Annotated in this window: 39 protein-coding genes; 23 read left to right on the top strand and 16 right to left on the bottom strand. The window is 69.8% G+C overall.

The window, feature by feature from the left end:
- The 3 genes from AC3EUV_RS34350 to AC3EUV_RS34340 all read left to right on the top strand — a co-directional run.
- On the top strand, window positions 1-193 hold a 193-nt coding region (locus AC3EUV_RS34350; protein ID WP_432142844.1), incomplete at its 5' end, for a hypothetical protein.
- Window positions 194-656: 463 nt separating this feature from the next.
- A complete protein-coding gene (locus tag AC3EUV_RS34345; protein WP_435604613.1) occupies window positions 657-2870 on the top strand; it encodes a hypothetical protein in 2214 nt (737 codons plus the stop codon).
- Window positions 2871-2973: 103 nt separating this feature from the next.
- A complete protein-coding gene (locus AC3EUV_RS34340) occupies window positions 2974-9228 on the top strand; it encodes a hypothetical protein (RefSeq protein ID WP_435604612.1) in 6255 nt (2084 codons plus the stop codon).
- Window positions 9229-9494: 266 nt separating this feature from the next.
- On the opposite strand, the gene AC3EUV_RS34335 is transcribed toward AC3EUV_RS34340, so the two are convergent.
- The 6 genes from AC3EUV_RS34335 to AC3EUV_RS34310 all read right to left on the bottom strand — a co-directional run bounded on the left by AC3EUV_RS34335 (window position 9495) and on the right by AC3EUV_RS34310 (window position 15678).
- On the bottom strand, window positions 9495-10310 hold the full coding sequence (locus AC3EUV_RS34335; protein WP_435604611.1) for a S1 family peptidase: 816 nt from the start codon (window positions 10308-10310) through the stop codon (window positions 9495-9497).
- A gap of 177 nt (window positions 10311-10487) precedes the next feature.
- Window positions 10488-10730, bottom strand: coding sequence for a hypothetical protein (locus AC3EUV_RS34330; RefSeq protein WP_432142840.1), 243 nt, complete (start codon window positions 10728-10730; stop codon window positions 10488-10490).
- A 147-nt stretch (window positions 10731-10877) separates the two neighbouring features.
- The gene (locus AC3EUV_RS34325; RefSeq protein WP_435604610.1) at window positions 10878-12017 is read right to left on the bottom strand and encodes an inorganic phosphate transporter; all 1140 of its coding nucleotides are present in this window, start codon (window positions 12015-12017) and stop codon (window positions 10878-10880) included.
- A 174-nt stretch (window positions 12018-12191) separates the two neighbouring features.
- Window positions 12192-12542, bottom strand: a complete 351-nt coding sequence (locus AC3EUV_RS34320; protein ID WP_432142838.1) for a UBP-type zinc finger domain-containing protein — start codon at window positions 12540-12542, stop codon at window positions 12192-12194.
- A complete protein-coding gene (locus AC3EUV_RS34315; protein ID WP_435604609.1) occupies window positions 12539-14005 on the bottom strand; it encodes an ATP-binding protein in 1467 nt (488 codons plus the stop codon). The genes AC3EUV_RS34320 and AC3EUV_RS34315 overlap by 4 nt, the downstream gene beginning before the upstream one ends.
- Window positions 14002-15678, bottom strand: a complete 1677-nt coding sequence (locus tag AC3EUV_RS34310) for an NAD(P)/FAD-dependent oxidoreductase (RefSeq protein WP_432142853.1) — start codon at window positions 15676-15678, stop codon at window positions 14002-14004. The genes AC3EUV_RS34315 and AC3EUV_RS34310 overlap by 4 nt, the downstream gene beginning before the upstream one ends.
- Before the next feature lie 389 nt (window positions 15679-16067).
- On the opposite strand from AC3EUV_RS34310, the gene AC3EUV_RS34305 reads away from it, so the two are divergent.
- Entirely contained in the window at window positions 16068-17672 is a 1605-nt protein-coding gene (locus AC3EUV_RS34305) for an alpha/beta hydrolase (RefSeq protein ID WP_432142837.1), read from the top strand.
- A 41-nt stretch (window positions 17673-17713) separates the two neighbouring features.
- Here AC3EUV_RS34305 and AC3EUV_RS34300 read toward each other — a convergent pair whose 3' ends face one another.
- From AC3EUV_RS34300 to folE, 3 genes are all read right to left on the bottom strand, one after another.
- Window positions 17714-18337 (bottom strand): NUDIX hydrolase, encoded by a 624-nt coding sequence (locus AC3EUV_RS34300; protein ID WP_432142836.1) that lies wholly within the window; start codon window positions 18335-18337, stop codon window positions 17714-17716.
- Window positions 18338-18433: 96 nt separating this feature from the next.
- Window positions 18434-19738, bottom strand: a complete 1305-nt coding sequence (locus tag AC3EUV_RS34295) for an MFS transporter (protein WP_435604608.1) — start codon at window positions 19736-19738, stop codon at window positions 18434-18436.
- Between the two features lie 117 nt (window positions 19739-19855).
- Window positions 19856-20389, bottom strand: coding sequence for a GTP cyclohydrolase I (gene folE / locus AC3EUV_RS34290; protein WP_432142834.1), 534 nt, complete (start codon window positions 20387-20389; stop codon window positions 19856-19858).
- A gap of 785 nt (window positions 20390-21174) precedes the next feature.
- Here folE and AC3EUV_RS34285 point away from each other — a divergent pair.
- Complete coding sequence (locus AC3EUV_RS34285; protein ID WP_432142833.1) at window positions 21175-21471, top strand: hypothetical protein; 297 nt, start codon at window positions 21175-21177, stop codon at window positions 21469-21471.
- 226 nt (window positions 21472-21697) lie between these two features.
- On the opposite strand, the gene AC3EUV_RS34280 is transcribed toward AC3EUV_RS34285, so the two are convergent.
- Window positions 21698-23137, bottom strand: coding sequence for a glyceraldehyde-3-phosphate dehydrogenase (locus tag AC3EUV_RS34280; protein WP_435604607.1), 1440 nt, complete (start codon window positions 23135-23137; stop codon window positions 21698-21700).
- 659 nt (window positions 23138-23796) lie between these two features.
- Here AC3EUV_RS34280 and AC3EUV_RS34275 point away from each other — a divergent pair.
- The 5 genes from AC3EUV_RS34275 to AC3EUV_RS34255 all read left to right on the top strand — a co-directional run bounded on the left by AC3EUV_RS34275 (window position 23797) and on the right by AC3EUV_RS34255 (window position 29049).
- On the top strand, window positions 23797-24189 hold the full coding sequence (locus tag AC3EUV_RS34275; RefSeq protein ID WP_432142831.1) for an ATP-binding protein: 393 nt from the start codon (window positions 23797-23799) through the stop codon (window positions 24187-24189).
- Window positions 24190-24471: 282 nt separating this feature from the next.
- Complete coding sequence (locus AC3EUV_RS34270) at window positions 24472-24843, top strand: ATP-binding protein (RefSeq protein ID WP_432142830.1); 372 nt, start codon at window positions 24472-24474, stop codon at window positions 24841-24843.
- Window positions 24844-25118: 275 nt separating this feature from the next.
- Window positions 25119-26801 carry a PP2C family protein-serine/threonine phosphatase gene (locus AC3EUV_RS34265; RefSeq protein WP_432142829.1) on the top strand — a complete coding sequence of 561 codons (1683 nt, stop codon included), beginning with the start codon at window positions 25119-25121 and terminating at the stop codon, window positions 26799-26801.
- Between the two features lie 127 nt (window positions 26802-26928).
- A complete protein-coding gene (locus AC3EUV_RS34260) occupies window positions 26929-28125 on the top strand; it encodes a cobalamin B12-binding domain-containing protein (RefSeq protein WP_435604606.1) in 1197 nt (398 codons plus the stop codon).
- Between the two features lie 375 nt (window positions 28126-28500).
- Window positions 28501-29049: a ferritin-like domain-containing protein gene (locus AC3EUV_RS34255; protein ID WP_387235712.1), complete on the top strand. Its 549-nt coding sequence runs from the start codon at window positions 28501-28503 to the stop codon at window positions 29047-29049.
- Between the two features lie 123 nt (window positions 29050-29172).
- Here the strand turns inward: AC3EUV_RS34255 and AC3EUV_RS34250 are convergent, their stop codons facing one another.
- Window positions 29173-29499 (bottom strand): STAS domain-containing protein, encoded by a 327-nt coding sequence (locus AC3EUV_RS34250; RefSeq protein WP_245698836.1) that lies wholly within the window; start codon window positions 29497-29499, stop codon window positions 29173-29175.
- Window positions 29500-29835: 336 nt separating this feature from the next.
- Between AC3EUV_RS34250 and AC3EUV_RS34245 the strand changes: the two genes are divergently transcribed.
- Both AC3EUV_RS34245 and AC3EUV_RS34240 read left to right on the top strand, forming a co-directional pair.
- The gene (locus AC3EUV_RS34245) at window positions 29836-30735 is read left to right on the top strand and encodes a SigB/SigF/SigG family RNA polymerase sigma factor (RefSeq protein WP_435604605.1); all 900 of its coding nucleotides are present in this window, start codon (window positions 29836-29838) and stop codon (window positions 30733-30735) included.
- Window positions 30671-30994 (top strand): hypothetical protein, encoded by a 324-nt coding sequence (locus AC3EUV_RS34240; protein ID WP_435604604.1) that lies wholly within the window; start codon window positions 30671-30673, stop codon window positions 30992-30994. The genes AC3EUV_RS34245 and AC3EUV_RS34240 overlap by 65 nt, the downstream gene beginning before the upstream one ends.
- 231 nt (window positions 30995-31225) lie before the next feature.
- Here the strand turns inward: AC3EUV_RS34240 and AC3EUV_RS34235 are convergent, their stop codons facing one another.
- Window positions 31226-31396 (bottom strand): hypothetical protein, encoded by a 171-nt coding sequence (locus AC3EUV_RS34235; protein ID WP_042159693.1) that lies wholly within the window; start codon window positions 31394-31396, stop codon window positions 31226-31228.
- A 351-nt stretch (window positions 31397-31747) separates the two neighbouring features.
- Here AC3EUV_RS34235 and AC3EUV_RS34230 point away from each other — a divergent pair, with 351 nt between their 5' ends.
- The gene (locus tag AC3EUV_RS34230; protein WP_432142851.1) at window positions 31748-32566 is read left to right on the top strand and encodes an RNA polymerase sigma factor SigF; all 819 of its coding nucleotides are present in this window, start codon (window positions 31748-31750) and stop codon (window positions 32564-32566) included.
- 111 nt (window positions 32567-32677) lie between these two features.
- A complete protein-coding gene (locus AC3EUV_RS34225; RefSeq protein WP_432142825.1) occupies window positions 32678-33886 on the top strand; it encodes a PP2C family protein-serine/threonine phosphatase in 1209 nt (402 codons plus the stop codon).
- Between the two features lie 33 nt (window positions 33887-33919).
- Here AC3EUV_RS34225 and AC3EUV_RS34220 read toward each other — a convergent pair whose 3' ends face one another.
- The gene (locus tag AC3EUV_RS34220; protein WP_435604603.1) at window positions 33920-34453 is read right to left on the bottom strand and encodes a hypothetical protein; all 534 of its coding nucleotides are present in this window, start codon (window positions 34451-34453) and stop codon (window positions 33920-33922) included.
- Between the two features lie 41 nt (window positions 34454-34494).
- Window positions 34495-35454: a hypothetical protein gene (locus tag AC3EUV_RS34215; protein WP_435604602.1), complete on the bottom strand. Its 960-nt coding sequence runs from the start codon at window positions 35452-35454 to the stop codon at window positions 34495-34497.
- 486 nt (window positions 35455-35940) lie between these two features.
- Here AC3EUV_RS34215 and AC3EUV_RS34210 point away from each other — a divergent pair, with 486 nt between their 5' ends.
- Window positions 35941-37059, top strand: a complete 1119-nt coding sequence (locus AC3EUV_RS34210) for an ATP-binding cassette domain-containing protein (protein ID WP_432142822.1) — start codon at window positions 35941-35943, stop codon at window positions 37057-37059.
- Window positions 37019-37879: an ABC transporter permease gene (locus tag AC3EUV_RS34205; protein WP_435604601.1), complete on the top strand. Its 861-nt coding sequence runs from the start codon at window positions 37019-37021 to the stop codon at window positions 37877-37879. The genes AC3EUV_RS34210 and AC3EUV_RS34205 overlap by 41 nt, the downstream gene beginning before the upstream one ends.
- Before the next feature lie 20 nt (window positions 37880-37899).
- On the opposite strand, the gene AC3EUV_RS34200 is transcribed toward AC3EUV_RS34205, so the two are convergent.
- Window positions 37900-39165: a glycosyltransferase gene (locus AC3EUV_RS34200; protein ID WP_435604600.1), complete on the bottom strand. Its 1266-nt coding sequence runs from the start codon at window positions 39163-39165 to the stop codon at window positions 37900-37902.
- A gap of 236 nt (window positions 39166-39401) precedes the next feature.
- Here AC3EUV_RS34200 and AC3EUV_RS34195 point away from each other — a divergent pair, with 236 nt between their 5' ends.
- The 4 genes from AC3EUV_RS34195 (at window position 39402) to AC3EUV_RS34180 (ending at window position 44322) form a co-directional block, all read left to right on the top strand.
- Window positions 39402-40739 carry a cytochrome P450 gene (locus tag AC3EUV_RS34195; RefSeq protein ID WP_432142819.1) on the top strand — a complete coding sequence of 446 codons (1338 nt, stop codon included), beginning with the start codon at window positions 39402-39404 and terminating at the stop codon, window positions 40737-40739.
- A 21-nt stretch (window positions 40740-40760) separates the two neighbouring features.
- A complete protein-coding gene (locus tag AC3EUV_RS34190; RefSeq protein ID WP_432142818.1) occupies window positions 40761-42164 on the top strand; it encodes a cytochrome P450 in 1404 nt (467 codons plus the stop codon).
- Between the two features lie 68 nt (window positions 42165-42232).
- Window positions 42233-43246: a terpene synthase family protein gene (locus AC3EUV_RS34185; protein WP_435604599.1), complete on the top strand. Its 1014-nt coding sequence runs from the start codon at window positions 42233-42235 to the stop codon at window positions 43244-43246.
- On the top strand, window positions 43243-44322 hold the full coding sequence (locus tag AC3EUV_RS34180) for a polyprenyl synthetase family protein (protein ID WP_435604598.1): 1080 nt from the start codon (window positions 43243-43245) through the stop codon (window positions 44320-44322). The genes AC3EUV_RS34185 and AC3EUV_RS34180 overlap by 4 nt, the downstream gene beginning before the upstream one ends.
- Before the next feature lie 73 nt (window positions 44323-44395).
- On the opposite strand, the gene AC3EUV_RS34175 is transcribed toward AC3EUV_RS34180, so the two are convergent.
- On the bottom strand, window positions 44396-45553 hold the full coding sequence (locus AC3EUV_RS34175) for a magnesium and cobalt transport protein CorA (protein ID WP_432142815.1): 1158 nt from the start codon (window positions 45551-45553) through the stop codon (window positions 44396-44398).
- A gap of 220 nt (window positions 45554-45773) precedes the next feature.
- On the opposite strand from AC3EUV_RS34175, the gene AC3EUV_RS34170 reads away from it, so the two are divergent.
- Genes AC3EUV_RS34170 through AC3EUV_RS34160 form a run of 3 tightly spaced genes read left to right on the top strand, consistent with a single transcriptional unit; the run spans window position 45774 to window position 48029 of the window.
- Window positions 45774-46163, top strand: a complete 390-nt coding sequence (locus AC3EUV_RS34170; protein ID WP_432142814.1) for a cell division protein SepF — start codon at window positions 45774-45776, stop codon at window positions 46161-46163.
- Between the two features lie 55 nt (window positions 46164-46218).
- Window positions 46219-47673: a biotin transporter BioY gene (locus AC3EUV_RS34165; RefSeq protein ID WP_432142813.1), complete on the top strand. Its 1455-nt coding sequence runs from the start codon at window positions 46219-46221 to the stop codon at window positions 47671-47673.
- Window positions 47670-48029 (top strand): nucleotide pyrophosphohydrolase, encoded by a 360-nt coding sequence (locus AC3EUV_RS34160; RefSeq protein WP_432142812.1) that lies wholly within the window; start codon window positions 47670-47672, stop codon window positions 48027-48029. Before AC3EUV_RS34165 ends, AC3EUV_RS34160 begins: the two co-directional genes overlap by 4 nt.
- Window positions 48030-48093: the final 64 nt, after the last annotated feature.

Below are 48093 nucleotides of genomic sequence, written 5' to 3'. Positions count from 1 at the left end.
GCACCATAAGGTGCGGGGCTTTTCTGCGTTCTGGGTCTGCTTTCCCCCAGCCCACCGGCCCGCTTCTCATGGGGCGCGGGCCGAGGCTCCGTGGGACCCGGACCTGGCGGGGGCGTTGGAGGACTCGGGTGGGCGGGTGGAGGAGGCGGTGCTGGGCGACCTGCTGTCGGATCTGCTGTCCGGCCTCGGATGAGGAAGGGCGGCCGCTGTCGGAGACTTCCGGTTGCTGCCTGAGCGGGCGGACCGGCCCACGCTGAGCAGGTGACCGGTGACCGGTGGTCCACCGGCTCACACCGGACGCGCAGCTGCTGACCTGACCGGCGCGCGGCGTTGCCATTTCGCGCCTGGCGTGCGCTTCTCTGCGCCGCCCCGTGGCCTTGGTGCAGGTGCCGAAAGCATGGTCGGAGAGCCGGAGACCGACATAGCCTGCGTGAGGCATTGCATGCGGGTCGGGAGGGCCTGCGGTGCGCGGAGGTGGCATGGGCGGGGAGCCGCAAAGTCCGGTGGCTGTCAGGGGATGTGGCCGGCCGGCCGGAGAGCAGCCGAAGAATCTGGCCGACCATCAGGAAGGTGTGGGAGGCGCCGACGGAAGGGCGACATCTCGCTTGCGCCACACCGTGTCCGAGGTGCCGGATCCGTATGGCGAGCATCCTTTGTTGACCGCTGCCATGGCCGAGGGCTACGACGCCGTACCGGATCTGGAGCGGGAGCGGTTGCTGCGGTATCTGGAAGCGGTTGTCGCGGTCCGCCGGACCCCGGTGCACGCCGCCGTCGCCTTCAACGCCGTGTATTTCGGCTACCACCTCAACGGTGACGGCTACGGCCGCAGTCCTCTGCGGCTTGATGACTTCCCCGTGGTCACGCTCGGCGAGCGCGCAGCCGCCCTCCCCGTCGGCGCGATGGTGTGTGTGGCGACCGGCTCGGATCCGCTCTACGCAGAGATCCTCTACAAGGAGGGCGCCCATCCGGACGTGGGCAGCCTCGGGGATGTACCGGCCTGGGTGTCGGGAGCGCCGGCGGGTGCCGAGGGCCCGGGCAGGCAGGGGGCGGAGGTCGCTCCACGGCGCCGGGAACTGCTTGTGCCCGACCCGAACGCATTCGGCCCCGGGCTGAGTCTTTCGCCCGCCCAACTCCACCGTCTGCGTACCCATCGGCGCTGGATCAACGAAGACGGCCATATCGTCATCGATGCCTGCTACCCATCGCGGGAAGCGGCCCGGCGCGGTGATCTGTCCGCCTACGCGGACTATCTGCTGACCACCGCACGGGCGCAGCTCCTCAGCCCCTACGTCCCTGTGTCCCTCGCCGAACTCGTGGGCAGCACGCACGACGACGTGCTCCGTATCGCTCTGCTCCGGCTCCTTGACACGGTGCGACGCCTTCTCGCCTCCAGTGATCTGCTGCGTATGTGGGGTCCGTACGCCGTGAGCCGGGAAGCACTTGCGGCCTGCTGGCGTGACACCGGACCGCTTGGCGGCGATGACCTGAGAACGCTGGCGGCGGCCGTGGAGCATGCAGCCACCCCCTCGCGGCGCCGCTACGGACTGGCCGCTCCTGTCACGGTCTACACCGCGGTCGGGCCCAGGCTGCGCGCCTTCCCCGGCGCCGAGGAGCTGCTCAAGGGCGTGGAGTACGCCGCAGCGGTGTGCCGGGCGAACGTGACGCTCGCCGATGTCGTCCAACGGGACAGCGCACAGGGACTGTTCGCGAACGGCGCCCGGGTCACGCTCGACGATGCCTTCGAAGGCGGGGGCGTCTGGCGTTCCCATTACCCGGGTGAGAGGGACTGCACGGGCGATCCCTTGGACCCGGCCGGACGGGGCTGGACGTCAACTACGGCAACGGCCCCCGGGCAGGTACAGGAGCAGGACCAGGACCAGGAGCCGGTTGACGCGCCGCTCGCGGACGATGCTGTCCTTGGGCTGAGCGAGCTGCTGGAGACCGGTGCGGACGAGATCGTTTGGCGGCTGCCGCTGCGCCTGGCCCATCTCATCGACGGCTGTCTTCCGCTGCGCTCGCCCATTGCCGGGGAACTGCGGACGGCCTTCGGGCGCCGGCCCGCGTTACGGCTCGAACTTGATCACCCCGGCGGATCCCTCGAGGCGGCCGAAGCCGTCCAGCACACCGTCGCGGAGCTCGGCGCGGGAGCCGACCGCCTGACCGGAGTGGTCTGGCCCCTTGATTTCTTTCCCGGCCTGGTTGTGCAGCTCCACTGGCTCCGGGGCAGCCGGGTGATCCGGGCGGTCACGACGCGGCTCGACCGGGCGGTGCAGATCGGCCACCGAGTGATCGGCCACTGCTACGACCCGTGCGTCCTCACCCGCGAGGGCGCCCCGGGCAGTGACCGCAACGGCGACACGGCTGCGGGCCTCGGGCCCAGACAACTGGTGCTGCGCACGGTCCGCCGCTGCGGGCTGCTTACCCCGGACGGCCATGCCCTGCTCGACCGCTCCGGTCTGCCCCTTGCCGTCTACGGCCGTCGGCCCGCCCGGATCCGGTCCACCGCCCTGGAAGCGGCGGTGGCGGAACTGCTCGCCGAACGACTCCTCGAACCGGCCGTCGGCAGCCGTGACACGACCGGCCGGCCGCACTTCCCGGCACGTCCCGGGGAGCGGACGATTCCGCTCATCGGCTACCGCCCCGCCCTGATCCGGGTGATACGGCCCTGGGGCGCCACGGGGCCGGCGACCGGGCGGATGCGCGGTGTGCAGTACGTACCCGGCCATCTGCGCCGTTTGCTGCCGGAGCGCTCGGCGAGCGAAGCCCAGCGGACGGCTTTCCGGGAGCACTGCCGCAGACTCGGCAAGGCGGACGGCTGGGAACTGCCCGAGGGCTACACCTTCGTCACCCAGCACACCCGTGGCCGCTGAGTCCTCCGCCGGGCCCGCGCACCCGGCCAACACCGCGCTTTCCCGGTCATGTTGGCACCGGAAGAACTGAACCACCCACAACTCACCATCGAACGGAGCGCGTATGCAGGACCGCTATCACGTCATCGCGGGGCCCCCGATGTCCCCGGTTGGCGTGTCGGTCGAGGGCCTCGGGGCTCTGGCCGCAGCACTCAACGCACTGGATCAGCCGGCTGCCGCCGCCCTGGACGACCTACAGGCCGACATGGTGGAACTGGCCTTCAACTCCCTTGCCCCCAAGGACCGCCAGCGTTTGCTCGGCCGCACAGGAATCCGGATGGCAGCCCCCCGGCGGGCAGGCAGCGCATTGTGCCGGGACGTCCTGGCAAGGCTTCGGCGCGAGGCACGGCAGCACTCGTGCACCTGTGGTGTCATGGCGCTCACCCAGACCGTGATGAACGATGTGGGCAGGGCCGCAGTCGCGCAGGGCGGCGCCGCCTCCGATCCTGTTCTCCGGTGGGGCGCGGCGCTGGTCCGGGCCGCCGTGTTCGCGTGGTGCAACGCCTCGGTCGCCGACGCGTTTGTCCTTGTCTGGGCGGCTGACCGGGACTGGTTCGGGGCGGAGCAGGCGTGCACAGCGGAGACGCAACGCCTTGACGCGGTAGGCGCCGCCGCGCGGTCCGTCGTCGAGGCGAACGAAGACTTCGCTCTCGGCCTGCTCGAAGCCTATGGCGAACCCGGACGCAAGGAGCGGCAGTCCGCGACGGCCCAGGACCGGCCTGCCGGGGCCGGCCGAACGGGGACGGACGCCACCGCGTCGGACGCCGTTGCCCCGTCCTCACCCGCGCCGGACCGGCCCCTCCTGGACCAGCGCGCCGCGCACACATCGACGTTGGACGACCCCGTCCCGGACCCACCGGGCACGGTGACCGATGCGACCGGGCCGGCGGACGGCGCGGATCCGGAAGAGGTCTGCCGGCGGCTGGAGTTCACCCTCGCAGAGGCCGGGCAGGCCGTCCGGCGGGTGACCGTGGCGGTCGAGGACGGGCGCCCTCCCGCCGCAGCCGATCTGACGCCGTTGACCGGTCTGAGGGCCGTCTTCGACAGCGCCCGGACCGTGCTCGACGCGGCCGGCGTCGCGGGGGGACCGCTTCGCCTGGAGGACATGGCACGGGCTGCGTACGCGTATCGGATGGAACGCGACCGTGACCGCGTCGCGCGGGCGACCCTGCGGGACTTGCCGGCCATCAGCTGCCGGGAGGACAGTCCCGCAGTATCCGCCGCCGAGGCCGTACGCTCCGTCGCCCGGCGGCTTCTGGGTACACCGGTGTGGGGAGAGACGGAACGGCGGGAGAGCGCCGCGCTCACCGCACTCGCCGACCTCGTCCGGCTGGGGCGTCAGGAAGCGGCCGCGGCGGAGATTCTGGCCTTGCAGGAACGCGTCGTACGGGTGTTGCCCGCATGTGCCACGGCCGCGGTGATGGCATACGAACTGACGCTGCCCGGGCCGACGGAAGTCCGCTCCGGCCCCGAGGCCGCGGAGAGCATGCAGACGGGCGGGACCGGTGACGCCGTGGCGGACGCGGCCGGACCGGCTGCCGGCCCGACGAGGGGCGAGCACGTGGGCACAGCCCCCACCGAGGACTCCGTCGAGGGGAGCGTCAAGTGCCCCGCTCAGGACGCCGCCAAGGCGCCGGCCGGGAACGCCGAGACCCGGCGCGATGCCGTCCCGGAAGGGGTCACCCTCCCGGAAGCGGATTCCTCGGAATCACCTCCGGCCGACGCGCCGGATGCGGCGCCCCGGCCGGCTCCGGTCTTCGCGGGGGATGAGGCCGCGTCCGCGGATTCCCACTCCGCGACCGTGCGCACCGCCCCCGCTGTGGAGCACACCGTCACGGTGCCGACGGATACCGTCGCCACGCCTCACGACACGGAGCCTCTGAAGGAGGAGGCGGACCAGGACGACGACACCGCATCGGCCGGACGGGTCCTGGCACGACTGGTCGCGGAGCGGCGCTTCGGACTCGCGCACCATGTGGCGCGGGCCGCGGGCCGCCCCGAGCCCCAGGCGGCGGCGCTCCGGCTGGCCGGTGCGACAGCACTGCTCACCTCCGGCACCAGCCACGGCGCCCGGCTGGTCGCCGACCTGCTACAGCAGCAGAGCGAATTCGTCGGAGAGGACGTGGAGGGCAGTGAACTCGTCCTGCTTCCCGCCCTGTTGCGCGCGGCCCTGGTCACCGGCGACCACCTGGCGGGTGCTCAGCTCAAGGTCATGGTGCCGCGGCTTCCGGACGCGCTGGGGGAGGTGGCGGCCGCGGTCGCGGACCGTGCGCTCAGCGGGGCCCTGATGATCGCCTCCCCGCTGGTCGTGATCGCCGACGCCTCCGAGACCGAGGCCCGGTTGAGGGAGCTGCGCGAACAGTGCGGCACCGTCATCGCACCGCAGCGGCTCCGGTTCGCCAGGGCGACGGAGATCGCCAAGCGATGGCTGGCTCCCGACGACGGGCTGCTCGGTTCGATGCTCACGGCCGTGCTCAACAATGACCGTGACGCGCTGCCGGCCGTCCGGGAGAAGGCGGAGCGCCTGTCGAAGCCGTCTGAGATCAACAGTGAGATCGACCGGATGGACCGCGAGTATCGTCCGTCCAGCGGCAAACCGCTCCAGGGCTCCGGACGTCGGGACCTGGTGCATATCGTCGAGCGAGCCGTCGGTCTGGCGAAGGAATGGTGCCTGGCGGCCGACAGGGCTCGCCGGGGCGGACGGTCGGAGGGGAACCGTGCCGCCAAGGAGATCTCGTCCCTGCGCCAGTCGATGCTGGCCCGGCGTGACGCCGTGCTGACGGAACTCGAACGGCCGGCGGGGCGCTCCGGTACTGCCGCCACCGCGGCCGCGTGGGCGGCGCGCAGTGCCATGGAGGAGCTTTTCGTCCTGCTGTCCGGCGGCACCGGGACCGTGCCCCCCGGCAGCGGGGCCGACCCGGATCTGGTCCTGGATGCGGAACTGCTCAAGGTTTGTGACACCGCAGCGGAGCAGCCCTCGCTCGACGGGCTCCTGACGGCAGCCGACCGCGGCTGGGAAGAGGCGCTGCGGGAGCGGCTCGACCGCGACGCGTTCACGGCGGCCCGCACAATGGTGGAGCTGTCGGCCCGGGGGGCACTGCCGGCCTCGGAGGGCGAAGCGTTCGGGCCGCAGAGGTTGGCCGAGATCGAGGAGCTGGAGAGCACGAGGCGTACGGCTCTCCGGACGGAGCACGACGAACTCGTCACGGAGCTGCACCGGGCCCAGGCCGACGGTGCGGTGACGGACGACCAGGATCTGCGCCTGCAGGAGCTGCTGGCGGATGCGCGCACGCACCTCGACGACACCGGCCACCATGACCTGATCGACGTGCGACGGGCGTTGGAGACGGTACGGGCGGATCTGCCCATGCACCGGCAAGAAGCGGCCGACCGGATCCGGGCCCGGCTCGACGCCCTGGACCTCCCGGCAGACGAACGGGCACAGGTGCTGCGACACCTGGATACCGGTGGCCTGGCGACCGCCGCCGACCTCGTCTACTTCCTGGAGATCGGCGAACCCGTCCCGGAGATCGAGGCGGGCGAGTCCCACCTGACGGAGTTCTTCCCTGTCGTGCCCGAAGGGCTGCCCAAGGGCATTGATGAGGAACTCGTCGCAATGGTCCGCTCCGGCGGGAAGCACCCGACCGTTCCCGTCCTGGACTACGGGAACCTCTCCAGCGACGAGGCGGCACTGGCGGCGGACGCCCTGAACGACTGGCGTGAGCTGGGCGCCACCGAGGCGAAGGACCGGCCCAAGGCCCCCGCCGGGCGGAAGCTGCTCCCGGCCCTGAAACTCCTGGGATACGACGCCGAGAGCGCCCGGTCGCTGGAGGAGCTGTCGCCGCACCGGCGCGAGTACCGCTTCTTCGAAGCGAGCGGCGTGCAGGTCAACGGCCGGGCCAAGGTGCCGGCCTTCGGCTCGCAGATCAAGGAGCAGGGCGGCAACCTCCGTGTGCTGATGCTCTGGGGCCGCCCGCCTGCCGAGGTCGTCATGAGCCTGGCGTCGCGGGACACCAGTGAGACCAGTCTCCTGGTCGTCTACTTCGGCACCCTCGGCCGGGATGCCCGCGCGGAACTCGCCGCCGGATCCGACCGTCTACAGCCGCTGCTGGTCGTGGACGATGCAGCCCTTGCCTATCTTGCGGCCCGCGGCAACCGGCAGGCCAGTACGGCCACCCAGACCCTGCTGCCGTTCTCCGGTGTCAACCCGTACATCAGGGAGAAGCGCGGGCGGATCGGCGGGGAGATGTTCTACGGGCGGGATGCGGAACGCAAGAGCATCCTCGACCCGCGCGGCACCCAGGTCATCTTCGGCGGCCGCGGCCTGGGCAAGTCGGCGCTGCTCAGCGATGCCGGGGAACGCTTCATGGACCAGCGCCCCGGGTTCCACCAGTCGGTGTACCTGAACCTGGACCAGGAGAACATCGGCAAGGGGAGCTCCCTCGGGCCGGAGGCCCTGTGGAGCGTCCTGGACCGGGAGCTGACCGATGCTCAGGTGCTGGGCCGGCCCCAGGGCCGCAAGTCGCAGAAGGACCGTTCCGAGCGGGTGCGCGAGGGAACCCGCAACTGGCTTGACGGGGACTCGCGGCGCCGCCTGCTGATCCTGCTTGACGAGTGCGACCAGTTCTTCGAGGCGGATGCTCCTCGGTTCGACCAGACGAAGAAGCTGAAGGGACTCGGGTCGGACACCAAGGACCGGGCCAAGGTTGTCTTTGCCGGCCTGCACTCCGTGCAGCGCTTCTCCAAGCTGGCGAGCAACGGACCGTTCGGGCATCTCGCGCAGACCCCGAAGGTGATCGGTCCGCTCGCCCCGCAGTTCGCCGCCGATCTGCTGGTCGAGCCGATGCGGGCGCTGGGCTTCGAGTTCGACGACGTGGACCTGGTGAACCGGGTGCTGGGGTACTGCTCGTACCAGCCGTTCCTGCTTCAGATGTTCGGCCATCGGCTGGTCGAGGTGATGCACCGCAAGCGGGCGCGGCGCGGAGCGGAGGGACCTCCGTACACGGTGCGGGTCACCGACATCGAGGCGGTGGAGTCGGATGCCGCCCTCAGGACCGGCATCTCGGCGGCCTTCAAGGACACTCTGAGCCTGGACCACCGGTACGACGTGATCGCCAACGTTTTGGCGTACCAGGCCCGTAACCACGGTCTGGAAGTGCGGCTGAGCGACGCCGAACTGCGCGAGGAATGCGAGACCTATTGGCAGGAGGGTTTCCGGCAGCTCGACACCGAGGGTTTCCGGGCCTATCTCTCCGAGATGGTGGGGCTGGGAGTTCTGGCGCCCAACCACGAGGGCCAGGGCTGGCATCTGCGTGGCCCGAACGCACTGCGCATGATCGGCACGTCCCACGAAGTGGAGACCCGTCTGGTCCGGGCCGAACAGGACTGCAAGCTGGAGGAAAGCATCGTGCTGGAGGGGCGGCCGGAGCTCCCCGACCGCCGTCCCGCCCCGCTCACCATCACCCAGCTGGACGATCTCCTCGGTGAGCGCGCGAATCAGACGAGGGTCGTCCTGGGCACCCCGGCCACCGGGGTCGGCGACGTGGGCGACACCCTGCGTGCGGTCGCCGGGCGCATCGCCGACTGGCAGCTCCCGCCCATCGGCAAGCCCAGTGTCTTCAAGCAGGAGCTCACAGGTGGGAATCCGCGCGAACGGCGGGTGCTCATCAGCGACTTCGCCCGCTACCCCGCGAAGCCGGAGACCCTCCGCGAGGCCGTCGATCTGGCCGACGCCCTGCTGCCCGGCACTCCCGGGGTGACGCGCGCGGTGGTGCTCGTGACCGACACCGGACAACTGGACCTGTGGCGTGTCCTGTTGACGGGCGAGGAACACACCACCGCGGTTCCGGTGGTGCTGCGCCGGCATGATCGCCGCAGCCTGCGTGGCTGGGCACAGCGTACCGAGGTGTTCAACACGGACGAACGCCTGGACCGGCTCTACACGCTGACCGGCGGCTGGCCCCTCCTCGTCGACCGCGCGCACCAGCTGTACGGCGAACTCGGCAACCCCGAAGAGGTCTTACGGCGTCTGGCCGGCATGCGCACAGACCGCTCGGCGGCCCGTGCGTTCGTCGAAGCGACCGGTATGTACGCGGATCCGATGCTCGCGGCGGGCTATCGATCCATTGTCGAGGCGTTCGAAGGGGACCCGGCGGACCGGGAGAGCGTTGTGACCGCGATCGTGTACAAGACCGGGGACGAGGCGGAGGCCCGCTGGGTCTTCGCGTGCCTCGATGCTCTGCAGGTGTTCGATCACGAGGACGATGCACAGCTGCGCCTGGAACCCCTGCTCCGGCAGTGCGTGGAACTCGGCGAGTGACACCGTCCGGTCGGTTCCGCGCCTTGTCCTCCGCACCGCGGCCCGTGGTGCGGAGGACAAGGCGGGGCTGTGTACCGGCAGGGGGCGGCTCCGTACCAGGATCTGCCTGGCGGTTGCACCGCAGGCCCGCCGAGTCAGCGGACGGCCCGCGGCTAGGACCGGACGAGGCCGGGCAGCCAGCCTGTGTGGCGCAGGGTGGGTGCGATACGGCTCAGGACGTAGAAGACGACTGGTGTGGCCCCCAGACGGTCCGCGGCTGTCACTGATCAGACGTTGCGCTTGAGGGTATTCCGGATCCAGTCCGCGTAAACGGGCACGTTGCTGTAGAGGCCCGGTCCGGCGGAGCAGGCGACGCCCGGGGTTCCGGGGCCCGAGGTGGCTCCGATCAGTTCCCAGCGTCCGTGCCGGCCCTTCTGGAGCTGAGGTCCGCCGGAGTCGCCGAAGCACGCCATGGCCTTGGGTACGCCGCTGGTCGTGCATAGACGGGTCCGGTCCGCGTAGTTGGGGGCGCACTCGGCGGCGGCGCCCCTGCGCGTGTTGAGCTCCTGCAACCGCTCCGCGAACTTCAGCTCGGTGTCGACGGTGGTGCCGAAACCCAGGATCAGGGTCGGGGTGCCCGGCCGCCCGGCCCGTTCCGCGATACGGACGGGCTTTTGGGCGACGGGGCGGTCGAGGCGGACCAGCGCGATGTCATCCTTGTTCGCGGCTTTCCCCTCGCCGCTCACAAAGCCGGGGTGGACGACGGTTCGCTCGATGGTCCGGACGGTGCCCCCGGACTTCCGGTGCCTGCTGCCGATCCGGACGGTGCCGTCCAGCTCAAGGTCATCGCCCTGCACGCAGTGGGCCGCCGTCAGCACCCACTGCGGATCGATCAGCGACGCCCCGCAAGTGCCGTCGTACAGCCCCTGATCCGGGGCCGACTCCGGGATCGTCGCCATGAACGGGTAGCGCTCGGTGGAATCGGTCCCGTTGACGATCGCTTGCGCGCTGCCGGTCATCAGGGTGGCGCACGCCGCGATGGCGAGAGCGCCGGCGGCAGTGGTGCGCGCTGCGCGGCGACGAACCGACTTCACACTGGACACAGGGGGTCCTTTCCATGGGGAACTGGGTGTGTTCAGCCTGCGCGTCCAAGATCCACCGGGCCATCCGGGCAGCAGGCCCTGACACGGTCCAGGCAGCGGGCCCGAGCACCGTAGGGATAGCCCCCTAACGACACCAGCTCCCCCACCCGGCTTGCCAGCGCCACGCCCCCGCCGGCGTCACCCGCCAATGATCAAGGCGATCCCATAGGCCGCGACCGCGAGGCAGGAGGCGAAGCAGAGTATGGCCGTGGCCGTTGCCGCCTTCTGGTGCCGGGCTCCGGACGCGTCGGAGGAGGCGGGCTCCCCGTGGCCGGCGCGGGACCATGCGGCCAGGCCGAGGGAGAACATCACGACCACCACGGCTGTGATCCCGAGGCTGACCGCGAAGACCCCGGCGAGCGTGCCCCAGTTGATGTCCATCCCGTTCTCCCTTCCTGGAAGCCGGCCCTGCCGGCCCCCGGTCCACCCGACCCGCTTGGCCGACCCGCCAGGCCGGTCCACCCGGCCCAGACGACCAGACTCGGCCCGCCCGACCGCCCGACCGCCCGACCGCCGGATCGCCCCGGCTCAACCGATCGGCTTAACCGCCGACGCCGGTTCCCGTGCCGGCGCCTCGTTGACGTTCTCCGGGTTCACCGGGCGGCGGCGCGAGAGCACGTAGAAGGCGGCCGCGGCGGCGATGGCGACGACGGCGACCAGGGCCACGCCCAGGTCGCCCTGATCGGCGACCCATGCCGCCACGCCTCCCACGGCGGCCGCGGCCGGCAGTGTCAGCAGCCAGGACACCGCGATCCGTCCGGCGACTCCCCAGCGCACCTGCGCCAGCCTGCGGCCCAGCCCCGCGCCGAGGATGCTGCCGGTGCACACCTGGGTGGTCGACAGCGGGAACCCCATGTGCGACGAGGCGAGGATCACCGCGGTCGCGCTGGTCTCGGCGGCGAAGCCCTGTGGGGCCTGGATGTCGGTGAGCCCCTTGCCCATGGTCCGGATGATCCGCCAGCCGCCCGCGTAGGTGCCCAGCGAGATCGCCAGGCCCGCGCTCAGCACCACCCACCAGGGCGGCCCCGCGCCATGGCTGAGTACCCCGGTCGAGATGAGCGCGAGGGTGATGACGCCCATCGTCTTCTGGGCATCGTTGGTGCCGTGGGCCAGTGCCACCAGGGACGCCGACCCGATCTGGCCCGCGCGAAAGCCCTTTCCGACGGCGCGGCGGGAGGTCCTCCGGGTGATCACATAGGCGAGGTAGGTGGCCAGCAGTGCCACCACACAGGCCACCACCGGCGAGGCCACCGCCGGGATCACGATCTTCTCGATGATCGCGCCGAACTGCACCGCGGAACCGCCGGCCCCGACCCACACCGCGCCGATCAGCCCGCCGAACAGGGCGTGGGACGAGCTGGACGGCAGTCCGAGGAGCCAGGTGACCAGATTCCACAGGATCGCCCCGATCAGCCCGGCGAAGATCATCACCAGTGAGACCTGGCTGTCCTCGACGATGCCGCCCGAGATCGTCTTGGCCACTTCCGTGGAGAGGAAGGCTCCGGCCAGATTCAGCACGCCCGCGACCGCGACGGCGACCTTGGGGCTCAGCGCCCCGGTGGCGATGGAGGTGGCCATCGAGTTGGCGGTGTCGTGGAACCCGTTGGTGAAGTCGAAGGCAAGGGCCGTGAGGATCACGGCCACGAGCAGGAACGAGACAGCGTCCATCCCGGACCTCCGAGTCGAGGGCGGTCCGGCCGCGCGGGCCCCCGGATCACTACGAACCGCCGTCCTCTCCCACGCTAAGCGCCGCCCCGGATCGCCGCCAACGCGACGGCGCGGGCCGGTCGGTGGCGGCGGTCGGCCCAGGTCAGCGCCGTGCCGGAGGAGGGACCGGTCCGGCTATCCCAGACGGTCGGCCCAGTCCGCCGGGACGCGGCCCGCGGGGCCGGGGGTGGGCTGGTCGGCCGGGTGGCTCTCCGGGGGAGCCAGCGGCGGGCCCGAGGCGTACACCTCCGAGCTGTCGTAGTCGTAGAACCAGGTCTCGCCCGGTTCGAAGCTGCGGATCATCGGGTGCCCGGTGTCCCGGGCATGGGCCGTGGCGTGCTTGGCGGGGGAGTCGTCGCAACAGCCGACGTGGCCGCACTGTGCGCAGCGCCGCAGATGGAACCACCAGCCGCCACCGGCAGCACACTCGGCGCATCCGGTTCCGCTGGGCGGGACCGAGGGGTCAATGCCGTGCGGGGAACTCATGACGCCTCCTGCGGGGAACGGGGGTCGGCGGGGTCGGTGGGAGCCAGCGGCAGGCGTACCTGGAAGCGGGTGTCGCCCGGCACGGAATCGAACCGCAGGTCCCCCTGGTGTTTGTTGACGACGATGCGCCACGAGATGTCCAGGCCGAGACCCGTGCCCTCACCCACCGGCTTGGTGGTGAAGAAGGGGTCGAAGACACGGTCGCGGATCTCTGCGGGGACTCCGGGACCGGTGTCGCGGATCTCGACGAGCAGATGGTCTCCCTCGCGCGCGGTGCGCACGGTCAGCGTGCCGTCGGCGTCCGTACCGCTCATCGCCGAGACGGCGTTGTCGATCAGGTTCGTCCACACCTGGTTGAGGTCGCTGGGGTAGGCCGGGATCTTCGGCAGGCCGCGGTCGTAATCCTTGACGACGGTGATGTGCGGGCCGATCTTCGCGGACACCATCAGCAGCGTGCTGTCCAGCAGTTCATGGACGTCGGTGACCTGGTGGGGCGCGCGGTCGAGTTGCGAGTACTGCTTGGCCGCCGTGACAAGAACCGAGACCCGGGTCGTCGACTCCTCGATCTCGTTCATCAACAGCTCGGTCTCCACGGTGTAGTTGAGCCACCGCACGGCGCCTTCGAGGGTGTCGCTGTCCACGGCCGCGGCGACCTGGTCCAGCCAGTCGGTGTCCAGGCCGGCCTGGACGAAGGCCGGCGCGAGCTGCCAGCCGTCCCCGATGCCGTGGTCGTCCAGCCAGTCGGCGAGGGCGTCCTCCCGGTCCGAGGCTTCCAGCGGGCTCAGGGTGGTGGCCTTGGCCACCCGCTCGGCCGTGCGTTCCTGGATGTCGACGAGCGTCTCCAGGGTGTCGCGCCGGTACGGGCGTGCCGCGATGATGCCGAGCTTGTGGCGCATCCCGGCGACCCGCTCGCGGAGCGCGGAGGTGGCTCGCACGGCCGCGGCGGCCGGGTTGTTCAGCTCATGGGTCAGCCCCGCGGACAGCGATCCGAGCGCCAGCAGCTGTTCCCGCCGGCCGACGGCCTCCTGGGCGCTCTTGGTGCCGAAGAAGAGCCCCTCCAGCAGGTGCACGGCCATGGGAAACCACTCACGCATGACCGTGGCGAAGGTCTCCGCGGGCAGCACGAAGAAGCGGGTGGGCTCGATGACGCGCAGGGAGCTGTTGTACACCTGCCGCAGACGGTCTCCCAAGTATGCCTGGAAGGCTCCCGCGTACACCCCGCGGCTGGAACTCCGGTTGATCTCCACGTCGTAGTCCCCGATCCGGCGCGAGAGCACCAGGGTCCCTTCGAGCAGCACGTAGAAGCAGGTGGCCGGGTCGCCCTCCCCGTACACGGGCCCGGGGGCGAACTCCTCCACCCGGCCTTCGCGGCAGAGCAGGGCGAGCTGGTCGGGGGCCAGCTTCTCGAACAGGAACAGCGAGCCGAGTTCCTGCTGACTGCACGGCATCGGCCGGCTGTTCATGACTGCTCCAGATAGCGGTGGACGAGCATGACCGCCATGGCGCCCTCTCCCACCGCGGAAGCGACACGCTTGGCGGATTCGGCGCGGGCGTCCCCGGCGACGAACACGCCCGGGACGTTGGTCTCCAAGTGGTAGGGCGGCCGGTCCAACTCCCAGCCGGCCGGCGGGCGCCCGTCCGCGGTCAGATCCGGGCCGGTCAGCAGGAACCCGCGGGAGTCCCGGAGCACCGTGCCCTCCAGCCAGTCGGTCAGCGGGGCCGCGCCGATGAAGACGAACATCCACTGGGCGTCGACGCGTTCGGTCCGCCCGGTCGCGGTCTCGCGGACGGTGATCTGCTCCAGATGACCCGAGCCGTGGGCGGCGTCGACGACCGTGTTCGTGCGCACAGAGATCGTGGACGTCTCGTCGACCTGCTGGACCAGATAGTGCGACATCGAAGCGGACAGGGACGGCCCACGCACCAGTACGGTGACCGACTTGGCGCTCCGGGCGAGGTATACCGCGGCCTGGCCGGCGGAGTTGGCGCCGCCGACGATGTACACGTCCTGATCCTGACAGGCAGCCGCTTCGGTCAGCGCCGACCCGTAGAACACTCCGCAGCCGGTCAACTCGGCCACGTGGGAGGCGTCCAGCTGCCGGTACGACACGCCCGTCGCGAGAATCACCGCGTGCGCGGCGACAGCGGTGCCGTCCGAGAACCGGACGACGCGCGAGGCGCCATGGACTTCGAGCCCGGTGACCTCGCGCGCGGTCAGCAGCTCGGCACCGAACTTCAACGCCTGACGCCGGGCCCGGTCGGTGAGCTGCGCCCCGGACACGCCGTCCGGAAAGCCGAGATAGTTCTCGATGCGCGAGCTCTGGCCCGCCTGGCCGCCGGTCGCGGAGCGTTCCACGAGGACGGTCCGCAGGCCCTCGGAGGCGCCGTACACCGCCGCACCCAGACCGGCTGGTCCGCCGCCGATGACGACCAGGTCGTAGAAGTCCGTTGCCGGTGTCGTCGCGAGGCCGACCCGGGCGGCGAGCTCCTGGTCCCCGGGCTCGACGAGCGCTGTGCCGTCCGGGACGATCACCAGCGGGAGCCGCAGGCCGTCCTGGTCCGCGGCGCACAGGAGCCGTCGGCCTTCCGGATCCTCGGACGAGTACCAGCGGTAGGGCACCTGGTTACGGGCCAGGAACTCCCGTACCGCCGACGAGCGCGCCGACCAGCGGTGTCCCACGACCTTGGTGACGGTCACCGGCCGGTGATCGTCGGCCCGCCAGGCCAGCAGGAGATCGTCGAGCACGGGGTAGAGCTTCTCCTCCGGCGGCTCCCAGGGCTTGAGGAGGTAGTGGTCGAGGTCGACGACATTGATCGCGTCGATGGCCGCGCCGGTGTCCGCATACGCCGTCAACAGCACCCGCCGGGCGCCGGGATGGATGTCGAGAGCCTGCTCAAGGAACTGGATGCCGTCCATCTCCGGCATCCGGTAGTCGGCCACGATCACCGCGACAGGGGCGCCACGCAGCTTCAGCTCACGCAGCGCGGCAAGCGCGGACTCGCCCGACTCCGCGCGCACGATGCGGTACAACTCGCCGTAGCGACGCCGCAGATCGCGGGCGACAGCACGCGATACGCCCGGGTCGTCGTCCACGGTCAGGATGACGGTCCGCGCCGCACCGGCGGCCTGCTCCATCGGCATCCCGTCCCCGGTCGATCACCCTTCCGCACCGGCGCCCATGGCTGTCCGGTACACCGGCGCGTCAGCGCCGTACCCATTTTATGGGTGATTGTCACGTTTCGCCCTGCAAGATCGGGAGCACTCCCATGCGGAGATTACATACGGCGATAACCCAGCGAGTGCATCAGCCCACCGAACGTGTTCAGGCGGCCGCTCACCCCCGAGCCTCCCCGGCCCTTCACTAACCCCGACTTCGCCATCCGTGACGCCGCCCTACCTGAGGGTGAAATGCAACCACTCGCCGACAATGCGTAATTTCGCCCCAACTGTGACGGGCCCTACAGCGGCGCGGCGGTGCCTGTGCGCATCCTTTGCGGGCGACGAGCGAGAGAGCGAGAGCGCCGATGCCCTTCCCCCGCCGACCCCTGGCCCTGTCTGCCGGTGTCCTGGCCGCCACCACGATGGTGGTGACGGCCTGCGGTGCCGGTGGCGCCGCAGCATCCCGGCCCGACGACACCAAGGGCGGGAACACGTCCGTCCCGGTGCTGCCCGCGCGCTTCACGCAGCAGAAGGTCCAGTGGACGGCCTGTGGCACGGATGTCACCCCCAAGGCCGTGCCCGGCGCGCAGTGCGGCTGGGTGAAGGTGCCGGTCGACTACGCCGCCCCGGACGGGAAGACCGTCACGCTGCGGGTGTCGCGGGTACAGGCCAAGGATCACAGTCGTCGGCTGGGGTCGCTGCTCTTCAACCCCGGGGGCCCCGGAGCGGGCGGCGCGGCCGACGTGGCCAGCGGAAACTGGCAGGCCGGGGAGCAGGCTCGGGCCCGCTACGACCTGGTCGGCTTCGACCCGCGAGGCATCGCCGGGTCCGGGCAGATCAAGTGCCCCGACGGCGTGGCGGAGGAACCCGAGAGCCCGCCGCGTACCGCATCGGAGGCCGCGAAGACCTTCGCCGACGCGACCCGGCGTGCCCGTGCCTGCCAAAAGGCCAGCGGCGCCGTGCTCGCGCACATGGACAGCGTGAGCGTCGCCCGCGACCTGGAGGTGCTGCGCACGGTCCTGGGCGACGCCAAGCTGAATTACACGGGTGTCTCCTATGGCACCTTCATAGGCCAGCAGTACCTGAAGCTGTTCCCCGGCAAGGTGGGCCGGATGGTGCTCGACGGCGTCGTCAATCCCGCCGCCGACCTGCGGCAGGTCGCCCGGCTCGACATCAAGACCTCCGATGAAGCGGTACGCCGGTACGCCCATGACCTCGTCGCGCGCGGGGATCACCGGCTGGGAGCCACCACCGAGGAGATTCTGCGGAGGCTCACCACATTCGCCAAGGACCTGGACCGGAAGCCGCTGCAAGGGGCCGGCGGCGAGGAGTTCACCGCCGCCGACCTGTCCATGTACCTGGACATGGCCGTGTCAGGCGAAGCGAGCTGGCAGCGGCTGACCACGGCGCTGGTGGCTGCCCTGCGCGGGGACGTGACCGGCTTCGACCGGCTGGACGCCGCGGCGGCCGACGAGAGCGGTGGCGAGGAGCTGACGCCGCGGGAGGAGCAGACCGAGGAGAACGAGTCCATGAGCATGTCGGCGGTGCTGTGCCTCGACTCCCCGTCCGCGCCGAGGACCCCGCAGCAGATGCTCGCCACCGCCGACGCGTTCGCCGAACAGTCGCCGCTCTTCGGCCGTTCCTACGCCTGGCAGATGATCGACTGCGCGACCTGGCCGCTCGCCCCCACCGGTGCGGCCGAGCCGGTCAAGGCATCCGGCGCGGCACCGGTGCTGCTGGTGTCGTACACCGACGACCAGCTCACTCCACTGGCGAACGCCCGGGCTGTGCACCGGCAGTTGGACCACAGCTCGCTCCTCGTACGCAAGGGCCAGGGGCACGCGGCATACGCCTCGGAACCCCCCTCCACCTGCACCGACCGTGCCGTCGACAGATATCTGGTCGGCGGAAAGCTGCCGGGCAAGGACAAGGGCAAGGACCAGGGCAAGGTCACCAACTGCTCGCGCTGAGACGGGGGTTGAGGCGGCGGCGCGGTGCGCCGACGAAGACCTCAGGCCAGCAGCCTCGCGGAATGCTGCTCGATGATGCATTCCACCGCGAACGTCGGCCGGCAACCCCGTGCTTCATCGAGAGTGAGCCAGACAGGCGCCTCACCCTCCTCATTCACGGTCACCTCACTCCGGTCTCCTGATTCCCGGTGCCCATCAACTTCCAGCAGAAAAGCATGCCAACGATGCGCATCAGAACCCCTCCTGCACACATCTCCCCGCAAATACTCGTCCGCAACGAGCCGGAGGGCTCCCTCCGCGCCCCGGATTCCCACTTCCTCCCATAGCTCCCGCGCGGCCGCGTACCTGGGTTCCTCTCCCCGTTCGACGTGACCCGCCGGCACGGTCAGCCGGTAAGGAAAGGCGGTCCGCTGGAAGAACAGAAACCTCGCAGACCGGTCGCGTACGAATACTCCGGCGCTCTCGTGCCAGTACTCGCGGTCCGAACCGATCCACCAGGAGATACGGGGATCGACGACGATGGCTCTTTCCGCCTCGCGGCCGCACGAAGCGCAGGTGCAGCGTTTCTTTCCGTCCACGACGATCCAAGTGACCGCCTCGGCACGGCAGTACAGGCAGTACTCGCGACAGGTGTTGTCCCGCACCAACGGGAAGTCGATTTTCACCCTGCGCCCCTTCCTAGGTGAAGGACTGCCATCAGCAGGTACGGCAGTCGGGAATGCGACACGTCCATGGCTCGCTCAGGGAAGCGTGCGCCGGGGCTAGCTGACGTCCTGGGGCTTGCTGACATCCGTCGCCTTCGCCAAGGGTCCCGCCCCATTCCGCCTCACTCTGCCACCCCGCGCGCCGGGCAATCGGGGAACGCCGGCTGCCGTACCGGTCGCGTCGGAGGTGTGCGTGGCCGTCAGCAGCAGGACCGCGCCCAGACCGCCGAATACCAGGGTCAGGGCAGCGACGGCGCCCCACCCCGCGGCAGCGATGACCAGCCCGAAGACCGGTGGCCCCAGCAGAATCCCCACACTGCCGAGCTGGTTGAGGATGCCATTGGCGACATCGACATCCTCGGCGCGGCGTACCGAGGCGGGAACGGCAGCGAAGACCGCGGAGATCAGCAGTCCGTCGACGACAAGGACAAGCGTGGCCGTTCCGCCGCTGACCACGAGGGGAAAATCGGCCGAGAAGGCGGGGAGGCAGGCGACCGGCATCAACGCGCCCAGCGGCACGAGCGAGGAGAAGGCCGAGCCGCGCCGCAGCAGCCAACTGGCGGCGAGCCCGCCGACCGCGCTCCCCAGACAGACGACCGCCACCACGGCACCGGTGACCGTCGGCGTAGCCTGCCGCTGCTCAAGGAGAAAGGCCGGCAGCACCATCACCACGGCGACGCCGACCAGCGACAGGCTGCCGTACGCCACACCGAGCCGCAACGCCCCGTTCCAGGCGCCGGCTTCGCGGTGACCGCACGGGGCCGCCGTTCCAGGGAGCCGAGGCAGGACGGCTGTGAGTACTCCGGCCATGATCAGCGGCCCGAGTGCGGTGAGGGCCAGCCATTGGTTCCATGTCCACACGGATTCCAGGGCGCCGCCCGCGACCGCGGCGATAGCGAGCCCCGTCGGGACGCAGGTGCCCCACAACGCGAGCGCCGCCGACCGGGTACCGCCCTGCGTGAGCCGGGTGAGAACGACCGGACCCGCCACGAACACCAGCAGGTAGCCGACCCCTTCAGCGATACGTGCCCCCAGCAGCAGCCCCCAGTATCCGGCGGCCGCGCTGCCGACGGCGGCCACCGACATGATGAAGAGGCCCCAGGAAAGGGCCCGTTGGGCACCGAAGCGGCGGACCCACCATCCCGCCGGGATGCCGAGTGCGGCGCTCACCGCCGTGATGCTCGATGTCGCCCACGCGAGCGCACCGTCGGACAGACCGAGCGACGTACGCAGGGCGGACCCCACCGGTGCGACGGCACCCAGACCGACTGCCGCCAGTACGCCGGCGAGCCAGGTCGCCAGCGCGTATCTCCAGGGCGACGTCGAAGCGCGGCGCTGATTGCGTCTCTTCCTGTCGCGCACGGATTCTCCTTGTGCCGGCCGGCGCGTGATCCCGCGCGGCCGACCGTCGAGGGACGGGCTGACCGGCCGCGTGGCGGGAGGGTTCACTGAGCACACCTCCCGCCACGCGAGTCCGCATCAGTCGTCCAGGCCGAACTTGGCCATCAACGCCTGATCGCCTGCCACATAAGACGTGTCAGTGGTGACGGTCTGGTCGGACGGACCACGACTGCACATGCAGAGGTGGCGACTGCTGGAGGTGACGCGCACGGCTTGTGCGCCGCCGGAGGACATGATCTCCTCAGCGATATCCTTGACGAGGTACTCCTGAATCTGGAAGCGGCGACTGAACGCCTGTACCAGACGCGGGAATTTACCGAGTCCGAGGATGCGGTCACCGGGCACGTAGGAGATGTTCACCTTCCCGAAAAACGGCAGGAAGTGGTGGGCGCAGATCGAGAAGAAGTTGTTCTCCTGGATTCGCACCACTCCGGTGTGCTCGCCGTTCACCAGGCACGTGGTTTTGAGGATCTTCGAGGTGTCGATCTCATAGCCACTCAGCAGCTCGCGATAGGCTCGGACGATACGGTCCTCGCACTCCGGTCCGCTGTACCACCCGAGTGCCCTCGTGTCGGTGGTTACATTCGTTTTGAGCCATTCCTCTATGGTCATCTACGACCTCCATTTTCTGCTCACACCGAGGACTTTGAACCCGGCGGAGGTCTTTTACTATCCACCCATGCCTGTTGGTTGAGAACATACCTCCATTGGCCCACACCCGATGAGACCAATATGCAGGTGATACGCCCATAGCTAAGTATTCAAATCCCCACGGAGAAGAAACGTTTCTCTCAGGCTTGAACCGGGCGGGCCGCGGGAATGCGGCGCCCGAAAGAGAAAGCCCAAAATACCCTTCCGGGCGCCGGGGCACACCCGCTCACTTGTTGCCTTTTGGCGTGCCGGGATGAATGCGCCCCACCGCGCCCACTCCTTTACCGCGTCGTGCAGGAGGACGAGGACGGCTTCCGTACGGCCTTGGCGGAGGCGCGGAAGTTTCCCAGGGCGTACTGGAATGTGGCTCGATCGGTGCGGGTGCCCGGTCCTGTCGGAAGCGTCCAGGAGGGCGTTCAGCAGTCCGGCAGGCAGTTCAGCAACTGGTGTCGCATGCGAGGGCCTCGTGCCGCGTCCCGGGGCCCGAGGCCAGTAACTCAGCAGAGTCGTACGCGAATTCGCCTGGGAAGGCAGCTCGAAGGCGCAGCTACCTAGCGAAGGCCCGCGCCGTCAGCGCTGCCGTCGGCCCGGACCACGTCGCCGCCACGTGGTCTTGGGGAAGCGCGGCTTCACCACGTCAGCCACCACCCCATGCACACGAAGACGTTCGAACTGGTGCTGCCCGGCTCCTCCGGTCGAAGTCGGCCGCGTGGCATATCCGCATCCGTTCCGCGATCGTGTGCTGCATGAATTCCGACGAATCCGAGATGCGTGCAGCGGTCCGAGAGCTGGCCACGGCATTAGAGACGATGCTCAACCTGATCAGAGCTGACGCGCTTCCCACCACGCCCGAAGCTCATCGGCTCATGCGGGAGGTGATGGTCTTCCTCGACGCGTCGACCGACCGGATCGCCGACCCTGACAGGCAAGGCGAGATTCTCCCCCTGGCCAGCGCGCTCAACAGGCTGGTCATCTCGGCACGCGAGCAGATCCTCGACGACGCCGTCGCCGCCTCACGCATGCCTGACCATCCGGACATGTGAACGCTGCACGCCGAAGCCGAAGCCGAAGCCGAACGCCGGGACGCGCGGGGCGAGTTCGGGGCTCGGCCTATGAGGCGTGCAATGGGCAGAACGGCTCTACGGGCCCGGAAGCCGACCGCCCCCTTGCGGGACCACTACGCGCACGGCGGGTCCTGCAAGGGGGCGGGGCGGCAATTCCGGCCCGGGGCCGCACATCCCGCCTTGAGTGGGGATGTGCGGAACCGGATCAGACAGCCGGTGCCGGGTACGTCGGGTACTCCACTCCGGAGACGTGCTGGACGACGCGGATGACCTGGCAGGAGTAGCCGAACTCGTTGTCGTACCAGAGGTAGAGGATGGCGTTGTCGCCGTCGACCTTGGTGGGGCCGGCGTCGACGATCGAGGCGTGGCGGGAGCCGATGAAGTCGCTGGAGACCGCGTCGGGGGCCGTGGTGAAGTCGATCTGGCGCTTGAGCGGGGAGGTCAGCGAGACGTCGCGGAGGTAGTCGAGGACCTCCGCGCGGGTGGTCTCGCGACCGAGCTGAAGGCTGAGGATCGCGATCGAGACGTCCGGCACCGGGACGCGGATCGAGCTGCCGGTGATCGTCGCCTCGAGGTCGGGCAGCGCCTTGGCGACGGCGGAGGCGGCACCGGTCTCGGTGATCACCATGTTGAGCGGCGCGGAGCGGCCGCGGCGGTCGGAGCTGTGGTAGTTGTCCAGCAGGTTCTGGTCGTTGGTGAACGAGTGGATGGTCTCCACGTGACCGCGCAGGACGCCGTACTCGTCCGCCATCGCCTTCAGCGGCGGGACGATCGCGTTGGTGGTGCAGGACGCGCAGGACAGGATCTGCTCGTCGGGCTTGATCATGTCGTGGTTGACGCCGTGGACGACGTTGGGGACGTCGCCCTTGCCCGGGGCGGTCAGGACGACCTTGTCGATGCCGGGGCGGAGGTGCTTCGACAGGCCCTCGCGGTCGCGCCACTTGCCGGTGTTGTCGATGAGGATGGCGTTGTTGATGCCGTACGCCGTGTAGTCCACCGACGTCGGGTCGTTGGAGTAGATCACCTTGATCTCGTTGCCGTTGGCGATGATCTTGCTGTTCGCCTCGTCAACGGTGATCGTGCCCTGGAACTGGCCGTGGATGGAGTCACGGCGCAGCAGCGAGGCGCGCTTGACGATGTCCTGGTCGCCGCCGCCGCGCACGACGATGGCGCGCAGCCGCAGGCCGCCGGCCTTCTCGATGAGCAGGCGGGCGACGAGGCGGCCGATGCGGCCGAAGCCGTAGAGCACGACGTCGCGCGGCTCGCGGCGCTCGATCTTGTTGTCACCCGTGGCGCCGGCGACGGCCTCGGCGGTGAACTCCTCCACCGACAGACCGCGGTCGTCCTTCTTGTACGTCGCGGCGAGCATGCCGAGATCGATCTGGGAGGGGCCGAGGTCGAGCGTCGTGAGGGCCTGGAGGAAGGGCATCGTCTCGGTGACCGAGAGCTCCGCACCGGCGATCTGCCGGGCGAAACGGTGGGTCTTGAGGATGCTGACCACCGACTTGTTCACCAGGGAGCGGCTGTGCAGCAGGACCGTGACGTCCTGCTCCCGGTGCAGCTTCCCGATGATCGGGATCATCGACTCCGCGATCTCCTCGCGGTTCTTCCAGTTGGTGAACGAGTCGTCATTGACAGCAGTCACAGGCTTATCTTTCGAGCTAGGCGGTGCTCATATGCTAGCGCCCCGCCACTTTAATCATTCAAACGGTCCCGCTTTGCGGGGGATGCCGCCGCGGGCGCCATGGCCGTGCCGACGTAGACGCGGGGTGACGGTACGGAGTGAAGAGCTAGGGTGAACTGGGACAAATGCGCCCAAGGGGGCGTCTTCGTTGCCTGCTCTCCGGAGTCGAATGGGCGGGGTGAGTCGTGGGCCGGCGGGGGTGTGACATCGGCTACCCGTCTGATGGGTCGGCGCCCGGCCGTGAACGTGGAGCTGTGCCGCTCTTGAGGGGGTGCCCGTGAGCGGATGATCGTGAGCGGTTGCCTGTGAGCGAGCGTGGGCCGGATGCGCCTGTACGTCGACAGGCAGGCTCGCTGATCCCGCCGGGCTGAATGTGATGGCGTTTCTGTGACGTCCTTCACCGGAGGCATTGCGGCCGGCTCCGTTGCGGACCGTTGGTGGTGAGGTCAGGGGCTGTGTCGGGGTCTTGGCGCCGAGTCGTGGAAGGTGTTGCGTGAACTCTGAGGTCCGGGGGAAACCGTCAAAGGACCTTCTCGTCGAAGTAGCCTTTTGCGTGGCCCTCGAAGGGGGCGGCGGTTGAGCTCCAGGCGTTGTGGTCGATCGGGCGTGAGGTGAGAGGTGTGACGGGCACGCAGCAGACCCCGGTGAACAAAGCGGCGGACGCACGGGACCGCGTTCATGAGCTGCTGCACGCGCACCGCCCGCAGGTCGATGAACTCTCCGCGATCGATGCCCTGCTGGTCACCTCGGAATTGGTCACCAATGCCCAGCGTCATGGTGGTGGAGTCGCCGGATTCTCCGCCCGGATCGCGGCCGGTCTGCTGGAAGTGACCGTCACCGATCGCAGCCCTCGTCATCCCGCCACGGCCATCGGACGGGAAAAGTACGGGGTCGGCGGATATGGATGGCCGATGATCCAGAAACTCACGTCCTGTGTGGTGATTGTCCCCACGGACGACGGCAAGGCCATTACGGTGACTGTCCCTCTCCGGTTTGTCGGCGCGGCCGACTGAGGGTTCGGCAGGCATTTTCGTCGCCCTGATGCCGGTCAACCCCGGGAGGCTGGTGGGTTGATGGGGGCGGCTCGGAGTGCGGTCCCGTCGTAAGCCGCGTCTTCTGTGCGTCATGCGCGGCAGCCCCGCCGGCTGAGAGTTCACCCGCTGTGGCGTCCGTAATGGGGCCTGAGAGTATTACCGTCCTGCCGAGCGAGAAGGAAGTGCCCCGGCCGGCCATGCCTGCCCGGAGGGTGGCGGCGTCGCTGCGACGGTTCGGGCGCATTGGGGTGGAATGGTGTGATGCAGGGAGTACCTGTAAGAGCAGCCGAGGCGCGTAACTTTGTGCACGACTTGCTGCACAAGATAGGCAGCCCGGTCGATGACCTGGCCCTTGTCGATGCCCTTTTGGTGACCACGGAACTGGTCACCAATGCCCAACGGCACGGGGGCGGGCTCACCGGGTTCACCGCGCGGGTCGTCGAGGGGTGTCTGGAAGTGGCGGTCGAGGACGGCAGCGCGCACTGCCCCACCGCCGCTTCCCCGCGCACTCCCGGTCGTGACTCCGGCGCCACGGGTGGCTACGGCTGGCCCCTGATACAACGGCTGGCGCGCAGCGTCGAGATCACCGCGACCGTGACCGGCAAGACCATTCGCGTGATATTGCCCCTTTGAGGCGGTTCCCCGGGTCCGCGCCTTCTGTTGTTGGCGCGGTTGGTGCTGTTCCCGGTGGCGTGAGTCGCGGGCCGCCTCAACCTCCACTCCAAACCGGCCCCCACCCCAAACCGCCCCCACCTCAATCCGGCCCCCACCCCCACTCCGGTCAGCCACACTCCTCCCCGTCGCCCCGGCGACGATTGCCATCCCAGGTCTCCGTGCGGGATGGTTGCCGAAGGGGAATGGTCTCTGCCGTTTTTGTGGGGTGATGGGGTGCACTCAGTGAGCCTTGCGTGGTGAAGAGTTCCGACGTATCCGTTGTCACCGCGCCGGTGACCGGTGTCGATGCCGGTGCCGCTTGGCAGTCCGCCCCCCACCCCGTAGTCGTCATCAGCCCGTCCGGGCTCGTGTGTGCGGTCAATGACGCCGCCGTGCTGCTCTTTCCGGCCGCCAAGGCGGGCGTAGCGTGCGACGACGTCCTGGTCTCCTGGCTCGCCGACGCCCATCGGTGCTTCACCGACGCCCATCGGCGCTGCACCGACTCCCTGCGGTTCGACGACGAGGACCCGGTGCGCGGGCCCGTCGGGGGGCGGAGCTTCGAGGCCCGTCCGAGTCGTGCGGAGAACGGCGACGTGGTGTGGTGGCTGGCCGATGACACCGCCCGCCGGTCGGCGGAGGACGCCCTGTGTGCCGAGCGTGAGCGCACCACGTTTCTCGCCCAGGCGTCGACGGAGCTTCTCGCCTCCCTGAATGCCGACCGGTGCATGGAGGTCACGGCCCGGCTCGCCACGCAGTATCTGGCGGACGCCGCCGTCGTGGTCGCCCCGCCCTCCGGACGGTGGCTGGCGATGAGCTTCTGCGGGCCGGACGGGCGGGTGGTGCGTGACAAGGTTGTCGCCGATCCCGCCTCCGTGCCGGGACTGGCCGAAGCCCTGAAGGGGTTTCCTCCCGTGCCCTCGCGCTGGATAGACCCGGCGGCCGTGCCGGACTGGGTGCGGCCGTCCGCGCTGGGGGAGATCGGCTCGGTGGCGGTCACCCCGCTCCCGGGGCACGGCGTGGCGGCCGGCGCGCTGATCCTGATGAGGCGTTCCGGTCACGCCGCATTCGACGAGAGCGAAGAGACCTTCGCCCGGCTGTTCGCCGCCCGCGCCGGAGCGGCCATGTCCGCCGCGCGGCTCTACGCGGAACAGGCGGCCATCACCCGGACGCTGATGCGGGAGCTGTTGCCGCCCCGACTCCAGCAGCTCAGCGGAGTGGAGTTGGCCGGCGGCTACCGGGCCTCGAACGACACCGACCGCGTGGGGGGCGACTTCTACGACGTGCACGCGGGGGCCGGGCCCGACGAGGAGTCGCTCGTCGTCCTCGGGGACGTATGCGGCAAGGGGCTGGAGGCCGCGGTCCAGACCGGCAAGATCCGCAACACTCTGCACGCCCTGCTGCCGCTGGCCACCGATCACCAGCGGGTGCTGCGGCTGCTCAACGGTGCGCTGCTCGATTCCGACCACACCCGGTTCGCCACCCTGGTCCTGGCCTCGGTGGCGCGGCGGGGCGGCACCGTCCGGCTGCGGGTGACCAGTGCCGGGCACCCCGCGCCGCTGGTCGTCCGCGCCGACGGCCGGGTGGAGGAAGCCGCCACCCGCGGTTCCCTCGTAGGCGCGCTGCCGGAGGTGACCTCCACGACGGCCGCGCTCGATCTCGCGCCCGGGGAGTCGTGCCTGCTGTACACCGACGGGATCACCGAAGCGATGGGCGGGCCGCTGGGCGATGAGCTCTTCGGCGAGGCACGGCTGCGGACCGCGCTGAGCGAGTGTGCGGGGTTGCCCGCCGAAGCGGTAGTGGAGCGGATCCGGATGCTCGCCGCCCAGTGGGTGGGGGCCGGCCGGCATGACGACATGGCCGTGGTCGCCATCACCGCGCCCCACCATGCGCACCTCAGCGCGGTGGACGGCCACACCCGGGGCAGGTACACGGCGTGAGAACTGTTGCTTCCATGGGGGGTGTGCCGATGACCGCTGACTGGCGGGAAGGAGGGGTAGGGGCCGTTCCGTCCCGCCGTGCGCGTTCGGGGTCCATGGGTGGACGGCTGCCGGGTAGGCGTGCGTCATGACCACTTCGCCTGTTGCGATGACGGAAAGCCTGGCCGCCTACGTCGACCAGCTGTGGGACGCCGTGGTGACGGTGGATGAACACGCCGCCGTCCGCGGGGTGTTCGACGCGGTCGACGCCGGTGTTCCGCCGGAGGACGTGCTGCTCGACATCATCGCGCCCGTCCAGCAGCGGGTCGGTGAGCACTGGGCGGCCAACAAGATGACGGTGGCGCAGGAGCACGCCGCCACCGCCATCAACGACCGGGTCATCGCGGCGCTCGCACACCACCGGCCGCCCGCGGCCACAGCGGAGCGGGGCCGCATCACGGTGGCCTGCGTCGACGGTGAGTGGCATGCGCTACCCGCCCGCCTCCTCGCCGAGGTGTTGCGGCTGCGCGGCTGGCAGGTCGATTTCCTCGGCGCCCAAGTGCCCGCACCTCATCTGATCGCCCATCTGCACCAGACCGGTCCGCAGGCCGTCGCGCTGTCCAGCTCGATCGCCACCCGGCTGCCCACCGCGCACGCGGCGATCACCGCCTGCCAGGCCGCGGGCGTGCCCGTCCTGGTGGGCGGCGCCGCGTTCGGTCCCGACGGCCGCTACGCCCGGCTCCTCGGCGCCGACGCCTGGGCGCCGGACGCCCGCACCGCCGCCGACTTCCTCTCCCGGGGCATGCCGCACACCCGGGCCCCCGCGCTCGGGCACCAGCCCGTCGACGACCTGCCGCACCTGTCCGACCAGGAGTACTCCCTGGTGGCACGCACCGCCCCGCAACTGGTCAAGGAGACCCTCGCGCAGCTGGAGGAGCGCTTTCCCGCGCTGCGCGACTACTCCGACCGGCAGCGGCAGCACACCGCGGAAGACCTCGCGCACATCACCGACTTCCTCGCCACCGCGCTCTACACGGATGACGACGAACTGTTCACCGGCTTCCTCACCTGGACCGGGGCGATCCTCACCACCCGCGGCGTCCCCGCGCACTCCCTGCACCCGACCCTGGACGCCCTCGCAGCACAGCTGACGGACTTCCCGCGGGCGCGGCGGATCATCGGCCATGCGCGCCGCACCCTCGACGCGGGCCCGGACGCCGACACCGAAACCGGCACGGACGCCGACACCGAGACCGGCACGGACGCCGGCCCCGGCTCCATCGGCTCCGACACCGGCCCCGGCTCCGACATCAGCCCTGGCCACCCGCTCTGGATCACCTTCTGACGGTGACGGGCACCCTCGGGCCCCTCACTGCCCCGCCCGGACGGAGTGGCTCCACTACGGGCTGACGCTTCCCGGCTCCGCTACCGGCCTACGCGCGTCAAACGGAGCCGCCGGACAGCTCCAGCTCGATATCCATGGCGAACTTCTATGGCGAACTGTTCGACTCCGTCTATCTGTTCAACAAGCACGGTGCGGGCATTTCGCGCGACAACGAGCCTGGACGACTTCATGGGCGGAGTCGAAACGCCACACTGCTAACGGAATGGTGTCCGTCGCCGGCCCGATGGCGGGGCATACTGACCGGCGGTGCCGACTGGGCGCACATTCCTGGAGCGAAGCGCTGTCCACCCCAGGAGAACTGAAGGGCAGGAAACCGTGGCTGACTTTCTCACCGACATCACCACCCTCCGCGAGCGCGCCCGCCGCGAGATGGAAAAGGGACCGGTCACCGAAGCGTACGGAGCCGATCTGGAGCGCGTCCTTCAGGTGCTGAACGAGGCGCTGGCCACGGAAATCGTGTGCACCCTGCGGTACAAGCGGCATTACTACACCGCTTCCGGTCTCTATTCGGAACCGGTCGCCGCGGAGTTTCTGGAACATGCCGCACAGGAGCAGCAGCACGCGGACAAGGTGGCGCAGCGCATCGTGCAGCTCGGCGGCCGGCCCGACTTCAACCCGGAAACCCTGACGCAGCGGGCGCACGCCGGTTACGACGCCAGCGACGACCTGGTGGACATGATCAAGGAAGATCTGGTGGCCGAACGCGTGGCCATCGCCTCGTACACGGAAATCGCGAAGTGGCTCGGTGACGGCGACCCGACCACGCGCCGGGTATTCGAAGACCTGCTCGCGCAGGAGGAAGAGCACGCCGACGATCTGCGAGGGCTGCTGGAACGCATTCCGCAGGACAAGAAGACCGACTGACGCGCGCCGTTCCGGCGGGATTGGCCTGATCGCGGTGGTCGGCGGCGATGCTGCCCGGTGCCGCCCGGTGGTGGGCGTCCCCGCCGGGGCCCGCCCGGAGTGGGGTGAGCCGGGCGCGGGCCCTCAGGAGCCCAGCGCGCCGAGCATGTCGTCGGCCAGCGTGAAGTACCCGGCGGTGCCGGTGACATCGAAGAGCCGGCGGACGACCTCGTGGAACGGGCCGGCGACGATCAGCGTGCGCTGCTGCCGGTGGTGGGCACGCTGGGCGGCGAGCAGGACATGCAGCACCGTGGAGTCGGCGAAGTCGGTGAGCGACAGATCGACGACGGTACGTGGAGCGCCGGAATCCTCCGCCAGCGCGCAGGCCTCTTCCAGGAGAGGGGCGCTGTCGTGATCGAGGGACCCGCTGACGCGGACGACAAAGACCTCGTCCTCGACAGCATGGGTCACCACAGCCGGTGTATGAACGTACATGGGCGACAGCATGTCATGCTTTTCGCGCACAGGTTCTAGACAGTCTCTTCTTTGGCCAGTCCAAAGACTGTCCCTCGTATGGCCCCCGTCGCAGGTCGGCGAAGTGCTTCCGCGCACCGGCGCCCTCGTTCTCGTCCGGAGTGTGGTGCGAGACCGGCCACATTTCTCATGAATGATTCAGAATTCCGTGGACGGACCTCTGCGGTCCACCGGCTGCGCCACTCAGCGGGGTGATTGTTCCACCGAAACGCATAAGGAACCCGGCACCGGGCAACAGGGCTGCTCAAACGACCTGAATCCCGGAGGTGGAGCATGAACACGGTTTTCGAGGACGTATGTGACACACAACTGCCGGGGCCCCATGACGAGTCGTCACCGCGGGCCGGAAGAAATTCCACCACGCTTTCGCGCGTCGAGGATGCCGGGCGGGTGGCTCCGCAGGACGCCAAGGCGCTGTCGCCGCTGTTCTTCGAGCGGCTCGCGGAACTCGAAGAGGGCACCCCCGAGTATCAGTACGCCCGCAATACGCTCGTCGAGATGAACCTGTCGCTGGTGCGCTATGTGGCCTCGCGGTACCGAAGCCACCGTGACCAGATGGAGGACATCGTCCAGGTCGGCACCATCGGCCTCATCAAGGCCATCGACCGGTACGACCTCTCCCGCCGAACGGAGTTCGCGGCCTTCGCCATCCCCCATATTCTCGGGGAGATCAAGCGGTTCTTCCGCGACACCAGCTGGGCCGTCCATGTCCCGCGCCGTCTCCAGGAACTCCGCATCGACCTGGCCCAGGCCATGGAGCAGCTGTCCACCTCCCTGGACCGCGAACCCACCGTCAAAGAGCTCGCCGGGCATCTGGAGCTCACGGAAGAGGAGATCATCGAGGGCATTGTGGCCGGCAACGGCTACACGGCCGTCTCGCTGCACCTCTCCGGCGACAGCGAGTCGACGGCACCGGGCGGCGGCGGGCCCGTCTTCGCCGACCTTCTCGGCGCCACCGACCCCGCCACGGAGCACGTCGAGGACCGGCACGCCCTGGCCTCGCTCCTGCAACAGCTCAACGAACGCGACCGGCTGATCGTTCATCTGCGCTTCGACCGGGAGATGACCCAGGCCCAGATCGGCGCGGTGCTCGGTATCTCCCAGATGCATGTCTCCCGACTGCTCGCCCGCATCATCCAGCAGCTGCGCAGGGGCATGCTCGGCCACAAGTGACCCCGAATCCCTCTCCCGGATCACCCGTGTCTTCGCCGACCTCGACGAGGACCGGCTCGGCGACCAGGCACCCGAGCTGTGCCAACTGGCCGACGAGGTACAGGGCTACCGCCGGCGGCTGGCCGAGGAGGCGGAGCGGGGGGAGCTTCCGCTCGCGGACCCCGGCCGCCCCTCTGGAGTGCTGGTCATCGAGGCCGCGCGGCTGATGGAGGAGTTCCAGTACACCTGTGATGTCCTCCGGCACCATGTCGGCCGGTGAAAGCCGGGCGGTGTCCGGTTATCCCTTGGGAACGTATGGCGACCCGGAGCGCACACTGCGATGGAGGTGAGTCCCCTGCGGGAACAGCGCACGCCCCGGGCCGTACTTCCCGTGTTTCCCCGCACTTGGTGATGATGCGTCAGCGGATACAGAAAAATCCGGAACCGGAAAATCGGGGTGGGCCGACAACACGGCGTTGTCGACCCACCCCGGATATCCGGGCTGCGGCGGCTACCAGCGGTACCACCGGCCGCGCTTGCCGCCGGCGCCCGCGGAGCGCAGGACGAATCCCAGCGCCCAGATGATGAGTACGGCCACCGCCACGTACCAGAGCGCCTTCAATGCGAATCCGGCACCGAAAAGCAGCAGTGCGAGCAGAAGGACGAGAAGCAGGGGAACCATAGCTATCAACCTCCGAGACCTCGTGTGCCCATGCATTCGAGTCACACACAACGTTTCTTCGGATAAAAGCCGGGCAACCGCTGGCCCCCTGACGCGCATTACCCCCGGAAATCCGTTACCGTGCGGGGGCTTTGGGGCATACGAGGTTCCTGTCATGGAAAGCGACCTTGTAGCTCTCCCGTATGTCTCACAACTGCCGCCGAACGGAGTGCGGTTGCACCCGTCTCCGTTTCGCAGGCATGCCCTGGAGAGATCGGGGTAGGCGCGCCGCTGAAGCGTCCGCAGGTGCCGGGCGCGCGGGAGGGCGAGATGACCACCATCGTGAGCGAGACCACCACCGAGCAGCGACAGATGACCCCTGCTTCTGCACTGCCTGAGGTGCCGCAACCACAGAAGGTGGCACCTCGGGACGCCAGGGAGCTGTCCAAGCAGTTCTTCGAGCGGCTTCAGGTCCTTGAAGAGGGCACGCACGAGTACCAGTACGCGCGGAACACCCTCATCGAGATGAATATGTCGATGGTGCGCTATGTCGCCCGCCGCTACCGCAACCGCGGCGACGACATGGAAGACGTCATCCAGGTGGGCACCATCGGTCTGATCAAGGCCATCGACCGGTTCGACCTCACGCGTGAGGTGGAGTTCTCCACCTTTGCCGTCCCCTACATCCTGGGTGAGATCAAGCGGTTCTTCCGTGACACCGGCTGGGCCGTCCATGTGCCCCGCCGCCTCCAGGAGCTCCGCAGCGACCTGGCCAAGGCCAAGGAGCACCTCGCCGCCAAGCTCGACCGCGACCCCACCGTCCGCGAACTGGCCGCCCACCTCAACCTGTCGGAGGACGAGGTGATCGAGGGCATCGTCGCCGCCAACGGCTACACCGCCGGTTCGCTCGACACCCCCGCCGACCCCGACCCGTCGGAGCAGCGCCGCACCCTCGTCGACGTCCTCGGGGAGAACGACCCGGCGCTGGAGGCCGTCGAGGACTTCCAGGTGCTGGGGCCGCTGCTCGACACCCTCGACGCACGGGAACGGCGCCTCATCGAGCTGCGCTTCGGCCAGGAGATGACCCAGTCGCAGATCGGCGATGAGCTCGGCGTCTCCCAGATGCATGTCTCCCGGCTGCTCACCCGCACCCTGTCGAAGCTCCGCGCCGGGATGCTCACCGAACGCTGAGACCGCCCCGTGGGGGAGCGGGGGACATGCCGCTGACGGCCTAATGAGCGGGCCGGTCTGTTCGGGCGCGTCAGGCTGTGACTCTTGGTCACGGTCGTGTGGGGAGCCCGTGTGGACGGATCGGGTGAGTGGACCGCCGGGCGGTCCGGCCGTGACCGGCGACCGGGCCGCGGCCGTACGGCCGGGCGGCTTGCGGAGGACGTGGACAGCAAGGGCTTCGAGGTGCCCCGTCCGCCCGCGTGGATGCGCTGGCTGCCGCTCGCCTATGTGGCGTTCGTCCTGCTGCTGGAAACCGTCACCCCCACACCGTGGGCGGTGAGCTTCCTGCTCATCGCCCTGCCGGTGATCGCCGCCTACTCCCTCGGCCCGGTGCTGGTCGCGGCGGCCACGGTCTTCGCGGTGGGGCTGGAGGGCGTGCTGGCCGGTACCCCGTGCTGTACCGGCCACAACGTCCATATGTTGTGGGAGAACCACCATGTCGCCGCGTATGTCGCCACCGGTCTGGTCGGTGTGCTCGGGGTGGCGCTGGCCGCCCACCGCCGGCGCCAGGAGCAGTATCTGGTGCGCGCCCACTCGGTCGCCGAGGCCCTGATGCGGACCCTGCTGCGGCCGGTGCCGCACCGGGTCGGCCGCCTCCTCGCGGCCGGGCTGTACCGGTCCGGGGAGGTCGGCACCATGGTCGGTGGTGACCTCTACGACCTCCGGGCCACCCCGGCCGGTGAACGCGCCATCATCGGTGACGTCCGCGGCAAGGGACTCCAGGCCGTCCGCACGGTCGCCGATATCCTCGGCAGCTTCCGCGAGGCCGTCCATGAGCCGGGGGATCTGCCGGCCGTCGCGGCCCGTATGGAGCGGCGCATGGCCCGTGAGGCCGAAGAGCTGCCCGACGAGGAGCTGTTCGTCACCGCCGCTCTGATCGAGTACGACGCCGCCGCCCACCGGGTGACGATCGTCAACCATGGGCACATCGAGCCGCTCCTGATCTCCGGTGGCGAGGTGACGCCCCTGATCGGGCCGCCCGCGCTTCCGCTCGGCCTGGGAGCCCTGGCCGACGAGGAGCCCGTCGCCTACACGCACCCCTTCACCCGCGGTGATGTCCTTCTTCTGTGCACCGACGGCGTGATCGAGGCCCGCGACCAGGACGGTGCCTTCTACCCGCTCCTCGACCGCCTCCGTGACCGCTTCGGCGACCGGCCCGCCCCCGGCCCCGCCGATGTCATCGACTTCCTCAACACCGATCTGCCGCGCCACACCCGCGTCTTCCATGACGATGTCGCCCTGCTCGCCCTGGCACCTGACGGCGGCGGTGGCGGGGAGTAGGCGAGCCGTCGGCGGCGTCCGTGGCGACCCGCGTCAGTCGGTCTGGTGGGCGTCCCGCGCCGCGTCCACGAACTCCTCCAGGGCTTTCCAGAAGGGGTGGTAGGCGGCGTCGAAGGAATCCTGGCCGTCGGGGTCGCCGGCCAAGTCGGCGCTGAGGGCGGCGTAGAACGGGCGGGTGGTCTTCTGGAGGGCGAGGGCCGCGGCGGCGGCCAAGGACGGGCCCTCCAGTTCGACGACCCGGGCGCAGCGGCGGATCTTGGCGTACTCGGCGACCTCCCGGTTCCGGAGTTCGCCGAGTGCGGAGGTACGGGCATCGGAGCGGGGGAGCCGCAGCACGGTGGAGATCTCCCAGAACAACTCGCCCATCCGGTGGGTCTGTTCGATCAGATCCAGATAGGCGGTACGGCGGCTCTCCCGCAGCCGCTCGGCACGCTGCGAGCGCGCGGCGGTCTCGGCCTGGATCCTGGCGGCCCGCGCGCTGCCGCGGCTGGTCACCCAACTGGCGAGCACCGCCGTGCCGCCGGTCACCGCCGCGATCGCCAGAGTCCATACCGTGCTGTCGCCCACGTGACGCACCTTACCGAGCCGCTCCGGCGCACCGGCCGCCGCTATGACGGGAATTCGCCCGGCGGCACCGTGCTCGTGGCGGCGTTGCCGCCGAACACCTTGTTCAGGGTGAAGGTCAGCACCGTGTACTGCGTCCCGCCGGACACCCGCACCGTCCGGAAGTTCGCCTTGTCGTCGAACTTCTCGAAGCTGCACCCGCGGGTGAAGGAGCGCTGCCGGCCGTTCCAGTCCTCGCCGGTGGTGAAGTACACCGTGTACGCACCGCTGTTGACGCTGCGGACGGTCGCCTTCGAGCCCTTGCGGACGTACACGGAGAACGCCGTGCGGGTGCCGCGGGTCAGGGTCACCACCGCATCGGAGCTCGTGCCGTTGTTGACGGTCAGCCGGCCCAGTCCGCCCCGGCCGCCGTCGCGCACGAACGCGCCGTTCGCCAGCCGCCGGTGCCGGGCCCGCTCCGTACGGGGCAGCCGCAGCGAGGTGTCATAGCCGAGGGCCTTGAGCGCGCGGGCGGCCTCCTTGACGCTCTGCGGGCCGTGGGCCGTGTCGAGTTCGACACGGGGTGAGGTGGCGCAGCGGCCGCCGCTGCCGCGGGCGCTGCGCAGATCCTGCCCCAGGGCCCGTAAGGCGGTGGCGAGTTGACTGTTGCCCGAGAGGGCGTTGTCCGGTGCGGCGACCGTCTCCAGGGCATCGGCGGCGGTCTCGGCCTGGCCCGCGGCGCCGTCCAGCGCCTTGTTCAGCGCACCGCCCTCGCGCGCGCCGTCGACCGTGCGCAGCGCGCTGTCGAGCGGCCGGAGGGCGCCGGTCAGCGCATGACGGTAGGCGGCGGGGTCGACGGTCGGTGACTGGCTGGGGGACGGCGCCGAACCGGCCGCCGAACTACTCGATCCACCCGTCGGAGCCACGCTTCCGCCGCCCGCCGAACAGGCCGTCAGCGGCAGCGCCAGCGCGAGGGCCGCCGCTCCGAGCGCGGTGGCCCGGCCCGCTCCCGCCGTCCTGTGCACAGACGTGTACCTCACCATGAGTCCCCCGATTCCCCCGGTATCCCCCGACATCCGGCAACTGCCGAAAGGGACAGGCTTCTCCCGCCACAAGGAGCTGTCAAGAGCGTTGTGCAGCACGGCAGTTGGGTGGATCGGCGGCGGCGCGGGGATCTCTCGGAGGTTCTGTTTCCTGAACGGTGTGCTGATCACCTTCCTGCCTGCGCTGCTGAATCGCGCCGCCGGCGGGGGCGCCGACCCCGACTCCTCCTCCGGAGGCGAGCTGAGCTCGCGCGCGCCGGGCTGCTTCGCGACGGGACCGGTGGGGCGGCGGCGCCAGCCCGGCGGCGGTGACGCGCGGGCCGCCCGGGTGGGCCGTTCGATACCCCGCGCCGCGCGCGTCCGGTCTCCGGCGCCCCCTCGGACCTAAAATCGGAACATGCCCGCAGGGGGTTCCCGACCCGCCCGACCAGGGACGGGCCGGTGTCCCGCGGCTGATCCGGAGGGCCCATGACCACCGACGACGAGCGAGGGCGGGGACGGCTCACCGGACCGGCGGCGCCGGACGGGCCACCGCACACCCCGGCCGCGCCCGCTCCCGGCGCCCCCGGCCCGCACGCGCCCCTCCCCGATGCCGTGACCTGCCATGCGCTGCGCTACGCCTTCGGCGAGACCAAGGCCGTGGACGGCGTCGACCTCTCCGTCCGCACCGGTGAGGTCTTCGGCCTGCTCGGCCCGAACGGCGCGGGCAAGACCACCGCGATCCGCTGTATCACCACCCTCCTGCCCGTCCCGGCCGGCATGGTGCGGGTCTTCGGGCATGACGCGGCGAAGGAGCGGATGGCGGTGCGCCGGCTGCTGGGGTACGTCCCGCAGCAGCTGTCCGCGGACGCCGGGCTGACCGGCCGGGAGAACGTCGCGCTGTTCGCCCGGGTCTTCGACGTCTCCCGCCGCGAGCGCGCCGCCCGCGTCACCCAGGCGCTGGCGGCGGTCGGCCTCACCGACGCGGCCGGCCGGCTCGCCAAGACGTACTCCGGCGGCATGATCCGCCGCCTCGAACTCGCCCAGGCCCTGGTCAGCGCGCCCCGGCTGCTGATGCTCGACGAGCCCACGATCGGCCTCGACCCGATCGCCCGTACCAGCGTCTGGGAACACATCAACGCCGTACGGGCCGCCACCGGCATGACCGTCCTGGTGACCACGCACTACATGGACGAGGCCGACCAATACTGCGACCGCCTCGCCCTGATGCACCAGGGCCGGATCCGTGCCCTCGGCACCCCTGAGGAGCTGCGGTCCGCCCTCCGGGCCCGCCGGCGCGCCGCGGCGCGGACCTCGGCGGCCCGTCATCCGGCGCCGCACACCCCGGCCGGTGCGGCGGACGCCTCCACCTCGGCAGGCACCCCGGACACCTCCACCCCGGCAGGCGCTCCGGACGCCTCCGCCCCGGCCGCCCCCGCGGCCCCTGCCTCCCCCTCCCCTCCCTCGTCGGTCCCAGCGCGCCCGTCCGACACCGCGCCGACCCTGGAGGACGTCTTCCGGGACGTCGCCGGCAGCGGCCTCGACGAGCAGTCAGGAGACTTCCGCGATGTCCGAAGCACCCGCCGCACCGCCAACCGGGTCGGCTGACACCGCCACCGGCCCCGGGCTGGACCTGCTGCTGGTCCCGCCGCGCGCCCGCACCGGCTGGCGGGTGCTGACCGCCCGCGTCGTCGCGATGTGCGTGGTCGAACTGCAAAAGCTGCGCCACGACCGCACCGAGCTGTACACCCGCGCCGTCCAGCCCGCCCTGTGGCTCCTGGTGTTCGGCGAGACCTTCACCCGCCTCCAGGCCATCCCGACCGGCGGCACCCCGTACATCGACTATCTGGCGCCCGGCATCATCGCCCAGTCCGCCATGTTCATCGCGATCTTCTACGGCATCATGATCATCTGGGAGCGGGACGCCGGCATCCTCACCAAACTGCTGGTCACCCCGACCCCGCGGTCCGCGCTGATCGCCGGGAAGGCCTTCGCCGCGGGCGTGAAGGCGCTCATCCAGGCCGTGGTGGTGATCCTCATCGCCGCACTGCTCGGTGTGGCCATGACCTGGAACCCCCTCCGGCTGCTCGCCGTTGCCGTCGCGGTGGTCCTCGGCTCGGCCTTCTTCTCCTGTCTGTCCATGACGATCGCCGGGATCGTCCTCACCCGGGACCGCCTGATGGGCATCGGCCAGGCCATCACCATGCCGCTCTTCTTCGCCTCCAACGCCCTCTACCCGGTGGCGATCATGCCCGGCTGGCTCCAGACCGTGAGCATGATCAACCCCCTCAGCTACCAGGTCGACGCCCTCCGCGGCCTCCTCCTGGGCACCCACGCCCACCTGGCCCTCGACTACACCGTCCTGGTGGCCGCCGCCGCACTCGGCATCGCCGCCGCCTCGTCGCTCCTGGGGCGGCTGGCCCGGTGACGTGGTGCCGGTGGGCGTCCCTACGACATCCCCCGCCCGGAGTTGAGCAGCCGTTCCACCGCCTCGACGGTGCGTCCGGCGCCGTCCTCCTGGGCGAGCCGGGCCGCCAGCAGCCGGCTGCGTTGCGCGTACCGTGGCTGGTCGACGGCCGTACGGATCAGTTCGGCGAGGCGGCCGGCGTGCAGGGTGCCGAGCGGCAGGAAACCGGGGCCGGCGCCCATCGCCACGACGCGGCGAGCCCAGAAGGGGGCGTCGCCGAAGGCCGGCAGGCCCACCGCGGGGACTCCGGCGCGCAGGCCCGCGCCGGTAGTGCCGGCGCCCATGTGGTGCACCACCGCGGCCATCCGCGGGAACAGCCAGTCGTGCGGTGCGTCGCCGATGGTGCGGACGGCGTCGTCCCTGGCGTCCAGTCCGGCCCAGCCGGTCTGGACGACGCCCCGCACCCGTGCCCGGCGCAGCGCGTCGACGACCAGCTCGCCGATCCGCTCCGCGTCGCGGGGGTCGCCCACGCTGCCCAGGCCGATGCGTACGGGGGCGGGGCCGTCGTCGAGGAAGTCCAGTAATTCCTGGGGCGGTTGCCAGGCGGCCTGCTCGGGTGGCCACCAGTAGCCGACCACCTCCACCCCGGGGCGCCAGTCGGCGGGGCGGGGGACCACGGTCGGGCTGAAGCCGTAGTGGATGGGCCAGCGTTCCTCGGTCGTACGGCGGAAGGTCTCCGCGGTGTTCATCGGGGGCACGCCGATTTTCTTGCAGAATTCCGGCGAGCTCGACCAAGGGGTCAGCCCGGTGGCGAACATCAGCTTCCCCAGGGAGCGATTGGCCCAGGCGCCCAGGGAAGGCACGCCGATCGGTGGAGGGAAGTCCCCTGTGGGGTGCAGCGGCTGAAGTCCCAGTCCCATGCTGGGAATTCCGCAGGCTTTCGCCAGGTGGTAGCCGTGAAACATGGTCAGGCCGCTGCACAGCAGCACGTCGGTGTTCTTCTCGGCGGCGGCTATCAAACCGTCACCGAGATCTTCCAGATGCCGGCGTATCTTCTTCAGCCATACGCCTGCGCGGAGTGAGTCGCCGATCCCCGCTTTCTTCAGCCGGCCTTGTTCGGCGACGCCCAGGGCGCGGGGATCGCCCGGCAGGGGACGGAATTCACAGTCGTTCCGGCGGACTTGTTCGGCGAATGCCTCGTAGGTGGCGAGGGCTACGGCGTGTCCGGCTGCTTTCAGCCGGGTGGCGAGACCGAGGAAGGGTGCGATATCGCCCTGGGTGCCGGTGGCAACAATGAGGACTGTCATGGCGGCATCGTAGGGTCTGGTCCGGTGGGCCAGGAGCGGTTTCCCGGTGGTGATTTCGGACGGTCGGAGAGCCGGCCGCGGCCTGCGGATTCCGGAAGCCGATCGATAACGAAACAAAATCTTGGGTGGCTAGCTTTCGGAGACGTTCGGCACCAGCTCCTGACTTCCAAGGATCTTCCGTGTCCACTGTTTCTGCCCGATTAGCCTCACCCGACGGAAAGAACCCGCCACGGCCCGTGCCGCGACTGAGCCTGCGCGAGAATCTCGTGGGGCTGGCGGAAATGCGGCGCGATCAACTGGCGTTCCTGGTGCGCTCGGTGCGTACCCATGGCGATATCTTCCATATGCGCCTGGGTGGTCTGCCCACGGTGATGGTCAATCACCCCGACTATCTCCAGCATGTCCTGGTCGACAACCACCAGAACTACGACAAGGACAACTTTCTCTATCGCGCCACCCGGACCGTGCTGCGCGAGGGACTCATCGCGAACAAGGGCGGCGAGCCATGGCGCCGGCACCGCCGGATCATGCAGCCCTCCTTCGGCCGTTCCAGCGTCGCCGACTTCACCACGAACATCAGCGATCTGACCGGCGACCTGTTGCGCCAGTGGGAAGAGCCGGCCGGCCGGGGCGCGGTGGTCGATGTCACGACCGAGGTCGCGAATCTCGCGCTGCGGATCGTGCTGCGCGCGCTGTTCGGTGTCGACGCGGATGACCGCGGCCGGCGTTTCGAGCGGGACTTCCTGGAAGTGAACGCCATCGCGGGGGACTTCTTCCGGTTCCCCTTCCCGCCGTTGTCCTGGTACTCGCCGTCCCGGAACCGGCTGCGGCAGCTGATCCGGGAGATGGACGGATTCATTGCGTATCTCATCGATGCGCGCCTGGCCCGGGAGAGCGAGAAGCCCGACCTGTTCACGCTGCTGCTCAACGCGATGGACGAGGAGACCGGCACCGGGCTCACCCATGAGCAATTGGCCAATGAGATCCTGGCAATGATCATCGCCGGGTACGAAACCTCCAGCAATTCCATCTCCTGGATCTTCTACCAGCTCGCCGCGTACCCGGACATCCAGCGCCGGGTGCATGACGAGGTGGACAGCGTGCTGGACGGACGCGTCCCCACCCTCGATGATCTGCCCCGGCTGACCTACACCCGCATGGTGATCGACGAGACGCTGCGCTTGTTCACCCCGGCGTGGCAGACCATGCGGCACGCCGTCGACGACGATGTCATCGGCGGCTACCGGATTCCCCGCGGAACCGATGTCTATCTGAATCTCTTCACCTTCCACCGGCATCCCGATTTCTGGCCGGACCCGACCCGGTTCGATCCCGAGCGGTTCACCCCGGAGGAAATCGCCCGGCGTCCGCGTCACGTCTATCAGCCGTTCGGAAGCGGGCCCCGCCACTGCCTCGGCAAGCATTTCGCGCTGACCGAACTGCACATCATCACGGCCATGCTCGCCCAGAGCTTCCACCTCTCCCGGCCGGAGGGCCAGGCCCCCGTGGGTTTCGCGCCGCTGATCACCTTGCATCCCAAGGGCGGCATACACCTCCGGCTGCACCGTCGCTGACGCATCGCAAAGAGGTCATGAATGCCCCTGACTCCGCGTACCCGCGCCGCGCGCCGGACGCCTTCCCTCAAAGAGATTCCCACGGTCACGGCGCGGGACGGTATCGGCGGAACGCTGGCCTTCAAACGTGACCAGCTCGCCTTTCTCGGCGACGGGCTGGCGCGGCACGGAGACATCTTCCGGTTCCGCCCGCTCGGCCTCCCCATGGTCATGGTCAACCACCCGGACCACATCCGGCACATCCTGGTCGACAAGGGCGAGCAGTACGACAAGGACGCCGCCATTTTCAAGGTGGTCCGTCCGGTCCTGCGCAACGGCCTGATCGCCAATGCCGATATGGCACTGTGGCGCCGCCAGCGCCGCATGATGGCCCCGCATTTCACCCCGCGCACGGTCAGCGCGTTCGCCCGCAACATGACGGACGAGACCGTGCAGATGCTGGAGCGCTGGGAACCCCGCACCGCCGCCGGTGACACCCTCGATATCACCGACGAAATAGGCCAGTTGGCGCTCCGTATCGTGAACCGATCGCTCTTCAGCGCCGATGTGGGGGCCGCGGCCCAGGCTTTCGAGCGGTCCTTCGGCGAGGCGAACAGCATCCTCGGCGCCTTCTTCCGCTTCCCGTTCCCTCCGCTCAGCGTCCCGACTTCCAGCCACCGGCGGCTGCGCCGGGCGATCGACGGTATGGACGCATTCGTCTCCGGCTTCATCAAGAAGCGGCTGAACGACGCGGTCGCCACCGGCGAGGAAACCGATCTGCTGACCCTTCTGCTGCACTCCGTGGACGAGGAGGACGGCAGGGGAATGGACCTGGAGCAACTGCACCACGAGGTCCTGAACATCTGCATCGGCGCCTACGAAACGACCACCAACACCCTGTCGTGGGCGTTCTATCTGCTCGCCCGGCACCCCGAGATCGAGGCGCGGCTGCATGCCGAGGTCGACGAGGTGCTGGGCGGCCGGGTGCCGGCCTTCGAGGATCTGCCGAAGCTGGTGTACACCCGCATGGTCGTCGAAGAGACGCTGCGCATCTATTCCCCGGCGTATCAGTTCATGCGCCGGGCGCGGGAAGAGGACGAGATCGCCGGCTACCGGATGCCGGCCGGCACCAATGTCCTCATCAACAGCTATTTCCTGCACCGGCACCCGGATTTCTGGGAAGACCCCGAGCGTTTTGAACCCGAGCGTTTCACTCCCGAGCAGGTCGCCCAGCGCCCCAAGCACGTCTACATACCGTTCGGCAGCGGCCACCGCATCTGTATCGGCAAGCACTTCGCACTGACCGAACTCACCCTCGTCCTCGCCACCGTGGCCCGGAACCACCGGCTGGTCATGCCCGAAGGCGCCCCCGAGGTGCACCCGGAGGCCCTGATCACCCTGCATCCCAAAGGCGGAGTGCACTTGCGGCCGGAGCCCCGCGGATGAACCGGAACACCAGGCGCGGTGCGCCGACCGCGACACCGGCGAAGACAGCGGAGACAGCGGAGACACCCGTGCCGGATATTTTCCACCCCTTTCCCTACCGGATCAGCCCCCATGTCGAAGAGGCCCGTGAGCATCTGACGGACTGGACGCAACGCATCGGGCTGATAGAGCGGGAAGCCGCCCGAAAGCGCTTTGTGAAAGCGGACTTCGGCTGGTTCGCGGCCATGGTGTATCCCACCGCGGACGCCACTCGGCTGAACCTCATGGCGGACTGGTTCGCCTGGTTCTTTCTCGTCGACGACCAGTTGGACGACGGAAGCATCGGGCGCAGCCCCGAACGGGCCCGGGACATCGTGGACGGAATGCGGGCGGTCCTGGAGAGCCCGGATCACGGGGCGGCGGCCGCGGCCGACCGGGACGGCCCGGTGGCGGTCTCCGCACTCGCCGATCTCTGGCTGCGCACGGCACCGCACGCCACCGCGCATTGGCGCCGCCGGTTCGTCCAGCACCTGGACGACTGCCTCACCGTGGCCGCCACCTGGGAGGCCGGTAACCGGGTCGCGGGCGCGGTGCCGGACGAGGAGACCTATATCGAAATGCGCCGGCACACCGGTGCGATCTATGTCTGCATGGACCTCATCGACATCGTCGAGCGCATCGATATCCCCGATTCCGTCTATACCGGTGCGCCGTTCCGGGCCGCGCTCGACGCCGCATGCAACGTCGTGTGCTGGACCAACGACGTGTACTCGCTCGAAAAGGAGCGCGCACTGGGCGAGGTCCACAATCTGGTCCATATCGTCGAACACCACCGAGGATTCGACACACCCCGGGCCCTGGACCATGTCTGCGCCGCCACCTCGACCGAGACCATGCTGTTTCTCGAAAAGGAGCGGGAACTCCTGGCGGTCTGCCCCGAGCACCACGCGGTGCTGGTCCCCGTCCTCGCGGGCATGCGGACCTGGATACGCGGAAATCTCGACTGGTCCAGGAGCACCAAGCGCTATCGCCCCGTCGAAGGCGACGAGGAAATACGGCCGGAAGAGTACCTGGAGGCGAGTCTCATGAAGGTGGCACGGTGACCACGGCAGGGGAAAGACCGGCACTCGCGCGGCCCGGCGCCCCCGCCCTCGGGAATTCCGCCGCCCCCGATGCCTGGCACCTCCTCAAAACGGCCCGGGAACTGACCGAACCGGAACTCCGCAAAGCCGTGGACCGCCTCGCCGAACCGGTCCGCTCGGTGGCCGGCTACCACTTCGGCTGGGCGGACGAGTGCGGCCGGCCGGCGAACGGGGAGGGCGGAAAGGGCGTACGCGCGGCCCTGGTGCTGGCCGCGGCCCAGGCCCTCGGGGCGGCGGCCGAGGAAGCGGTGGCCCCCGCCGCGGCGGTGGAACTCGTCCACAACTTCTCGGTCGTGCACGACGACCTCATGGACGGCGATCTGCTGCGCCGGGGCCGTAGTACGGCGTGGTCGCTGTTCGGCACCACACAGGCGATCCTGGCGGGTGACGCCCTCCTGGCCGTCGCTGTCGACACCCTCGCCCACCGGTTCCCCCAGGGGTGCCTCGAGGCCGTACGGGAACTCTCCGGGGCCCTGCTCGCACTGGTCGCCGGGCAGGGCGCCGATCTCGCCTTCGAGACCCGGGCGGACGTCGGCCTGTACGAATGCCTGGAGATGGCGGCCGGCAAGACGGCGTCCCTGCTCGCCGCGGCCTGCGCGCTCGGCGCCCTCGCCGCCCGTGCCGAGGCCGAACGGGTCGACGCCCTACGGCAGTTCGGACGGCACCTCGGGCTAGCCTTCCAACTCGTCGACGACCTGCTGGGCATCTGGGGCGACACCGCCGTCACCGGCAAGCCCGTCGGCTCGGACCTCCGCTCGCGGAAGAAGAGCCTGCCCGTCGTCGCGGCCCTGGCCGGCGGCACCCCGGCCGGCGAGCGGCTCGCCGCGCTCTACCACCGTACGGAGCCGCTGGGCGACGACGAGATCCGTACGGCTGCCCGGCTGATCGAGGAGGCCGGCGGCAGACGCTGGGCCCAGGAGGAGGCCGAGCGGCAGCGGACCGCGGCGGTCACCCGGCTGTCCACCGCCGGCCTCACCCCGGACGGCACCCGCGCCCTCACCGCGCTCGCCGACCTGATCACCTGCCGGGACGTCTGAACACCCCCGGGGGCCACTGAGCATCGGCCGGGGCCAGTGGGGGCACCGGCCGAAGCCTCACGGCAGTGGTTGCTCAGAGCCAGCGACGCCGCTTGAAAATGATGTACAAACTGGTGCAGACGACCGCCATCAGGACGATGGCGAGGGGGTATCCGAACACCCAGTGCAGCTCCGGCATGTGATCGAAGTTCATGCCGTAGATGGTCCCGACCAGGGTCGGCGCGAAGAGGATCGCCGCCCACGCCGAGATCTTCTTGACCTCCTCGTTCTGCTCGAAGCCGGCCTCGGCCAGGGCGCGCATCTCGGCGTTCTGCTGCTGGTTCACCAGGGTCGCGTTGACGGTGAGGATGTCCTGAAGGGCCTGCCGGAAGCCGTCCACCCGCTCCGTGGTGTGGAGTACGTGGTCGGCCACATCGCGCAGATAGCGGCGCAGCTCCTCATCGATGGCGTACTTCTCGAAGCCCGCGGTCAGGCTCTCCAGCATCCCGTTCAACGGGCGGGTGGCCCGCTGGAACTCGACCACCTCACGGGAGAGTTCATAGATACGGCGGGAAACCCGGGGGTCGCCGCCGAAGACCTCGGTCTCGATCTCGTCGATATCGATCTGGACACCGTCGACGACCGGTGCGTAGCCGTCGACGACGGCGTCGAGGATCGCGTAGAGGACGGCTTCGGGGCCGCGCTTGAGGAGCTCGGGCGTGTCCTCCATCCGCTGGCGTACGGCCGAGAGGTCGGGGGCGCCGCCGTGCCGCACGGTGATCACGAAGTCCCGTCCGACGAAGACGTGCAGCTCGCCGAAGTCGACCTCCTCGGGGTCGTCGAGGTAGCGCGCGGCGCGCAGCACGACGAAGAGGGTGCCGCCATAGCGCTCCAGCTTGGGCCGCTGGTGCGCCTCCAGGGCGTCTTCGATGGAGAGCGGGTGGAGGTCGAACTCCGAGGCCAGGGTGACCAGTTCCGCGGGAGTGGGGCGGTGCAGGCCGATCCAGGCGAGGGTGCCGGCGGTGGCGCGCTGCTGACGGAAGGCGTCGGCGAGCGTGTCATGGGTACTGACCCGGTGTCCGTCGCGGTAGAGGGCGGCGGTGATGACGCTGCTGGGGTTTTCGGCCGGCGGTTCCGGTGTGGCGGAGTCGTCCGTGGTCTCGGCGGGCGGCGGTCCCGCGGGCCGCTTTCTCGCGGGTTTGCGCAGGCCACGCAGTCCACGCGGCCGACGGCCGGGAGGCTCAGAGCTCACGACAGAACGGACCTCCGTCACAAGGGGGATGAACGGGCACACAGAATCTCGACGCAGGATATCTGCCGAGGATGTCAGCACAGGTCAGCGGCCATGGTGCAGGATGGAACCGGACGCGACGCGGCGTGTGTCGCGTCCGCCGGGCTTTGTATGTCTATCTCTAGAATTGTGCGATGCAGATACCGCAGACAGCCAGCGCTCCCCTGGGTGAGGTGATTCGGTGAACGGCCCCGATGCCACCGACGAGCAGTGGGAAGGGCTCGCCGAGGTCGTCCCGCTCCGCAGCAGCAGCGAATGGCCTTCCTGGCCCGACCACCGTGCCCTCCCCGAGGAGGAGCCGGCCGAGCAGCTGCGGCGGTTCATCGTCATCCGCGTCCAGACCTTCGCGGACGCCCGCGAGGTCGCCGAGTACTTGATGGCGCAGATCCCCGTCCTGCTGGACCTCAGCAGCGCCGACACCGACGTCGCCAAGCGCATTCTGGACTTCTCCAGCGGAGTCGTCTTCGGGCTCGGCAGCGGGATGCACCGGGTCGACACCAATGTCTTCCTGCTGGCCCCCGTTGGCACCGAGGTTGCGGAATCGGCACTCGGGGGTGTCCCCCGTTCGTAGGAAGAGCTGTTGGGCGTAACGGTTCTCCGGTCGGGGCGCTGCATAGCGTCCCCGCATGAATACCGAGACTGTGCGGCCGGCGGTGACCGAATTACGGCTGTCCGCCTTCAAAACCCATCGCGGCGTCATCCTGCCGCTCACCCGGCTGACGCTGCTGAGCGGCGAGAGCGGAAGCGGCAAGTCCAGTGCGCTTCAGGCGTACGAGATCCTCGCCCGGCTCGGCAGTGGTGAGTCGCTTGCACGGGCCGTGGGGGAGGTGGCGGGCAGCCCCGCGGCCTGTGTACCGGCGGGGGCGCGCCCCGATGCACAGGGGCGGCGGGGGTTCCGGATCGGCTGCACGGTCGACGGTCCGGCCGGCCCCGTCAGCCTCGATCTCGCCGTCCAGGCCGAGCCCGAACTCCGCATCGTCGGGGAGCGGTTGACCGGTGGCGGCGAGACCCTGCTGACCACCGCGCTCACCGACCCGGACCGCCCCACCGTCCAGGCGGCCTGGCACACCGCGGGAGCGACTCCGGTGACCCGTGCCCCGCTGCCCGACGACCGGCTCGGCACCTCACTGCTGCCCTTGCGCGTCGCGGGTAAGACGGCGGGGCAGCGGCTGGTCCTCGCGGCGGCCGAACAGGTCGTGGTCGCGCTGCGGTCGGCGTTCGTGTGCGACCCGCGGCCGGAGGCCATGCGGGGAGTGGGGACGGGCGGTGCGGGGGGCGCCGGGCCGGACGGTGGATGTGGTGCGGACGGGTCCGGTGGTGCAGGGCGTGGCGCCGGGGTGCGGCGGGGTGGCCGTGAAGCGGGCGTGCGGGGCGGGCCGGGGAAGCCGGGCGGGGCCGGAGCGGCTGCCGGGGCCTGGGTGCCTGCCGGGGCCTCGGGGGCGCGGAAGCGTAAGGGCAGTGGTGGTGAGGCGGGCGGCTGGGGCCGCGATACGGAGGGGGCGCGGGCCGAGGGGCGGCTGCGGTCCTCCTGCGACAACCTGCCCGCGGTGCTGGAGCGGACGAGCCAGGAGTGTGCGCGACGGCATGCGGTGCTGGTCGCGGCGGTACGGGAGGCCTGCGCCGGTCCCGTCGAGGGGCTGCGCGCGGTGCCGCGGCCGGCGGACGGTACGGGGAAAGTGCCCGACGCCGCCGCTGTGCCGTACGGGCCGGGTGGCGCGGCGGAGCCGTGGGCGGGGGCGGCGGGTGTGCGGGCGGTCCTCGACCGGGGAGAGCTCGGCGAGCTGCCCGTGGAGCAGCTCGGGGATGGTGAGCTGCGGTTTCTCGCGCTGGCGCTGGTGCTGCTCACCGGGCCGGAGGTGCTGGCCATGGATCCGGTCGGGGAGGTGCCGTCCGCTCATCAGCAGATGACGGTGATGGCGGACGGGATGGACCGCTGTATGGACCCCAGGCAGGCGCGCGAGCTGGTGTCGCTGGCCCTGCGGATGACCGATCGCGGGCATGTGCGGCTGCTCGGGACGGTACGGGATCCCTCGGTCGCCGAGGGGCTGCCCGGCGTACAGGTGCTACACCTAGGGGTATGAGCGAGGATCTTCATGCGTTGCAGCGACGACTGGCCGAATTTGCGGCCGCGCGGGACTGGCAGCAGTACCACACGCCCAAGAACCTGGCCGCGGCGCTCAGCGTCGAGGCCGCGGAACTCGTCGAGATCTTCCAGTGGTTGACGCCCGAGGAGTCGGCGAAGGTGATGGCGAACCCGGCGAAGGCCGCCCGGGTCGAGGACGAGGTCGCTGATGTGCTGGCCTATCTCCTCCAGTTCTGCGAGGCGCTGGGGATCGACGCCCTGGCGGCGCTCGCCGCGAAGATCGAGCGCAATGAGTCGCGCTTCCCGGCGGTCCGCTCGGCGCGCCCGGACCGGCCGCGGGACGGCGAGGAGTAGAGGCGGGGGAGCGAAGGGCGCGGGGGAGCGGAGAACGCGGGGCGGGGGTGCGGAGGGGGGGGGG

Source organism: Streptomyces sp. bgisy130, from assembly GCF_057708345.1.
The sequence above is the reverse complement of the archived record's forward strand: the minus strand, read 5'-3'. Positions and strand labels throughout refer to the sequence as shown.

Bases quoted from the DNA above. Each gene is read 5' to 3' on its own strand.
- AC3EUV_RS34340 (WP_435604612.1), top strand. From the start codon at position 2,974: ATGCAGGACCGCTATCACGTCATCGCGGGGCCCCCGATGTCCCCGGTT.
- AC3EUV_RS34330 (WP_432142840.1), bottom strand. From the start codon at position 10,730: ATGGACATCAACTGGGGCACGCTCGCCGGGGTCTTCGCGGTCAGCCTC.
- AC3EUV_RS34325 (WP_435604610.1), bottom strand. From the start codon at position 12,017: ATGGACGCTGTCTCGTTCCTGCTCGTGGCCGTGATCCTCACGGCCCTT.
- AC3EUV_RS34320 (WP_432142838.1), bottom strand. From the start codon at position 12,542: ATGAGTTCCCCGCACGGCATTGACCCCTCGGTCCCGCCCAGCGGAACC.
- AC3EUV_RS34315 (WP_435604609.1), bottom strand. From the start codon at position 14,005: ATGAACAGCCGGCCGATGCCGTGCAGTCAGCAGGAACTCGGCTCGCTG.
- AC3EUV_RS34310 (WP_432142853.1), bottom strand. From the start codon at position 15,678: ATGGAGCAGGCCGCCGGTGCGGCGCGGACCGTCATCCTGACCGTGGAC.
- AC3EUV_RS34305 (WP_432142837.1), top strand. From the start codon at position 16,068: ATGCCCTTCCCCCGCCGACCCCTGGCCCTGTCTGCCGGTGTCCTGGCC.
- folE (WP_432142834.1), bottom strand. From the start codon at position 20,389: ATGACCATAGAGGAATGGCTCAAAACGAATGTAACCACCGACACGAGG.
- AC3EUV_RS34285 (WP_432142833.1), top strand. From the start codon at position 21,175: ATGAATTCCGACGAATCCGAGATGCGTGCAGCGGTCCGAGAGCTGGCC.
- AC3EUV_RS34270 (WP_432142830.1), top strand. From the start codon at position 24,472: ATGCAGGGAGTACCTGTAAGAGCAGCCGAGGCGCGTAACTTTGTGCAC.
- AC3EUV_RS34260 (WP_435604606.1), top strand. From the start codon at position 26,929: ATGACCACTTCGCCTGTTGCGATGACGGAAAGCCTGGCCGCCTACGTC.
- AC3EUV_RS34245 (WP_435604605.1), top strand. From the start codon at position 29,836: ATGAACACGGTTTTCGAGGACGTATGTGACACACAACTGCCGGGGCCC.
- AC3EUV_RS34240 (WP_435604604.1), top strand. From the start codon at position 30,671: ATGTCTCCCGACTGCTCGCCCGCATCATCCAGCAGCTGCGCAGGGGCA.
- AC3EUV_RS34235 (WP_042159693.1), bottom strand. From the start codon at position 31,396: ATGGTTCCCCTGCTTCTCGTCCTTCTGCTCGCACTGCTGCTTTTCGGT.
- AC3EUV_RS34230 (WP_432142851.1), top strand. From the start codon at position 31,748: ATGACCCCTGCTTCTGCACTGCCTGAGGTGCCGCAACCACAGAAGGTG.
- AC3EUV_RS34210 (WP_432142822.1), top strand. From the start codon at position 35,941: ATGACCACCGACGACGAGCGAGGGCGGGGACGGCTCACCGGACCGGCG.
- AC3EUV_RS34205 (WP_435604601.1), top strand. From the start codon at position 37,019: ATGTCCGAAGCACCCGCCGCACCGCCAACCGGGTCGGCTGACACCGCC.
- AC3EUV_RS34200 (WP_435604600.1), bottom strand. From the start codon at position 39,165: ATGACAGTCCTCATTGTTGCCACCGGCACCCAGGGCGATATCGCACCC.
- AC3EUV_RS34190 (WP_432142818.1), top strand. From the start codon at position 40,761: ATGCCCCTGACTCCGCGTACCCGCGCCGCGCGCCGGACGCCTTCCCTC.
- AC3EUV_RS34165 (WP_432142813.1), top strand. From the start codon at position 46,219: ATGAATACCGAGACTGTGCGGCCGGCGGTGACCGAATTACGGCTGTCC.
- AC3EUV_RS34160 (WP_432142812.1), top strand. From the start codon at position 47,670: ATGAGCGAGGATCTTCATGCGTTGCAGCGACGACTGGCCGAATTTGCG.